55 protein-coding genes and 3 pseudogenes (2 of these 58 only partly in view) are annotated in these 56,123 nt (G+C 55.8%); 29 read left to right on the top strand and 29 right to left on the bottom strand.

The window, feature by feature from the left end; all coding sequences use genetic code 11:
• From prc to Q3H59_RS09070, 3 genes are all read right to left on the bottom strand, one after another.
• A protein-coding gene (gene prc / locus Q3H59_RS09080; RefSeq protein ID WP_192411696.1) for a carboxy terminal-processing peptidase crosses the window boundary here: on the bottom strand, positions 1-822 show its beginning. 1,218 nt of this gene lie to the left of the window's left edge; only the first 822 of its 2,040 coding nucleotides appear in the window; it begins with the start codon at positions 820-822; its stop codon lies beyond the left edge, outside the window.
• 19 nt (positions 823-841) lie between these two features.
• The gene (gene proQ / locus Q3H59_RS09075; protein ID WP_110866294.1) at positions 842-1,522 is read right to left on the bottom strand and encodes an RNA chaperone ProQ; all 681 of its coding nucleotides are present in this window, start codon (positions 1,520-1,522) and stop codon (positions 842-844) included.
• A gap of 96 nt (positions 1,523-1,618) precedes the next feature.
• Positions 1,619-2,119 (bottom strand): GAF domain-containing protein, encoded by a 501-nt coding sequence (locus Q3H59_RS09070; RefSeq protein ID WP_309834387.1) that lies wholly within the window; start codon positions 2,117-2,119, stop codon positions 1,619-1,621.
• A gap of 217 nt (positions 2,120-2,336) precedes the next feature.
• On the opposite strand from Q3H59_RS09070, the gene yebS reads away from it, so the two are divergent.
• The 3 genes from yebS (at position 2,337) to rsmF (ending at position 7,686) form a co-directional block, all read left to right on the top strand.
• Positions 2,337-3,581, top strand: coding sequence for a membrane integrity lipid transport subunit YebS (gene yebS / locus Q3H59_RS09065; protein ID WP_137385925.1), 1,245 nt, complete (start codon positions 2,337-2,339; stop codon positions 3,579-3,581).
• On the top strand, positions 3,550-6,189 hold the full coding sequence (locus Q3H59_RS09060) for a PqiB family protein (RefSeq protein ID WP_280171761.1): 2,640 nt from the start codon (positions 3,550-3,552) through the stop codon (positions 6,187-6,189). Before yebS ends, Q3H59_RS09060 begins: the two co-directional genes overlap by 32 nt.
• Positions 6,190-6,261: 72 nt before the next feature.
• Complete coding sequence (gene rsmF, locus Q3H59_RS09055) at positions 6,262-7,686, top strand: 16S rRNA (cytosine(1407)-C(5))-methyltransferase RsmF (RefSeq protein ID WP_309834383.1); 1,425 nt, start codon at positions 6,262-6,264, stop codon at positions 7,684-7,686.
• A 3-nt stretch (positions 7,687-7,689) separates the two neighbouring features.
• On the opposite strand, the gene Q3H59_RS09050 is transcribed toward rsmF, so the two are convergent.
• Positions 7,690-8,337: a metallophosphoesterase gene (locus Q3H59_RS09050; RefSeq protein WP_280171763.1), complete on the bottom strand. Its 648-nt coding sequence runs from the start codon at positions 8,335-8,337 to the stop codon at positions 7,690-7,692.
• A 255-nt stretch (positions 8,338-8,592) separates the two neighbouring features.
• On the opposite strand from Q3H59_RS09050, the gene Q3H59_RS09045 reads away from it, so the two are divergent.
• Positions 8,593-9,324: a trans-aconitate 2-methyltransferase gene (locus tag Q3H59_RS09045; protein WP_101764176.1), complete on the top strand. Its 732-nt coding sequence runs from the start codon at positions 8,593-8,595 to the stop codon at positions 9,322-9,324.
• A 78-nt stretch (positions 9,325-9,402) separates the two neighbouring features.
• Here the strand turns inward: Q3H59_RS09045 and Q3H59_RS09040 are convergent, their stop codons facing one another.
• The 7 genes from Q3H59_RS09040 to copC form a co-directional block, all read right to left on the bottom strand.
• Complete coding sequence (locus tag Q3H59_RS09040; RefSeq protein WP_210080775.1) at positions 9,403-9,570, bottom strand: hypothetical protein; 168 nt, start codon at positions 9,568-9,570, stop codon at positions 9,403-9,405.
• A gap of 117 nt (positions 9,571-9,687) precedes the next feature.
• Complete coding sequence (locus Q3H59_RS09035; protein WP_280171764.1) at positions 9,688-10,008, bottom strand: hypothetical protein; 321 nt, start codon at positions 10,006-10,008, stop codon at positions 9,688-9,690.
• 202 nt (positions 10,009-10,210) lie between these two features.
• Complete coding sequence (locus Q3H59_RS09030; RefSeq protein WP_101764610.1) at positions 10,211-10,354, bottom strand: cold-shock protein; 144 nt, start codon at positions 10,352-10,354, stop codon at positions 10,211-10,213.
• 2 nt (positions 10,355-10,356) lie between these two features.
• Positions 10,357-10,569, bottom strand: coding sequence for a cold-shock protein (locus Q3H59_RS09025; protein WP_007889586.1), 213 nt, complete (start codon positions 10,567-10,569; stop codon positions 10,357-10,359).
• A 719-nt stretch (positions 10,570-11,288) separates the two neighbouring features.
• Positions 11,289-11,636: a YebY family protein gene (locus tag Q3H59_RS09020; RefSeq protein ID WP_061718597.1), complete on the bottom strand. Its 348-nt coding sequence runs from the start codon at positions 11,634-11,636 to the stop codon at positions 11,289-11,291.
• Between the two features lie 33 nt (positions 11,637-11,669).
• Positions 11,670-12,551 carry a copper homeostasis membrane protein CopD gene (gene copD, locus Q3H59_RS09015; protein WP_309834376.1) on the bottom strand — a complete coding sequence of 294 codons (882 nt, stop codon included), beginning with the start codon at positions 12,549-12,551 and terminating at the stop codon, positions 11,670-11,672.
• 3 nt (positions 12,552-12,554) lie between these two features.
• Entirely contained in the window at positions 12,555-12,932 is a 378-nt protein-coding gene (gene copC / locus Q3H59_RS09010) for a copper homeostasis periplasmic binding protein CopC (RefSeq protein ID WP_309834374.1), read from the bottom strand.
• A gap of 153 nt (positions 12,933-13,085) precedes the next feature.
• On the opposite strand from copC, the gene Q3H59_RS09005 reads away from it, so the two are divergent.
• Both Q3H59_RS09005 and exoX read left to right on the top strand, forming a co-directional pair.
• A complete protein-coding gene (locus Q3H59_RS09005) occupies positions 13,086-13,316 on the top strand; it encodes a DNA polymerase III subunit theta (protein WP_008110458.1) in 231 nt (76 codons plus the stop codon).
• 3 nt (positions 13,317-13,319) lie between these two features.
• Positions 13,320-13,988 (top strand): exodeoxyribonuclease X, encoded by a 669-nt coding sequence (exoX, locus tag Q3H59_RS09000; protein WP_101764169.1) that lies wholly within the window; start codon positions 13,320-13,322, stop codon positions 13,986-13,988.
• On the opposite strand, the gene Q3H59_RS08995 is transcribed toward exoX, so the two are convergent.
• On the bottom strand, positions 13,982-16,045 hold the full coding sequence (locus Q3H59_RS08995) for a prolyl oligopeptidase family serine peptidase (protein WP_309834371.1): 2,064 nt from the start codon (positions 16,043-16,045) through the stop codon (positions 13,982-13,984). The two genes, exoX and Q3H59_RS08995, sit on opposite strands and share 7 nt — an antisense overlap.
• Before the next feature lie 139 nt (positions 16,046-16,184).
• Complete coding sequence (locus Q3H59_RS08990; protein ID WP_137385935.1) at positions 16,185-16,826, bottom strand: tellurite resistance TerB family protein; 642 nt, start codon at positions 16,824-16,826, stop codon at positions 16,185-16,187.
• A 161-nt stretch (positions 16,827-16,987) separates the two neighbouring features.
• Between Q3H59_RS08990 and purT the strand changes: the two genes are divergently transcribed.
• Complete coding sequence (gene purT / locus Q3H59_RS08985) at positions 16,988-18,166, top strand: formate-dependent phosphoribosylglycinamide formyltransferase (RefSeq protein WP_110866306.1); 1,179 nt, start codon at positions 16,988-16,990, stop codon at positions 18,164-18,166.
• A 43-nt stretch (positions 18,167-18,209) separates the two neighbouring features.
• On the opposite strand, the gene Q3H59_RS08980 is transcribed toward purT, so the two are convergent.
• Positions 18,210-18,851 (bottom strand): bifunctional 4-hydroxy-2-oxoglutarate aldolase/2-dehydro-3-deoxy-phosphogluconate aldolase, encoded by a 642-nt coding sequence (locus tag Q3H59_RS08980; RefSeq protein WP_008110463.1) that lies wholly within the window; start codon positions 18,849-18,851, stop codon positions 18,210-18,212.
• A gap of 187 nt (positions 18,852-19,038) precedes the next feature.
• Positions 19,039-20,514 (bottom strand): glucose-6-phosphate dehydrogenase, encoded by a 1,476-nt coding sequence (gene zwf / locus Q3H59_RS08975; RefSeq protein ID WP_064738913.1) that lies wholly within the window; start codon positions 20,512-20,514, stop codon positions 19,039-19,041.
• Between the two features lie 372 nt (positions 20,515-20,886).
• Between zwf and Q3H59_RS08970 the strand changes: the two genes are divergently transcribed.
• The 3 genes from Q3H59_RS08970 (at position 20,887) to Q3H59_RS08960 (ending at position 24,613) form a co-directional block, all read left to right on the top strand.
• Positions 20,887-21,741: a MurR/RpiR family transcriptional regulator gene (locus Q3H59_RS08970; protein ID WP_101764164.1), complete on the top strand. Its 855-nt coding sequence runs from the start codon at positions 20,887-20,889 to the stop codon at positions 21,739-21,741.
• Positions 21,742-21,848: 107 nt separating this feature from the next.
• The gene (gene pyk / locus Q3H59_RS08965; protein WP_101764163.1) at positions 21,849-23,291 is read left to right on the top strand and encodes a pyruvate kinase; all 1,443 of its coding nucleotides are present in this window, start codon (positions 21,849-21,851) and stop codon (positions 23,289-23,291) included.
• A gap of 86 nt (positions 23,292-23,377) precedes the next feature.
• Positions 23,378-24,613: an MFS transporter gene (locus Q3H59_RS08960; protein WP_309834367.1), complete on the top strand. Its 1,236-nt coding sequence runs from the start codon at positions 23,378-23,380 to the stop codon at positions 24,611-24,613.
• A 24-nt stretch (positions 24,614-24,637) separates the two neighbouring features.
• Here the strand turns inward: Q3H59_RS08960 and lpxM are convergent, their stop codons facing one another.
• The 3 genes from lpxM to znuA form a co-directional block, all read right to left on the bottom strand.
• Complete coding sequence (gene lpxM, locus Q3H59_RS08955; RefSeq protein ID WP_101764161.1) at positions 24,638-25,615, bottom strand: lauroyl-Kdo(2)-lipid IV(A) myristoyltransferase; 978 nt, start codon at positions 25,613-25,615, stop codon at positions 24,638-24,640.
• A gap of 126 nt (positions 25,616-25,741) precedes the next feature.
• Positions 25,742-27,070, bottom strand: a complete 1,329-nt coding sequence (gene mepM, locus Q3H59_RS08950) for a murein DD-endopeptidase MepM (protein WP_110866308.1) — start codon at positions 27,068-27,070, stop codon at positions 25,742-25,744.
• A gap of 13 nt (positions 27,071-27,083) precedes the next feature.
• Positions 27,084-28,055: a zinc ABC transporter substrate-binding protein ZnuA gene (gene znuA, locus Q3H59_RS08945; protein WP_137385939.1), complete on the bottom strand. Its 972-nt coding sequence runs from the start codon at positions 28,053-28,055 to the stop codon at positions 27,084-27,086.
• 77 nt (positions 28,056-28,132) lie between these two features.
• Here znuA and znuC point away from each other — a divergent pair, with 77 nt between their 5' ends.
• Positions 28,133-28,888 (top strand): zinc ABC transporter ATP-binding protein ZnuC, encoded by a 756-nt coding sequence (gene znuC, locus Q3H59_RS08940; protein ID WP_277973687.1) that lies wholly within the window; start codon positions 28,133-28,135, stop codon positions 28,886-28,888.
• A pseudogene (znuB, locus tag Q3H59_RS08935) lies at positions 28,885-29,672 on the top strand (zinc ABC transporter permease subunit ZnuB). Before znuC ends, znuB begins: the two are co-directional and overlap by 4 nt.
• A gap of 7 nt (positions 29,673-29,679) precedes the next feature.
• Here the strand turns inward: znuB and ruvB are convergent.
• From ruvB to aspS, 6 genes and pseudogenes are all read right to left on the bottom strand, one after another.
• Positions 29,680-30,684 (bottom strand): Holliday junction branch migration DNA helicase RuvB, encoded by a 1,005-nt coding sequence (gene ruvB / locus Q3H59_RS08930; protein WP_007889560.1) that lies wholly within the window; start codon positions 30,682-30,684, stop codon positions 29,680-29,682.
• An 8-nt stretch (positions 30,685-30,692) separates the two neighbouring features.
• Positions 30,693-31,307: a Holliday junction branch migration protein RuvA gene (gene ruvA, locus Q3H59_RS08925; RefSeq protein WP_309834363.1), complete on the bottom strand. Its 615-nt coding sequence runs from the start codon at positions 31,305-31,307 to the stop codon at positions 30,693-30,695.
• Between the two features lie 92 nt (positions 31,308-31,399).
• Complete coding sequence (ruvC, locus tag Q3H59_RS08920) at positions 31,400-31,927, bottom strand: crossover junction endodeoxyribonuclease RuvC (protein WP_008110486.1); 528 nt, start codon at positions 31,925-31,927, stop codon at positions 31,400-31,402.
• 37 nt (positions 31,928-31,964) lie between these two features.
• Positions 31,965-32,708: a YebC/PmpR family DNA-binding transcriptional regulator gene (locus tag Q3H59_RS08915; protein WP_007889557.1), complete on the bottom strand. Its 744-nt coding sequence runs from the start codon at positions 32,706-32,708 to the stop codon at positions 31,965-31,967.
• 241 nt (positions 32,709-32,949) lie between these two features.
• Positions 32,950-33,382, bottom strand: a pseudogene (gene nudB / locus Q3H59_RS08910) (dihydroneopterin triphosphate diphosphatase).
• Positions 33,382-35,164 (bottom strand): annotated as a pseudogene (gene aspS, locus Q3H59_RS08905) (aspartate--tRNA ligase). Before aspS ends, nudB begins: the two co-directional pseudogenes overlap by 1 nt.
• Positions 35,165-35,395: 231 nt before the next feature.
• Here aspS and Q3H59_RS08900 point away from each other — a divergent pair.
• The 3 genes from Q3H59_RS08900 (at position 35,396) to cmoB (ending at position 37,990) form a co-directional block, all read left to right on the top strand.
• Positions 35,396-36,217 carry a DUF72 domain-containing protein gene (locus Q3H59_RS08900; RefSeq protein ID WP_309834361.1) on the top strand — a complete coding sequence of 274 codons (822 nt, stop codon included), beginning with the start codon at positions 35,396-35,398 and terminating at the stop codon, positions 36,215-36,217.
• A 79-nt stretch (positions 36,218-36,296) separates the two neighbouring features.
• Complete coding sequence (gene cmoA, locus Q3H59_RS08895; protein WP_137385945.1) at positions 36,297-37,025, top strand: carboxy-S-adenosyl-L-methionine synthase CmoA; 729 nt, start codon at positions 36,297-36,299, stop codon at positions 37,023-37,025.
• Positions 37,022-37,990: a tRNA 5-methoxyuridine(34)/uridine 5-oxyacetic acid(34) synthase CmoB gene (cmoB, locus tag Q3H59_RS08890; protein WP_309834358.1), complete on the top strand. Its 969-nt coding sequence runs from the start codon at positions 37,022-37,024 to the stop codon at positions 37,988-37,990. Before cmoA ends, cmoB begins: the two co-directional genes overlap by 4 nt.
• Before the next feature lie 3 nt (positions 37,991-37,993).
• Here the strand turns inward: cmoB and Q3H59_RS08885 are convergent, their stop codons facing one another.
• The 3 genes from Q3H59_RS08885 to cutC form a co-directional block, all read right to left on the bottom strand.
• Entirely contained in the window at positions 37,994-38,614 is a 621-nt protein-coding gene (locus Q3H59_RS08885; protein WP_192234118.1) for a LysE family translocator, read from the bottom strand.
• Positions 38,615-38,788: 174 nt separating this feature from the next.
• A complete protein-coding gene (locus Q3H59_RS08880) occupies positions 38,789-39,646 on the bottom strand; it encodes a hypothetical protein (protein WP_309834355.1) in 858 nt (285 codons plus the stop codon).
• Between the two features lie 169 nt (positions 39,647-39,815).
• Positions 39,816-40,568 (bottom strand): copper homeostasis protein CutC, encoded by a 753-nt coding sequence (gene cutC, locus Q3H59_RS08875; RefSeq protein WP_309834352.1) that lies wholly within the window; start codon positions 40,566-40,568, stop codon positions 39,816-39,818.
• An 85-nt stretch (positions 40,569-40,653) separates the two neighbouring features.
• On the opposite strand from cutC, the gene Q3H59_RS08870 reads away from it, so the two are divergent.
• Positions 40,654-41,793 carry a PatB family C-S lyase gene (locus Q3H59_RS08870; protein WP_309834350.1) on the top strand — a complete coding sequence of 380 codons (1,140 nt, stop codon included), beginning with the start codon at positions 40,654-40,656 and terminating at the stop codon, positions 41,791-41,793.
• On the opposite strand, the gene Q3H59_RS08865 is transcribed toward Q3H59_RS08870, so the two are convergent.
• Complete coding sequence (locus Q3H59_RS08865; protein ID WP_309834349.1) at positions 41,790-42,350, bottom strand: VOC family protein; 561 nt, start codon at positions 42,348-42,350, stop codon at positions 41,790-41,792. The genes Q3H59_RS08870 and Q3H59_RS08865 overlap by 4 nt on opposite strands.
• A gap of 311 nt (positions 42,351-42,661) precedes the next feature.
• Between Q3H59_RS08865 and Q3H59_RS08860 the strand changes: the two genes are divergently transcribed.
• From Q3H59_RS08860 to aroQ, 6 genes are all read left to right on the top strand, one after another.
• On the top strand, positions 42,662-42,784 hold the full coding sequence (locus Q3H59_RS08860; protein ID WP_007889544.1) for a hypothetical protein: 123 nt from the start codon (positions 42,662-42,664) through the stop codon (positions 42,782-42,784).
• Between the two features lie 170 nt (positions 42,785-42,954).
• Positions 42,955-44,685, top strand: a complete 1,731-nt coding sequence (gene argS, locus Q3H59_RS08855; protein WP_309834347.1) for an arginine--tRNA ligase — start codon at positions 42,955-42,957, stop codon at positions 44,683-44,685.
• Between the two features lie 401 nt (positions 44,686-45,086).
• Positions 45,087-46,466: an aromatic acid/H+ symport family MFS transporter gene (locus Q3H59_RS08850; RefSeq protein WP_110866319.1), complete on the top strand. Its 1,380-nt coding sequence runs from the start codon at positions 45,087-45,089 to the stop codon at positions 46,464-46,466.
• 18 nt (positions 46,467-46,484) lie between these two features.
• Positions 46,485-47,744, top strand: coding sequence for a gallate dioxygenase (locus Q3H59_RS08845; RefSeq protein ID WP_309834344.1), 1,260 nt, complete (start codon positions 46,485-46,487; stop codon positions 47,742-47,744).
• A complete protein-coding gene (locus tag Q3H59_RS08840) occupies positions 47,744-48,583 on the top strand; it encodes an amidohydrolase family protein (RefSeq protein ID WP_309834342.1) in 840 nt (279 codons plus the stop codon). The genes Q3H59_RS08845 and Q3H59_RS08840 overlap by 1 nt, the downstream gene beginning before the upstream one ends.
• A complete protein-coding gene (gene aroQ, locus Q3H59_RS08835; protein WP_309834340.1) occupies positions 48,580-49,011 on the top strand; it encodes a type II 3-dehydroquinate dehydratase in 432 nt (143 codons plus the stop codon). Before Q3H59_RS08840 ends, aroQ begins: the two co-directional genes overlap by 4 nt.
• Here aroQ and Q3H59_RS08830 read toward each other — a convergent pair whose 3' ends face one another.
• The gene (locus Q3H59_RS08830) at positions 49,012-50,238 is read right to left on the bottom strand and encodes a LysR family transcriptional regulator (protein WP_309834338.1); all 1,227 of its coding nucleotides are present in this window, start codon (positions 50,236-50,238) and stop codon (positions 49,012-49,014) included.
• A 130-nt stretch (positions 50,239-50,368) separates the two neighbouring features.
• Here Q3H59_RS08830 and galB point away from each other — a divergent pair, with 130 nt between their 5' ends.
• From galB to Q3H59_RS08795, 7 genes are all read left to right on the top strand, one after another.
• Positions 50,369-51,109, top strand: coding sequence for a 4-oxalmesaconate hydratase (gene galB / locus Q3H59_RS08825; protein ID WP_309834337.1), 741 nt, complete (start codon positions 50,369-50,371; stop codon positions 51,107-51,109).
• Positions 51,106-51,819, top strand: a complete 714-nt coding sequence (locus Q3H59_RS08820) for a 4-carboxy-4-hydroxy-2-oxoadipate aldolase/oxaloacetate decarboxylase (RefSeq protein ID WP_192234132.1) — start codon at positions 51,106-51,108, stop codon at positions 51,817-51,819. The genes galB and Q3H59_RS08820 overlap by 4 nt, the downstream gene beginning before the upstream one ends.
• Before the next feature lie 3 nt (positions 51,820-51,822).
• Entirely contained in the window at positions 51,823-52,911 is a 1,089-nt protein-coding gene (locus Q3H59_RS08815) for a 4-oxalomesaconate tautomerase (protein ID WP_309834333.1), read from the top strand.
• 3 nt (positions 52,912-52,914) lie between these two features.
• Positions 52,915-53,799 (top strand): DUF1932 domain-containing protein, encoded by an 885-nt coding sequence (locus tag Q3H59_RS08810; RefSeq protein ID WP_309834331.1) that lies wholly within the window; start codon positions 52,915-52,917, stop codon positions 53,797-53,799.
• A 116-nt stretch (positions 53,800-53,915) separates the two neighbouring features.
• Complete coding sequence (locus tag Q3H59_RS08805) at positions 53,916-54,371, top strand: heme-binding protein (RefSeq protein WP_309834329.1); 456 nt, start codon at positions 53,916-53,918, stop codon at positions 54,369-54,371.
• Between the two features lie 15 nt (positions 54,372-54,386).
• Complete coding sequence (locus Q3H59_RS08800) at positions 54,387-54,914, top strand: sugar dehydrogenase complex small subunit (RefSeq protein ID WP_309834327.1); 528 nt, start codon at positions 54,387-54,389, stop codon at positions 54,912-54,914.
• Positions 54,907-56,123 carry the 5' portion of a GMC family oxidoreductase gene (locus Q3H59_RS08795; RefSeq protein ID WP_192411670.1) on the top strand. 385 nt of this gene lie beyond the right edge of the window, so the window shows 1,217 of its 1,602 coding nt (coding positions 1-1,217); it begins with the start codon at positions 54,907-54,909; the stop codon falls past the right edge of the window. Before Q3H59_RS08800 ends, Q3H59_RS08795 begins: the two co-directional genes overlap by 8 nt.

The following is a 56,123-nucleotide window of genomic DNA, read 5'->3' as shown; positions in this document are numbered from 1 at the left end:
CGCTTTACTCTTCGCCGCCGGACCGCCTGCGACCATCGAGTTGATCACCGTGTAATCGTCATCCATCTGCAGCACTGCGCCGATACCTTCCAGCGACAGGCTCATTTCAGTGTTGAATTGCTCGGTGTTGCGCGGCGAAAGATAGTTAGTGTGCGGGTCGATTTCATGCGCGAACGCGGTCATCGCCAGCTGGAACACATCTTCACTGTTGCTTTGCGCCAGACGACGGATGGCAAAGTTGTAACGCTTGGTCAGCGTTTCGCGGATCTCTTTCTCATCTTTACCGGCCAGTTTCAGGCTCAGTTCGTCATATTTAACTTTGGCATCCCACAGCGCGTTGAGCTCATCGACGCTCTTTGGCCATGGCGATTTTGCCCGGTCAATGTCAATGGTGTCATTGCCGGTGAAATTCATTGGGCGATTCAGCACGCTCAGCGCATATTGATAGCGCTCAAAGCGGCGTTTCTGCGCCAGATTGTAGAGATCGTAAAACACATCCAGCTTACCGCTGCGGAACTCATCACCCACGGTAGTTTTCTTATCGGCGAACTGCGCGATATCCGATGCCAGCAATACGTTATGGCTGTAGTCGAGCAGATTCAGGTAGCGATCAAAAATTTTCGCGGAGAAGTCCTGATTCAAATCGAACTGACGATAGTGAGAGCGGGTGAAACGCGAGGTAACGCGTTCGCTGACGGTGGGATGCTGTGGCTCTTCGTGTAGCTGGGGAATCTGGTCGGCGCGGGTAATATTATCTGCACCAAAGGTGGGGCCTGCTAAAAGCAGGCCCGCGATCATACCGATCTTTAAAATGTTGTTCATGCCAGGGTCAGCCTCCGTTTCAGAACTGCAAATGTTCTGCGCGCACAATCATAGCCATGCCGGAAGCGAGCTGAACCCGAACGCCATCTTTAGTAATTTCAAGAATGGTAGCGTCCATTGCACCTTTGCCTGCAGTCACTTTGATGTTCTGGCCGGGCTGCAACGTTGAGGTATCAGTGACAGGTTTGGCCCGCGGTGGCTGCGGTGCGGCTGCACGCTCAGTCGCGGCCGCACGCGGCGCCTGAGGACGTGGCTTACGCGCGGCATCACCTTCGGCAGCTTTACGCGGAGCAGGCTTGCGCGGACGACGTTCAGCGGTCTCTTCACCGGCTTCACGCTTCTTCGCTTTCTGCTGATCGCGCTGCGCCTGAACGCGGGCTTTCGCTTCTTCCAGTTGCTTGCGCGCATGTTCTACGTGTTGCTCATCCAGCACGCCACAGGCGTTGCCATCGAGATCGACACGAATGGCACCCGCTTTGATGCCATAAAGATAACGCCAGCTAGAGGTATAAAGACGTAAGGCAGAACGCAGTTGCGTCTTGCTCAGGCTCAGTTCGCCTTGAACACGCTCGACCAGATCTTGAAAAATGCCGATTTTGAGCGGACGCGCCTCGCCTTCGGCGCTAAAGCATTGCGGAAAACGTTCCGCCAAAAAGGCGATGACTTCTTTACTGCTATTCAACTTAGGTTGATTTTCCATGAAATTTCCTGATTACAACGGATTTGCCGACCAGAGCAGGCATGAACAGGCGACATTATAATGACAACATCGCCAAATGCTATGTGATCCAGTCGATTAGCTGTGCGTCAGCTGAATAAATTTTACGATGTCGCTGCCCGCCAGCACTTCACAAAGCCCGTCGGTAAGGGCCATCAGCCCCTCTTCGTCCTCGCTATCGAAGCGAGAATAAACCGTACTATCAATGTCTAAAACACCCACGAGGGTGCCATTTACTTTCAGAGGAATCACGATTTCGGCATTACTGGCGGCGTCACACGCGATATGGCCAGGGAACGCGTGCACGTCTTCCACCAATTGCACTTTGTCCTCGGCTACCGCGGTTCCACACACGCCTTTGCCAACCGGAATACGTACGCAGGCGATTTTGCCCTGGAACGGGCCCAGCACCAGCGTGTTCGGTTCCGTCAGTAAATAGAATCCAGCCCAGTTCACGCCTTCCAGGCGTTCGAAAAGCAGTGCACTGCAATTGCCGAGCGCGACCAGGAACGAGGTTTCACCCGCCAACAGGGCGCGGACATCGCGATTCAAATCCTCGTAAAAAGCTTTTTTGTTCATTGTTCAACCATAACTCGTCACTGGGGTGACCTTGTTGTCACTCAGTTGTTAAAATAAGCACTAATAATCCAGGCGCAGAAGGTGAATCATTCTGTTAGTTACTATACCCTTAGCAGTCGGTGGATAAGCGTATTCTGGTACCACCGAATATTGCAGGCAACTTTGCGCTACTCAGCATGCCGGTAACCGTAACGAACGATGGGCACTTGCGTCACCTATGAAAATTCACGCTATCAGCCAGACGTTGCCCCACGCACGTTATCAGCGTTGTCCGCAATGCGATACCCTTTTTTCCTTACCGGATGTGAAATCGCATCAGACAGCCTATTGCCCGCGCTGCCATGCACAAATTCAGAGCGGTCGTGACTGGTCGATGACGCGACTCACCGCCATGGCGGTGGTCATGATCGTGCTGATGCCATTCGCCTTTAGCTTGCCGTTGGTTGATATTCGCCTACTGGGCATGCGTATTAACGCCAGCCTGCTGGAGGGCGTAATCCAAATGACACAGCAAGGCAACATCCTCACCGCTTCAATGGTGGCGTTTTGCACCATTGGCGCGCCGGTTACGCTGGTCATCGGCATTCTCTATTTGTGGGTGGGCAACGCGCTCGGAATGAACCTGCGCCCGGTCCTGCTGATGATGGACAAGCTCAAAGAGTGGGTGATGCTGGATATCTATCTGGTCGGCGTGGCGGTGGCATCGATCAAAGTGCAGGATTACGCCTCACTGGAAGTGGGCTACGGTTTAGTGGCCTATATTGCGCTGACGGTGCTGAGCCTGCTGACGCTGATCCACCTGAACGTCGAGCAACTGTGGGAACACTATTATCCGCAAGCGATGCCCACCTCCCCGCCTGAAGAGTGGCAAGTGTGCCTGAATTGCCATCAAACCGGTGTAGCCGATGAGCGTGGGCGCTGCACGCGTTGCCACACGCCGCTTGACTACCGCCGACGCCACAGTTTGCAGAAATCCTGGGCAGCGCTCATCGCCTCGATTGTGCTGCTGATCCCCGCCAATTTGCTGCCGATTTCGGTGGTCTACGTTAATGGCGCACGCCGTGAAGACACCATCTTCTCCGGCATTCTGGGACTGGCATCGGGCAATATACCGGTAGCCGCGGTGGTGTTTATCGCCAGCATTCTGGTGCCCTTTACCAAAGTGTTAGTGATGTTGACTCTGTTACTCAGCATTCACTTTAAATGCGAACAGGGCTTAAAAACCCGCATTCGCCTGCTGCGCGCCGTCACCTGGGTGGGCCGCTGGTCGATGCTGGATCTGTTCGTCATTGCTGTAACCATGTCGCTGGTCAATCGTGATCAGCTGCTGGCTTTCACCATGGGACCGGCCGCCTTCTATTTTGGTGCCGCCGTTGTCCTGACCATTATGGCTGTAGAGTGGCTTGATAGCCGCCTGATCTGGGATGCACATGCAACAGGAAACGCCGACTACACCGACTAGCGCCAATCTGCGCAACAAGCGCAAGATTTCGCCATTCTGGTTATTGCCCATCATCGCCCTGCTGATTGCTGGCTGGCTGCTATGGACCAACTATCAGGAACGCGGTACGACGATCACCATTAACTTCCAGACTGCCGACGGGATTGTGCCAGGCCGTACGCCGATTCGTTATCAGGGCGTGGAAGTGGGCACGGTGCAAGGCATTGTGCTGAGTGATGACTATCGCAGCATCCAGATTAAAGCCAGCATCAAAAGCGACATGCGCGATGCACTGCGTGAAGACACTCAGTTCTGGCTGGTGACGCCGAAAGCGTCATTGGCGGGCGTCTCCGGGCTTGATGCGCTGGTCGGCGGTAACTACATCGGCATGATGCCGGGTAAAGGTAAAGAGAGCGATCACTTCACCGCACTCGATACCCAACCTAAGTATCGCGTTAATACCGGCGAACTGCTTATCCACCTGCGCGCGCCCGACCTCGGCTCGCTCAACACCGGTTCGCTGGTTTATTACCGCAAAATTCCGGTGGGTCGCGTTTACGATTACAGCCTCAACAACAGCACCGACGGCGTCACCATTGATGTGCTGATTGAGCGCCGCTTTATCAATCTGGTGAAAAAGCAGAGCCGCTTCTGGAATGTTTCCGGCGTTGATGCAGATGTCAGCCTGAGCGGTGCCAAAGTGAAGCTGGAAAGCCTGGCCGCGTTAGTGAATGGCGCAATTGCCTTCGATTCACCTAATGACGGCGAGCAAGCTCAGGTGGATGCCAACTACCAGCTCTATCCGGATTTGGCGCGCAGTCAGCGCGGCGTGCAAGTGAAACTGAACCTGCCGAGCGGCGATAACCTGAAAGCCGATAGCACACCGCTGATGTATCAGGGACTGGAAGTCGGCACCTTAACCAAACTCAACCTGCTGGATGGCGGCAAAGTCACCGGCGAGCTGACGGTTGATCCTTCAGTAACCGGTTTGATGCGCAGCGGGACGCGCATTGAAATGCGCACGCCGAAGATCAGCCTGACCGACACCAATCTCAGCAGCCTGTTAACCGGTAATACTTTTGAACTGGTGCCAGGCGAAGGCGAACCGCAGGATCACTTTACCGTGTTGCCAGCCAGCGAAACATTGCTGCAGAAACCTGACGTGCTGACGGTAAAACTCAGCGCGCCGGAAACCTACGGTATCGATGCCGGCCAGCCGGTGATGTTGTATGGCATGAAAATCGGTCAGGTGATTTCACGCACGCTGGATGAAAATGGCATCAGCTTTGTGGCGGCCATCAATCCGGAGCACCGTAATCTGGTGCACGCTGACAGCAAGTTTGTGGTGAGTAGCCGCCTTGATGTGAAGTTTGGACTCGACGGGATGAAAGTGCTGGGTGCCAGCGCGCGCGAGTGGGTAGATGGCGGCATTCGCCTGATTCCTGGCGCGAAAGGTAATCCTTCCAGTCGTTATCCTTTATATGCGGATGCGGAACGTGCCGCAGAAGGCATCGTGGGTGAACAGCCGCCAACCACGCTGAAACTTACCGCCAAAAGCTTGCCGGATGTACAGGCCGGTTCAGTGCTGCTGTACCGCAAATTCCAGGTCGGTGAAGTGGTGGATGTAGTGCCGCGCGCGGATGCGTTTGAAATCTCGATTCATATTCAGCCGCAGTATCGCAAGCTGCTGACCAGCGAGAGCGTGTTCTGGGCCGAAGGTGGCGCGAAAGTGCAGCTCAACGGCAGCGGTTTGACGGTGCAAGCGTCCCCGCTCAACCGCGCGCTCAAAGGCGCGATCAGTTTCGATAATCTCACCGGCGCGCAGGCAGCGAAAGGCGTGAAACGCGTGCTCTACTCGTCTGAAACCGCGGCGCGTGCAGTTGGCAGCCAGATTACGCTGCACACCTTCGATGCCAGCAAACTGGCGGCGGGCATGCCGATTCGCTATCTCGGCATCAACATTGGTCAGGTTGAATCACTGGCGCTGAGTTCTGATAACAATCAGGTTGTCGCCAAAGCGGTGCTTTATCCGGAATACGTGCAGGACTTCGCGCGCATCGGCAGCCGCTTCTCGGTGGTGTCGCCGGAGATTTCTGCGGCGGGGGTTAACCATATCGAAACGCTGCTGCAGCCTTATCTCAACGTCGATCCGGGCAAAGGTTCGCCGGCGCGCACCTTTGAACTACAGGAAAGCACCATCACCGATTCACGCTACCTGAACGGCTTGACAATATATGTCGATGCCGCTGACGCGGGATCGCTGTCGGTGGGCACGCCAGTGCTGTTCCGGGGCGTTGAAGTGGGCACCGTCACCGGAACGTCGCTGGGCAATATGGCGGATCGCGTGCAGATCGCGCTGCGTATCAGCAAAAAGTACCAGCATCTGGTGCGCAACAATTCGGTGTTCTGGCTGGCTTCCGGCTATAACTTCGATTTCGGTCTGATAGGCGGCGTGTTGAAAACCGGCACCTTCCAGCAGTTCATTCGCGGCGGCGTACAGTTTGCCACGCCGCCGACGGTGCCATTAGCACCGCAGGCCGGCGCCAACAAACACTTCCTGCTACAGGATGAAGCGCCGAAAGCGTGGCGCGACTGGGGCACGGCGATTCCGGACCCTCATCAACCTTAAGCAAATCGGGCAGCCTGGCTGCCCGATTCTTTTTCGCGTGTTACACTTCGCGCTCATTTCGTTTCCCGGTAGATGCCCGTGTCCGATCGCTTTCCCGAAGATTTCCTCGCGCTGATGCGCGCCAGCCTTGCTGACGACGCCGAACTGCAGCGCTTTCTCGCCATTAGCCAGCAACCGCTGCGTCGCAGCTTACGCGTCAACACCTTAAAAATTAGCGTGGATGATTTCCTCGCCCGCACCGCCGACTATGGCTGGCGCTTATCGCCCATTCCGTGGTGCGCCGAAGGGTTTTGGATCGAGCGTGACGACGAATCGCTGCCGCTGGGTAGCGTGGCGGAGCATCTGAGCGGACTGTTTTACATTCAGGAAGCCAGCTCGATGCTGCCGGTTACCGCGCTGTTTGACGCCGCACCTGATGCGCGTCAGGTGATGGATGTGGCTGCTGCGCCCGGTTCTAAAACCACCCAGATGGCCGCGCTGATGCGCAATGAAGGCGCCATTCTGGCGAATGAATATTCGGCCAGCCGCGTCAAAGTACTGCACGCTAACATCAGCCGCTGTGGCGTCAGCAATGTTGCGCTGACCCATTTTGATGGCCGTGTATTTGGCGCCGCACTGCCGGAGCGTTTCGATGCCATTCTGCTCGATGCGCCCTGCTCTGGCGAGGGCGTGGTGCGCAAAGATGCTGATGCGTTGCGTAACTGGACGCTGGCCAGCACTGAAGCGATTGCGGAAACCCAACGCGATCTGCTCGACAGCGCTTTCCATGCCTTACAGCCAGGCGGCACGCTGATTTACTCTACCTGCACACTGAATCAAATCGAGAATCAGCAGGTGATTCATTGGTTGCAGCAGCGTTATCCCGACGCGGTTGAAATCGTGCCGCTGAACGGTTTATTCGACGGAGCCGATCAGGCGTTAACCGCCGAAGGTTTCCTGCACGTATTCCCGCAGATTTTCGATAGTGAAGGTTTCTTCGTTGCGCGTCTGCGTAAAACCGCCAGCATTCCCGCGCTGCCAACGCCAACCTACAAAGTCGGCAAACTGCCCTTCTCTCCGGCCAGCCGCAAGCTGAGCGCCGAAGTGCAACAGGCCGCGGCCAAAGTCGGCTTGCAGTGGGATGACAACCACACGCTGTGGCAGCGCGATAAAGAGCTGTGGCTGTTCCCGGCGGCGCTGGAGGGTTGGCTGGGTAAAGTGCGCTTCTCGCGCATCGGCTTCAAGTTGGCCGAAACCTTCCCGAAAGGCTATCGCTGGCAGCATGAAGCGGTCGTGGCGTTGACGCAGCCAGGCAGCGCGCTGGATTTCGAACTCACCGATGCAGAAGCGGAAACCTGGTATCGCGGTCAGGATATTCATCCGGACACGTTGCCCAGCCGGGATGAGGTGATCGTCACCTATCAGCAGCAGCCGCTGGGATTGGCGAAGAAAGTGGGTAATCGGATTAAAAACAGCTATCCGCGTGAACTGGTGCGCGACGGACGTCTGTTCCGCTAAGCGTTACTGCAACTTCACCAGGGTAAGACGATTGCCGAAGACCGCGCCGGTATCGATGTAATGCTGATTCGCCACATTAAGCGGTTGTTCTAACGGCGTGTGGCCGAAGTAGAAATCACTGGCGCCATCGATGCGGGCTGAACTGCCGCGTTGATGGCGTCCCAGTCGATCGCGACTCCACACCACTTGCTGCCAGTCAACATCTTGCCCTAAAGCATAATGACTGGCGGGATAATCGGCGTGGGCAATCACCACCACGCGATCGCCGAAATCCAGATGCAGGATCAACGGTAACTCAGCACAGCGCTTCAACGCATGGCGCGCAGCGATCAACGCTGCGCCTTTGAGTTGCCAGAACCACTCGCCGCCGTTCATCATCCACAAGGTTTGGTCGCGCCCATCCAGCGCAGCGAGCGCCATCTGCTCATGATTGCCGCGCACGCAGCGAAACCAGGGCTCCTGCATCAGCGCTAAACAGCCGGGGCTGTCCGGGCCACGATCGATTAAATCGCCCACCGACAGCAGTAGATCCTGCTGCTTATCGAAATCCTGCTTGAGCAGTTGCGCATCGAGTTGGGCGCGGCAACCGTGAAGATCGCCAACCACCCAAATATTTCGCCACATTTGCGCGTTCACCTTTTGGTAAAGCATGTAATCTTCCCCGGTTGACTGGAAGTTTAGTGAGCCCGGCTTAAAGTATAGTCCGGCAAGGTTAGCCAGCGGAGGGAACAGCATGAGCGGACGGAAGCAATTCATTGGTGTATTAATCGTTATTTTCATCGGTAGCTTGCTGCTGCTGGAATCACTCGCTCGTCTGGTACATCTGTTATTTGTGGGATAATTACGCGACTTTACATTCCGCGCTAAACGCCTAAACTCCTTTGCGCATCATATAAAGGAGCCTGTATGAGCCAGAATATTTACGACAACCCCACTTTTTTTGCCGGTTACGCCACCTTGCCACGTTCCGTTAAGGGATTAGACGGCGCGCCAGAATGGCCTGCACTGCGTGCGCTACTACCCGACCTGCATGATAAACGCATTCTCGATCTCGGCTGCGGTTACGGCTGGTTTTGCCGCTACGCGCAGCAGCAAGGCGCGCGCGAGGTGCTAGGTCTGGACGTTTCCGAGAAGATGTTAGCGCAAGCCGCGACCATGACGCAGGGAACCGGGATTCGCTATCAGCGCGCCGATTTAGAATCGCTGCAACTGAACGAATCCTATGATCTCGCCTACAGCTCGCTGGCGCTGCACTACCTCAGCAATATTGACGCACTCTTCGCAACCGTGTTTGAGGCGCTAACGCCGGGCGGCGCGCTGGTGTTTTCCTGTGAGCATCCGATTTACACTGCACCTACTCAACAGCAGTGGATTGTGGATGAACAGCAGCAGCGCAGCTGGCCAGTTAATCATTACCAGCAGGAAGGGGAACGCATCAGCAACTGGTTTGCCGATGGCGTGAAGAAGCAACATCGCAAGCTGGCAACCTGGATCAATGCGTTAATTGGCGCAGGATTTGAGATCGTGCATCTTGATGAATGGGGCCCGAGCGAAGAGATGGTTGCACTCAATCCCGCGCTGGCGGAAGAACGCGATCGCCCGATGATGTTCTTGCTGGCCGCGCGTAAACCGCTGTGACGTTGAATTGAGGCTGCGCACTGCAGCCTTATACAAATCTCTGCAGCGCTATTTACGGCATTGAGCGCGCATTGCGTACTAGCGTGTGATTAAAAAGATCGCTATCAAGAAGAAGGCTAATAAACCGGCGAATGTCAGCGTTCCAATGCGCGGAGTTTTGGCGCGGCCAACCACCACACCAATAAAGATACAAAGCAGCGTGAGTGTGCCAATCATTACCCAAAGTAGATATTGTGTATTTGCCATGAAGGATCCTTATCCGGCCATTAATCAGATGCGCCAACGTTATACCATTTTTCGCACAGGCTGACTGCTGCTATATGACCGCATCTTTTTTGCAGGTTATTTGCCACCCGTTAACGATCAAGTCACGTTATGCGCACAACGCACTATTTTGAGATTTTCCAGCTGTTGCAAACGCGCCGCAGCTTTATTGTTAGCGCTGGCCTTTGCAACGCCGTTACCGATACCAAAATCCCCGACGAATCCCAATACCGTTAGCGCATCAAACTCGCCGGTTTCATCAATCTGCTGCTTAACGCTTTGGCTTTTAGCGATCTCCTGATTCAGTGCTGCACAGTCATAGGTTTGCGCTTCGGCATCGCTCACTTTGGCGGACTGCGGATACTGTTTCAATGCGCAACCACTCAGCAGCAAGGCGATCAGGATAACGGGCTTGTGCATCTCGCAATATTCTCTCTATGACGGTAATTTATTTCGGAATAAGAGAAAAAGTAGCATGTGGGTAAGATTTTCAACGTGGGAATAAGTGAAGATATGCGGGAATATTTAAAATAAAAAAGCACTGCCTGAGCAGTGCTAATGATTCTGATATCAGGCAATTGCCTGATAAGCCCTGATAATTATCAGGGCAGAACATCCGCTATCAAGCAGTTTTCAACACAATCATTGATGATTTGCAGAAAATACATTTAGCGCCATGTGGGTTCATTTTCGTAATATCGAACGCGGAGGTACGATATTGTGAACTCTGGCAATGCGGACATCTTAAACGATTATAAATGCGAATAATTACAGACCTAATACATTTGTTGCAGACGGACCTTTTGGACCATCTTCAACTGAAAACTCAACACGCTGACCTTCATCAAGTGAGCGATAATCAGTGCCCTGAATGGCTGAGAAGTGGACGAAAACGTCCTTGCTGCCATTTTCAGGAGAAATAAAGCCGAAGCCTTTTTCTGAGTTGAACCATTTTACCGTTCCAAGAATTTTATTAGACATAATTTTTACCTTTTAAATGAGCCTATTGGCGTAAGGGCCGAGTTGCAGATACGAATCAGAACTTAGGATAAGACTCAAAGAGAAAGGGCTTGAAGCGGCACTAACCGGGATGAGAAATACAATGGGAACTAACCTTCTAACTGTCTGCTATTCAGACCGACGACGCATTAACGCATTTATCTTACCAGGTAGCAAGGTAAAACTTTTTTATTTCATATAAAAAAGAAAAGCAGAAAATAAAAAAACCCACCGAAGTGGGTTTAATCATCAATCAGGCTGCTTGTCGCCCGACTCCGGTGCCAGACTCTCATCGTCTTTTTCATGCTCATCCGGCTTCACCTTAGTATCTTCTTCAAGCTCATCCGCTTCAATCGGTCTATCAGACATAAATCCTCCTGAGTTGCTAAGAGAATTAAGTGTAGATGCCAGCATAAAGGTAAGCCTAACGCGTGCAGACAATTCATTATTATGCAGATAAAAAAAGACCGAATACGATTCCTATATTCGGTCCAGGGAAATGGCTCTTTGGGAGCCGTGCGCTAAAAGTTGGCATTTTTGCAGGCGAGGACGCCTTGCCATTTAAAGGTAGACCAGGATTGCTGGTTTTCCAGCCAATCATGCGGTTTGGTTGCGAAAGGTGACAACTCTGTGATCGTGGTGACAGAACGAGGAAGCAAGCGTAGCGGCAGAATTGTGCGCTACGCCTGAGAATATAGGGATTACTTACCGCACAGTTGCTGCGCGCGGTCGATGATCGGTTGCAGACTCATTTTCTGGCCTGGATGGGCTTTATCAACGGCGACAATGGTGTCGATCGATTGCAGCGTGCCCTGCCCGGCCGTTTTGCGCGCAAAGGCTTTATCGTTGAGCGGATACTGCAACAAAGTGCCTGGATTAATCGCGAACAGCGCGCCGTCTTTCTCGCAGGTCAACATCACCTCTTCGCGGGTGAAGGGCCATTTGTCTTTTCCAATCTCAAAACGGCTGACGGTAATAATCTGTGCCGCCATCGCCTGGCTGCACAGCGCCATCAATACGCAAGCTGGAATCAGTTTCTTCAGCAAAATATCGACCTCATTTCATCTTCTTGAATGTTACATTCAGGCCGGTGACAGCGTGGCAAACACGCTCACCAACCCAATTACAATAATGGCCAGCAGCAGCTCAAGCTGCGTCAGGCGAATAAACAGATGCGCTGCGTTACTGGCCGCCAGGCGAAAGCGCGGCACCAGCAGATAGCGATTGGTCAGCGCAATAGCGATCATCAGCATGACCAGCAGCACTTTCACCACCAGCAGTTCGCTCCACAACGTGGCTTGCCAATGCAACGGCGAACCGGCAATCAGCACGCTATTAATGATGCCCGTCAGCAGCGCGAGCGCCACCGCCAGGTGACCGTAACGCGAGAAGCGCATCATGCAGCGAATCGCATCGGTGCGAAAAGCGATCTGCCGCGCTTCACGCATCAGTAATAACAACGGCAGTAATCCGCCCGCCCAGAATGCAGCCGCAATCAAATGCAGCGCGTGATTGCCTTGTTGCAGCAATCCGGGCCAGCCATCACGCATCGCGGCATGCCCAACACCGGCTAACGCCACCAACTGTAACAGGCCGCTGCACAGCAGCAGATTTTGCCGCAGTGTGCCACGCAGCAGCAGCGCTAACGTGCTCAGCAGTGCGAACGCGATTTCCCAACGCCAAACCAGGCCGAAGCGCGTGCTGAGCACCGCCTGCCAGGTTGCGCTGTCACTGACATTACGCCAGTCGCCGCTCATCAAGCCGGTTTGCGTTGCCAGCATCAACAGGGCGCTAAACAAACTCAGCAGCGCGCTGGTACGGAGAAGTAAAGCTAAACGCTGTGATAGCAGCGGACGATAGCGGCGCGGCGCCAGTAGCGCGGTATAAAAGGCGCTACCGGCGAGCAGCAGCACCGACATAAAATGCAGCGCTCGCAGGCCAATCCACAGCGTACTCAAACTCATCAATCACTTCACGCTGAAGGTGTAGCTGCCTTTGGTTTTATGTCCATCAACGGACAGCACATGCCAGTTCACCTGGTAGTTGCCCGACGGCAGCGGCTGGCTGACCGGTACAATCAGCTGATCGTGTTGTTTATCGTTGAGTCTGGCTTTCCCGACCGTAATGGGTTGATGTTGTGCATCGAGCACATCCACGCCACTGAATGCCACTTCAACATCCTCGGTAAAGGTCAACGTTAAATTCTGCGGGGAGGTTTCCACCACCGCTTTGTCGGCTGGGACCGGGGTTTTCAGGTGAGCGTGTGCCAGAGCAACCTGGCTGAAGGCCAGCGTTGATGACGCCAGAAGTAGCGCGACGACAGCGTTGAACGCAGTTTTCTTCATGACTTCTTCCCTATTAAATGCGGCAAACCACCGCAAACGTGGCAGCAGGATACGCCGCCGATCCGCAGGTGTCGAGACTTGCGGTGCGATCCAATCCGCTTGATCCCTGGGTCCGAAACCATTACTTTTGCCCCTGTTTATCAGGAGAAAAGCATGAGCCAAAACCTTGCCCTGCTCTCGCAGGAAGAGAAAGACAAAGTCAATGTCGATCTGGCCGCCGCGGGCGTTGCATTCAAAGAGCGCTACAATATGCCGGTGATTGCCGAAATGGTGGAGCGCGAGCAGCCTGAAGCGCTGCGTGACTGGTTTCGTCAGCGCTTAATGAACTATCGCCAGGCTTCGCTTAGCCTGTCGCGCCTGCCCTACGAACCGAAGCAGAAGTAATTTATGTTACGTGTAATTGATACCGAAACCTGCGGCCTGCAGGGTGGCGTGGTGGAAGTGGCGTCGGTGGATGTCATTGATGGTCAGATCGTCAATCCGATGAGCGACTTAATCTGCCCGGATCGCCCCATCAGTCGTCAGGCGATGGCGGTACATCGCATTACGGAAGCGATGGTGATGGGAAAACCCACTATCGAAGAAGCGATTGGCCGCTATCACGGCAGTCCGCATTACGTAGCGCACAACGCCAGTTTTGATCGCCGCATGTTGCCCACTATGCCGGGCGAATGGATCTGCACCATGACGCTGGCGCGTCAGCTGTGGCCAGGCATCAAATATGGCAATCAGGCGCTGCGCCACAGCCTGAAGCTGGATGTCACGCCACCGGCCGAACTGCATGCGCACCGCGCATTGTATGACTGCTACGTCACCGCTGCGCTGCTGATCCGCATTATGGAAACCTCCGGCTGGAACGCCGAGCAGATGGCGAATTTGTGCCAGCCCGCGCCCGTGAGCGGCGATGTGTTCCCGTTCGGTAAATATCGCGGTCAGAGTATTGGCAGCATTGCGCGTAAAGATCCCGGCTATCTGCGTTGGGTGCTGGAAAATGTGCGTGATTTGCGCCCACCGTTACGGCAGGCGCTGCGCAAGTATGTGAAGAGCGATCAGTAATCGACGCGGTCTGGCAAGCTGCCCTGCGCCAGGCCAATCAGGAAAGTGAACTCCTGCGCCACCCCTTCATACGCTTTGAAGCGGCCCGATTTACCGCCGTGGCCAGAATCCATCTCGGTGCAGAGCAACAGCAGTGAATCGTTGGTTTTCAGCTCACGCAGTTTCGCCACCCACTTAGCCGGTTCCCAATACTGCACCTGCGAATCGTGCAAACCGGTGGTAACCAGCAAATGCGGATAGGCTTTGGCCTCGATGTTGTCATACGGACTGTATTGGCGAATGGTGTGATAGAACTCCGCCTGTTCGGGATTGCCCCACTCATCGTATTCGCCGGTGGTCAGCGGAATTGTCGGATCGAGCATCGTCGTTACCACATCGACAAATGGCACCTGCGCCACCACGCCGTGGAACAGCTCCGGCGCCATGTTCACCACGCCGCCCATCAGTAATCCTCCGGCGCTGCCGCCCATCGCGTAGAGCTGCTGGCGATGACCATAACCCTTCGCCACCAGCGCTTCGGTGACATCAATAAAGTCCGTGAAGCTGTTGATTTTATTCTTCAGGCGGCCACCGTCATACCATTGCTGGCCGAGCTCGCCGCCGCCACGCACATGAATGATGGCGTAGACGAAGCCGCGCTCCAGCAAGCTGATGCGGCTGGTGGCAAAGCTGGCATCCATGCTGCTGCCGTAAGCACCGTAACCGTATACCAGCAGCGGATTGTTGCCGCGCTGGAAATGCTTGCGATGATAGACCAGCGAAACCGGAACCTCTGTGCCATCACGCACCGTGATCCACAGATGCTCACTTTTGTAATCCTCCGATTTGAAGCCCGGCACCGGCGAGCGCTTCAGCACGCGACGATCGCCGGTTTCCATGTTCAGTTCAAACAAGGTGGTCGGCGTGGTCATGGAAGAGTAGCCGTAGCGCAAGGTGTCGCTTTCTGGCGAAGGATTGTAGGCAAGCCAGGTGACATAGGCGGGATCGTCGAAGGCGATACCAAAGCTTTCGCCGCTCTCCCAGTTTATCTGCCGCAAGGTGTTTACGCCGTGCTGACGCTCTTCGACTACCAGCCAATGACGAAACAGCTGAAAATCTTCCAGCACCACGTTGTCACGCGCCGGGATCAGCGATTGCCAGCGTGCTTCCGCCAGCCACGCGCTGCGATAGAGCCCGAAATTTTTGCCATCACGATTCGAGCGGATATAGAACTGATGATTGTAGTGATCGATGCTGTATTCGTGGTCGCGGCGACGTGGACAAAAGGTTTGCGGCTGCGCATCCGGATATTCGGCGTCGATCAGCAGAATCTCGCTGGTGTTGGTGCTGTACAACGCAATCAAAATGAAGTGCTCGGAGGTGGTTTTATGCACGCTGAGGTGGAAAGAGTCATCCTTCTCTTCATACACCAGCTGATCGTCAGATTGCGGATGGCCCAGCTCATGGCGCCACACCTGATACGCCAGCAGCGTTTTCGGATGCTTACGCACGTAATAGAGCGTGCGGGAATCGTTGGCCCAGGCAACGCTGGATGACGCGTTGGTCAGCACTTCCGGATACCAGCTACCGCCCTGCAAATTACGGAAGCGAATGCCGTATTGGCGGCGCGACAGGAAGTCTTCCGCTAAGGCCATCACCTGATTGTCCGGTGTAATCGCCAGCGCGCCCATGGTGTAAAAATCACTGTGCGCAGCCCGCTGGTTTCCATCCAGCAACAGCTGCCAGGGCTCATCAGCTGGCGCGTCAACGGGCTGCCGGAAATAAGCCGGATACTCGTTGCCCACTTCATAGCGGCTTTGATAGCGATAACCGTTTTTCACATAGGGCACCGAGTGATCCTGCGGTGGAATGCGGTCAACGATCTCTTTCAGCACCCGTTCCTGCAGCGGATTCTGCGACGCCATCATCGCACGGCCGTAATCATTTTCGGCGTGCAGATGGGCCAACACCTCTGGATTCTCGCGGTCGTCATCACGTAACCAGTGATAATTATCAATGCGCGTTTCACCGTGCAGCTTCATGACATGGGGAATTTTTTTCGCGTGTGGCTGATTCATTAGGCTCTTCTCCCTGAAGGACAACATTCAGCAAGCGTGGCACTAATCACGCACGATGCCAAGCTACACGCAGCATCACTTTACGCAGGGTAAGCAAAAGATGAAAAGCGAAGGCTGCGGATGCAACCTTCGCACGGAATTAAGCAGCTTTTTCCGCGTCGATATCGCGCTGGATACCGTCGCGCACATCCTGGGGGATTTTCAGCGCATCGCCGAGCGCGGAGAGATAGCTACGCTCCATAAAGTGGTCGACATCAATGGCTGCACAGCTGAGGAAATAGAGTTCCAGCGCCTCTTCTTCGTTTTTAACGTCAGCGGCCAGCCAGTTAGGATCGAGCGGGCGATTCATCGCCTGCTGAATCAGCGCTTCGGCTTGTGCGCCGTAGCCGGCCTGCTGGATATTTTGCTCAATGGCGGCACGCTCTTGATCGTCAATGTGACCATCACTTTTCGCCGCGAACACCAGCGCCGTGACTAAACGCTCTGCGCGTTGATCCATCGGCGTTTGCAGCTGGCCGAAGCCCGCATCGTCCTGATGGGTTTCACGTATGCGCTGTTTGTATTTGTTCCATAACAGCGCGCCCGCCGCCGCGCCGCCGCCCAACAGCAAGGCTTTGCCGCCATATTTGGTCAGCAGCTTACGCGTGGATTTGCTGCCTACCAGCAATCCCGCCAGCCCGCCCAATGCGCCGGGGGCCAGCATGTCACTTAAACCGCCCGATTTTCCGTCTCCACCCTTTTTCGCCAGCACCGATTGAATTTGCTGCAGCCAATTGCTCATCGTTTAACTCCTGTTTACTTTTCCGTTCTCCATGCTGCCGCAGGCTGTGTCAGTTAACGTCAGAGCGGGAAAAGTATGGCAAACCTGATCGCGGCGAAAGCGTGAGTACGCAAACGTTTTCGTTTATACTGCGCGCGCATTTTGACTGCTAAGGTGAAATTATGACGACTCTCGGAACCGCGCTGCGCCCTGCCGCTACGCGTGTCATGCTGTTAGGTTCAGGCGAATTAGGCAAAGAAGTGGCACTTGAGTGCCAGCGTCTTGGTGTGGAAGTGATCGCGGTGGATCGTTACGCCGATGCTCCGGCGATGCACGTTGCGCATCGCAGCTATGTGATCAACATGCTGGACGGCGACGCGCTGGCCGCGCTGATTGCCGAGGAAAAGCCGCACTTCGTGGTACCAGAAATTGAAGCCATTGCCACCGAAAAACTGCTGGAGCTGGAAGCGCAAGGTCAGAAAGTGGTGCCGACCGCACGCGCCGCACGTCTGACCATGAACCGCGAAGGCATTCGCCGTCTGGCGGCGGAAGAGTTGTCCTTACCAACCTCGACTTACCAGTTTGCTGACAGCAAAGAGAATTTTGTGGCTGCGGCTGAGGCGATTGGATTCCCGTGCATCGTTAAGCCGGTGATGAGCTCATCCGGTAAAGGCCAGAGCTTTATTCGCGAAGCCAGCCAGCTGGAAAAAGCCTGGGATTATGCGCAGCAAGGCGGACGTGCCGGTGCGGGCCGCGTGATCGTTGAAGGCGTGGTGAAGTTTGATTTTGAAATCACCCTGCTGACCATCAGCGCAGTAGATGGCATTCACTTCTGCGCGCCGATTGGTCATCGTCAGGAAGATGGCGATTATCGTGAATCATGGCAGCCGCAGCAGATGAGTGAACTGGCGTTGCAACGCGCACAGGATATCGCCGCTAACGTGGTAAAAGCGCTCGGTGGATACGGCCTGTTTGGCGTGGAGCTGTTCGTGTGCGGTGATGAAGTGGTGTTCAGCGAAGTGTCACCGCGTCCGCATGATACCGGCATGGTCACGCTGATTTCGCAGGATCTGTCCGAGTTCGCGCTGCATGTGCGCGCTTTCCTCGGCCTGCCGATTGGCGGCATTCGTCAATACGGTCCCGCTGCGTCGGCAGTGATTTTGCCTGAGCTGAACAGCCAGAACGTCGTGTTCGGGAATATCGAAGCCGCGCTGGGCGCCGGATTGCAGCTGCGCCTGTTTGGTAAGCCGGAAATCGCCGGTCAGCGCCGTTTAGGCGTGGCTTTGGCAACCGGTGAAAACACCGATGACGCTATCGCGCGCGCCGTGGCGAGTGCGGCCGCGGTACAAGTCGAAGGTTAAGTAAGATGAAGTGGTCGCCATCAATGACGACCACTTCATGAACTTATGCGCGTGCCCCTTCAACCGCTTCACGCGCCAAACGCGTAATACGATCCCAGTCACCGCTTTCCAACGCATCATTCGGTACCAGCCACGAACCGCCAATGCACAGCACGCTTTTCAGCGCCAGATAATCCCGATAGTTGGCTGGCGAGATGCCGCCAGTTGGACAGAAACGCACCTGCGGGAACGGACCGCCAATCGCGGATAATGCTTTCACGCCACCATTGGCTTCCGCCGGGAAGAATTTGAACTCCCGCAGGCCGTAATCCATGCCAGTCATCAGTTCTGAAACCGTGCTGATACCTGGAATCAATGGCACCGGACCTTCAACCGCGGCTTTCAGCAGCGATTCCGTCAATCCTGGGCTGATGACAAACTGCGCACCGGCGTCAGTGACTTCTTTCAGTTGCTGGGTGTTGATCACCGTGCCCGCACCGACAATCGCTTCCGGTACTTCTTTAATCATGGCACGCAGCGCGTCCATCGCCACCGGGGTACGCAGCGTGACTTCCAGCACGCGCACACCGCCAGCCACCAGCGCTTTCGCCATCGGCACCGCGTGTTCCAGCTTGTTCACCACGATGACCGGCACGACCGGGCCAGTTTTCAGGATCTGTTCAGCACTTGTTTTCCAGTTCTTCATCACGTTTCCTTGGTTGCATCAGCCCGGCGTTTGGCCACGCTGTCAATAATTGGGCTCTACCATACAAGATCGACTGGAGCGGCGTCCATTGGATATCAGAATTTTTTGAAACTCTGGTTCACTTTTCAGAAAAATGAATTCTGGACGTAAAAAAGCCCGCACATTTGGCGGGCTCAATATTAGGTTTCTATTCGAACTCGTTCCAGGAACGGCCATCGCGAGTAATCATCGCGACAGAGGCAACCGGTCCCCATGTTCCCGCCTGATACGGCTTCGGCGCTTCGGCATCGGCGCTCCAGGCATCAATGATCGAATCCACCCAGCCCCACGCTGCTTCAACTTCATCACGACGCACAAACAGCGCCTGAATACCGCGCATGGTTTCCAGCAGCAGACGCTCGTAAGCATCGGCCAGATGCGACTGGTTGAAGGTTTCGGAGTAGCTCAAATCCAGCTTGGTGGTCTGCAGTTTATGCTTGTGGTCAAGTCCCGGCACTTTGTTCAGTATTTCGATATCCACGCCTTCGTCCGGCTGCAGACGAATGGTCAGCTTGTTCTGCGGCAGTTCAGCGTACGAATCCTTAAACAGGTTCATCTCAGGATTCTTGAAATACACCACCACTTCAGAGCATTTGGTTGGCAAGCGCTTGCCGGTACGCAGATAGAACGGCACACCAGCCCAACGCCAGTTATCGATATCCACGCGAATAGCAACAAAGCTTTCCGTGGCGCTCTGCTTGTTAGCGCCCTCTTCTTCCAGATAACCTGGCACTTTCTTGCCCTGCACAAAGCCGGCGGTGTACTGACCGCGTACGGTTTTCTCGCGCACGTTGGTTTGATCGATACGACGCAGTGAGCGCAGCACTTTCACTTTCTCATCACGAATCGCATCCGCGCTCAGATCGGACGGCGGCGACATGGCAATCATGGTGAGGATCTGCAACAGGTGGTTCTGAATCATGTCACGCATCTGGCCGGCTTTGTCGAAGTAACCCCAACGGCCTTCGATGCCCACCTCTTCTGCCACGGTGATCTGCACGTGATCGATGGTGCGATTGTCCCAGTTGTTGACGAAGATGGAGTTGGCAAAACGCAGCGCCAGCAGGTTGAGCACCGTCTCTTTACCGAGATAGTGATCAATACGGAAAACCTGGCCTTCTTCGAAGTATTTGCCGACGCTGTCATTGATCTCTTGTGAGGTTTCCAATGAGGTGCCGAGCGGCTTTTCCATTACTACGCGTGCCGGTTTGGCGTTCAGCTTGGCGGCGCCCAGACCGTCGCAAATCGCGCCAAAGGTGCTTGGCGGCATGGCGAAGTAGTTAATGGTGACGCGGTTTTTCTGGTCAAGCATTTTGCCCAGTTTGGTGAAATGCGAGGTGTCATTTACGTCGAGGTTACAGAAGTCGAGACGGCTGCTGAGGGTGTCCCACAGCGCTTCATCGATCTTCTCTTTCATGAAGGTTTCCAGCGCTTCACGTACCACTTTGGTATACGCGGCTTTATCCCAATCCGCGCGACCCACGCCAATAATGCGAGTGGTTTCATGAATCTGACCGGCTTTTTCCAGCTGATACAGTGATGGCAACAGTTTACGGCGCGCGAGATCGCCTTTGGCACCGAAAATCACCAGATCGCATGCCTGGGCTGTTTGTGTAACCGCCATTTTCCTCTCCTCGTTGCAGGATATACCCGGCTTGAGCGTTCTCATCACGCCAGGTCCTTATTGTAATTTTCTTACAGCACAATGTACGTTTTTAGCGGGTTTAGGACAACCCGAACGCAGTGTTTTGCTGGCGTTAACTGTGAACGTAATAAAGGTGTTAAGTGTGTTGTAGCGTGCCATTTGAGCACATTTTCTGTTTCGATATTTGTCGTGGCAAAACACGTCAGCGATCAAAGTATCGCAAAAAAATCGCGTTTACATTTGTCCTCCGCTGCGTGCGAGGGGCTATTACACGGTATATTCTTGTGAATTGGCAGCGATTTCATTGATTGATGAACGCGAAAAAGTGATTGACGCTCATTAGGTTAAACCATGCTGGAACAGATTCAGGCGCAACTCGATGCGTTAAGCAAATCAGAACGTAAAGTCGCAGAGCAGATTCTTGCCGCGCCGCAACAGGCGATGCACTCCAGCATCGCCACGCTGGCACGCGCCGCTGACGTCAGCGAACCGACGGTGAATCGCTTCTGCCATCGTATGGGCACGCGCGGCTTTCCTGACTTCAAATTGCAACTCGCGCAGAGCCTGGTCAAAAGCCCGAACTGGGTGAGCCGCGATGTGGAAGAAAATGACAGTGTGGAAAGCTATAGCCACAAAATTTTTGATTCCGCGTTAGCCGGCCTCAGCCGCGTCCGCCAGCAACTCGACTCTCAGGTGATTCGTCAGGCGGTTCAGGCGCTGTCAAAGGCGCATAAAATTGCCTTTTTTGGCCTTGGTGCCTCCGCCGTGGTGGCACATGACGCCACCAATAAATTTTTGCGATTTAATCTGCCGGTCATCTGGTCAGAGGATATTGTGATCCAGCGCATGAGTTGCATAAATAGTGGTCCAAACGATGTGTTTGTTCTCATCTCACATACTGGTCGCACCAAAAATATGGTAGAACTGGCTCGCCTGGCGCGTGTAAACGCTTCCACTGTGCTGGCTATCACTTCTCCGGGTTCCCCGCTGGCGGCGGAAGCCACGCTGGCTTTGACGCTCGACGTACCCGAAGATACCGATATCTACCTGCCAATGGTTTCCCGCCTCGCACAATTAACCGTGATTGATGTTCTGGCGACAGGGTTTACCCTTGAGCGCGGCGCTGCTTTCCGTGAAAATTTAAAACGGGTGAAAGAAGCGCTGAAAGATTCACGCCTGGAGAAACAGGCGCAGGAAAATAATTAACATCACATTCACAATGTGAGTCGAATCACAGCCCATCGATCATATAGAATAGATGAACACTACGTGTCACTTGAGAGCGACACGATACTTTGCTAACGGAGTCCTTCATGTCCAGACGTCTCAGAAGAACCAAGATCGTTACAACCCTCGGTCCAGCCACCGATCGCGACAACAACCTCGAAAAAATCATCGCGGCGGGTGCTAACGTTGTACGACTCAACTTCTCCCACGGCACACCGGAAGATCATCAGCAGCGCGCCAATAAAGTCCGTGAAATCGCGGCGAAACTGGGTCGTCACGTAGCGATCCTTGGCGACCTGCAAGGCCCAAAAATTCGCGTATCGACCTTCAAAGAAGGCAAAGTGTTCCTCAACGTCGGCGATCGTTTCCTGCTGGATGCTGATTTAACCAAAGGCGAAGGCGATAAAGAAAAAGTCGGTATCGACTATAAAGGCCTGCCAGAAGATGTAGTGCCCGGCGATATCCTGCTGCTGGACGACGGTCGCGTGCAGCTGAAAGTGTTGGAAGTTCAGGGCGTAAAAGTGTTCACCGAAGTCACCGTCGGCGGCCCGCTCTCTAACAATAAAGGCATCAACAAACTCGGCGGCGGTCTCTCTGCCGATGCGCTGACCGAAAAAGACAAAGTTGATATCGTTACCGCCGCGAAAATCGGCGTGGATTATCTGGCGGTCTCCTTCCCGCGTAACGGCGAAGATATGAATTATGCCCGCCGTCTGGCGCGCGACGCCGGCTGCGACGCCAAATTGGTGGCGAAAGTGGAACGTGCTGAAGCCGTTGCCTCACAGGAAGCGATGGATGACATCATCCTCGCTTCTGACGTGGTGATGGTTGCACGTGGCGATTTGGGTGTGGAGATTGGCGATCCTGAGCTGGTGGGTATTCAGAAAGCGTTGATCCGTCGCGCTCGTCAGCTGAACCGCACCATCATCACCGCCACGCAGATGATGGAGTCGATGATTACCAATCCAATGCCAACGCGTGCCGAAGTCATGGACGTGGCGAACGCCGTGCTGGATGGTACCGATGCGGTGATGCTGTCGGCGGAAACCGCTGCTGGCCAGTATCCGGCTGAAACCGTCTCAGCGATGGCGAAAGTGTGCCTCGGCGCAGAGAAAATCCCGAGCGTTAACGTTTCTAAGCACCGCCTGGAAGTACAGTTCGATAACGTCGAAGAAGCGATTGCCATGTCGGCGATGTATGCTGCCAACCATCTGCAAGGGGTTTCAGCGATCATCACCATGACCGAATCGGGCCGTACCGCGCTGATGACCTCACGTATCACGTCCGGCTTGCCGATCTTCGCCATGTCACGTCACGAACGTACGCTGAATCTGACGGCGCTGTACCGTGGTGTTACGCCAGTGTTCTTCGACAGCAACAACGATGGTGTTGCTGCCGCGCACGATGCAGTGAATTTGCTGCGCGAAAAAGGTTTCCTGGTTTCAGGCGACCTGGTGATTGTCACCCAGGGCGACGTGATGTCGACCACCGGTACCACCAATACCAGCCGTGTACTGCGCGTAGATTAATACGCACCACCCACAGCGGCTGTAACAACATGGACAAACGCGACTGCCTGGCAGTCGCGTTTTTATTTTTTTGACAAGGAGGCCAGATGGCCCGCTATCAACCTATCACTCAACTCACCGGGCGCGTGCTGCTGTTCCCGCTCGCGCTGGTACTCTTCGAGTTCGCCACCTATATCGCGCATGACATGATTCAGCCCGGCATGCTGCTGGTGACGTCTGAATTCAGCGTCGGCCCGGAATGGGTTTCGACCTCGCTGACCGCGTATCTGATGGGCGGTGTGGCGCTGCAATGGCTGCTCGGTCCGCTCTCTGACAAATATGGCCGCCGGCCGGTGCTGCTGTTTGGCATCCTGTTCTTTGCCGCCGCCTGTATTCTGACAACGTGGGTGAGCAGCATTGAGGAGTTTGTCGCGCTGCGCTTTGTGCAGGGTATTAGCCTGTGCTTTATTGGCGCCGTCAGCTACGCAGCGGTGCAGGAAGCCTTTGACGAGGCGCTGGCAGTACGCATGATGGCGCTGATGGCCAACGTCGCGCTGCTGGCACCGCTCGCTGGTCCGCTGGCCGGAGCCGCGTGGCTCACCGTTGGCGAGTGGCGCAGCATGTTCTGGCTGTTTGCCATCTGCAGCGTGATTGCGTTTGCCCTGCTGTGGCGCGTCATGCCGGAAACCGCTGGCGATCGCAGTCACTCTATCGCCCTGCCAACGCTGGCGCGCGGCTATGCGCGTTTGGCGCGCGATCGTCAGGTGATGTACGGCTCCTTTGCCATTGGTTTGGTGTTTATTCCGATCCTGACGTGGGTAGCGCTGTCGCCAGTGATTCTGATGCACGATGAAGGATTGTCACGCATGCAGTATGCGCTGCTGCAGCTACCGGTGTTTCTGGCGATGATTGCCGGCAACATCACGCTCGGCAAACTGGCTGGACGCGTGCCGATTGAGCAGCCGGTGAAGTTTGCCGCCTGGCCGATTCTGATTGGTTTGAGTATTTCGCTGCTGGCTAATTTGCTCGATAGTCACACCTATCTGCTGCTGACAGCCGGGTTAAGCTTGTACGCTTTCGGCGCAGGCATGGTGAATGCCGGTCTGTACCGTTTGACGCTTTACTCCAGCAACGAAGGCAAAGGCAGCGTGGCGGCGATGCTCGGGATGATCAGTATTCTGACCTTAGCGGTAGGCATTGAACTGGCGAAAAGTGGCTACTTCAGCGGCGGCACACCGTGGTTTAGCGGGATTAACTTCGCCGCTGGCGTGCTGTGGTTTGGTCTGGTGACCCTGTTCCTGCGCGAACGTAAACGTCGCAGTCACGTGGCGGCAATAGAATGATAAAGGGGCCAGACGGCCCCATGTTTATTTCCTACGAGGATAAAGATCTTTGCGCGCATAAGGTTCGATATCCCCTTCCTTACGCGTTTTCAGCAGCTTCAGAATCCAGGTGTACTGTTCCGGATGCGGGCGCACGAACACTTCAACTTCTTCATTCATGCGACGCGCAAGCGTATTGTCATCGGCATCCAGCAAGTCATCCATTGGCGGACGCACATAGATTTCCAGACGATGGGTTTCACTGTTATACACCGGGAACAGCGGCACAACGCGTGCGCGGCATACTTTCATCAGGCGGCCCACTGCGGGCAATGTGGCTTTGTAAGTGGCAAAGAAATCCACAAATTCGCTGTGTTCCGGGCCGTGATCCTGGTCCGGCAGATAATAGCCGTAATAACCCTGACGCACCGACGCGATAAACGGCTTAATGCCGTCATTTCGCGCATGCATACGGCCACCAAAACGGCGTCGCACGGTATTCCACAGATAATCCATTAACGGATCGCTTTGATTGTGGAACATCGCCGCCATCATCTGGCCTTCAGACGCCAGTAGCATCGCTGGAATATCCACGCCCCAGCCATGCGGCACCAGGAAAATGACGTTTTCTTTGTTGGCCTGCAGTTGCTCAATGATTTCCCGGCCGTGCCAGTCAACACGCTTGCGCACATGCTCGGGATTACGCATGCCCAATTCGGCCATCATCGCCATCGCCTGCGGTGCGGTGGCAAACATACGATCAGCAATCTCTTCGCGCTGCGCTTCACTCAATTCCGGCAGGCAATAATAGAGATTGATCAGCGCACGGCGGCGCGCACTTTTCGCCAGCTTACCGGCGAACTTGCCCAATCCGCCCAGTATCGGATCGCGCACTTTAGCGGGAAGTAAAGCCATGCCGGCCAGCGCGCCAACCGCCAACCAACTTCCCCAGTATTTCGGCTTTAAAAAAGAACGTTGAAAAACGGGAATAAACTCGCTGTTATTTTTCTTTCGGGTTTCCATGCACTCGCCTCTGACAATGACCGGTCAATAATAGTGACGGTGGTTAATTTTGCAATCTTCATGCGCCAGATAGCAAAAAACCGACGAAGAATGCGTCGGTTTTTAAGTGTTACGCGCAATTATGCGCTATTTCAGCGTCAACTGCGGCAACCAGGTTTTGACTTGCGCCATGTAAGTGCTGCGATCTTTACCCGTCAGACCCTCCATGCGCGGCAGTTTTGCCGTCAATGGATTCACCGCCTGATTGTTGATCCATACTTCATAATGCAAATGCGGACCGGTTGAACGTCCGGTGTTACCCGACAACGCAATACGATCGCCGCGTTTCACTTTTTGCCCCGGTTTCACCAACGCTTTACTCAGGTGCATATAACGCGTCATGTACTGACGACCGTGACGAATTGCCACGTAATTCCCGGCAGCACCGCCGTTTTTCGCCATCACCACTTCACCATCGCCCACGGCTAACACAGGCGTACCAATAGGCAGCGCGAAATCGACACCTTTATGCGGTGCAATGCGGCCGGTTACCGGATTAAGGCGACGCGGATTGAAGTTGGAAGAGACACGATACTGCTTAACCGTAGGGAAACGCATAAAGCCACGCGCTAAACCAGACGCGTTGCGATCGTAGAACTTGCCGTCTTCCGCACGGAACGCGTAATAGTCTTTACCGCCGGTGCGCAAACGCACGCCAAGCAATTGGCTTTGGGCACTTTTGCCATCGAGCATTTCACGTGACATTAGCACACTGAAGTCATCACCGGCGCGTAGTTTGCGGAAATCCATCTGCCACTGCATCGCTTTGATGACGTTGCTGGTTTCTGCGCTGGTTAAGCCCGCACGCTGGGCACTGGCAGCAAAACTGCCGCGCACTTCACCTTTCAGTACGTTGTTTTGCCACTCACCCTTTTGCAGCTCCTGCTGCATCTTAAAGCTGCCGTTGTCGGCGCGCTGATAAGTACGGGTTTCACGACGATCAATTTCCCAGCTGAAGGTTTGCAGTTGTCCATCGGCATCCAGCGTCCAGCTCAGTTGCTGACCAACGCGCATGTTACGCAGATCTTTATCGCTACTGACTAATGCGTTGATATCGCCCATCTCAATACCGTACTGATTTAACGCGCTGCTCAGCGTATCACCTGAAGAGACGGTGTACTCATGTACGTTGGGATTGTCCGGAACGTCATTATCAATGTCGTCAGCAGGAATATCGTCGGACGGTTCTTCCGTTGTCTGGTCAATCGGCTCGCTGGCTTCGGGCAACAGCGTGCGCAGTTCGTCTTTATCCAACGTAATGGTTTTCACGATGGGGGCAACGTCACGCGGATGGTAAACGTAAGGCCGCCATACTGCGACGGCCAACGTGACAACGGTTAATGAACCCAGCATAACGCGGTGGGGGCGCGGCAAATTGTTAAATGCGAGGGCGACAGAGCGGGCTATCTGCTGCACTTTTACCTATTCCTCATGCTCCATTCAGGCAGCTCGCATACTGGCTCGACAGCTGTGAAAGAAATTTCACGTAGCTGTCTTTGGATAAGCTGATGTCCATACCCAACGGATCTAACGTGCCTTTACGTACGGAAGTTCCACGGGACACGGCATCGATGACGGCCGGTCTGAATTGTGGTTCAGCGAAAACGCAAACGGCTTTCTGCTCAACCAACTGTGTTCGTATTTGATGTAAACGCTGGGCGCCCGGCTGGATTTCAGGATTGACGGTAAAATGACCTAAAGGTGACAAACCGTAATGTTTTTCAAAGTAGCTGTAAGCATCGTGAAAAACGAAATAACCCTTGTTCCGCACAGGCGCGAGTTGCGCGCCGATGTGTTTGTCTGCATCGGCTAATTCTGCCTTAAATTCCTGCAGATTAGCGTCAAGTTTGGCTTTGCTTTGCGGCATAAGTTCCAATAATTTTCCATGGATTGCAACCGCAGATTGTAAGGCCATGTCAGGGGACATCCACAGGTGCATATTAAACTGTCCGTGGTGGTGATGCGCATGAGACCCGTCCTGGTCTTCGGAATTTTCTGAGTCGTGATCGTGATCGTGACCATGCTCATGTTCCTCATCTTCATCATCGCCGCTAATCAATAGCGGTTTTATGCCCGGCAATGCGGCAATTTCGAGGTTTTTACTGGCAGGTAATTCGGCCGCTGACTTAGTAAGAAAGGCTTCCATCTCTGGGCCTGTCCACACCACTAAGTCTGCGTTTTTAATACGTTTTACATCAGAGGGACGCAAGGCATAATCATGCTCTGAGGCGCCATCAGGCAGCAATACTTCAACCGGCGTAATACCCTCTGCGATAGCCGCTGCGATAAATCCGATAGGTTTGATTGAAGCGACAACTGCGGAGTGCGCGGGTAATGCGCTTGCCGCGCCAATTGCCGCAGCAGTAAGGGTGAAAATCAGGCGCTTTTTATTGTGTAACATAATACGTCATTCCATCGTGACCCGTTGATGGAATGTGATATTATAACATTCGAAATTCAATGCAACCCGTAAATAACATGTCGCCACTTGTTACCCTTGAAAACATTTCTGTGAAGTTCTCCCAGCGTCCGGTGCTTGCAGGTATTAGCCTCGCACTTGAGCCGGGGAAAATTCTCACCCTGCTCGGCCCGAACGGCGCCGGTAAATCCACGCTGGTTCGCGCGGTGTTGGGGCTACTCAAACCCACCAGCGGCAGCGTCACGCGCGCCGCTGATTTGCGTATCGGCTACGTGCCGCAAAAACTGCACATCGACCCAACGTTGCCGATCACCGTGGAACGCTTTATGCGCCTGTCGCGCGGCACCAAACGCGATGCCATTTTGCCGGCGCTCAAGCGCGTGCAGGCCGGGCATCTGCTGCATGCAACGCTGCAAAAACTTTCCGGCGGTGAGACACAACGTGTTTTGCTGGCGCGTGCATTACTCAATGAACCGCAGCTTTTGGTACTGGATGAGCCGACACAAGGCGTTGATGTCAACGGCCAGGTCGCGCTATACGATTTGATCGATCAGCTGCGCCGCGAACTGAACTGCGGTGTGCTGATGGTTTCACACGACCTGCATCTGGTGATGGCGAAAACCGACGAAGTGCTGTGTCTCAACCATCACATCTGCTGTTCCGGCACGCCGGAAGCGGTGTCACAACATCCCGAGTTTATTGCGATGTTTGGCCCACGCGGCGCGCAGCAGCTGGCGATTTATCGTCATCATCATAATCACCGTCACGATTTACAGGGACGCATTGTTCTGCGCAAAGGAAATGGCCCGTCATGATTGAACTGTTATTACCTGGCTGGCTGGGCGGCGTGTTGCTGGCGCTGGCGGCCGGTCCACTTGGCTCGTTTGTGGTTTGGCGCCGCATGTCTTACTTCGGCGATACGCTCGCGCATGCGTCCTTACTGGGCGTGGCGTTTGGTTTGCTGCTCAACGTGAATCCTTACTATGCGGTGATTTTGGTGACCGTGTGTCTGGCGTTGGGATTGGTGTGGCTGGAGCGACGCCCGCATCTGGCTATTGATACGCTGCTCGGCATTATGGCGCACAGTGCGCTGTCGCTGGGTTTAGTGGTCGTCAGTCTGATGCAAGGCGTGCGTGTCGATCTGATGGCTTACCTGTTTGGCGATCTGCTGGCGGTGACGCCCGATGATTTGTGGATGATGGGCGGCGGCGTGGCGATTGTACTGGCGGTGATGGCGTGGCAGTGGAATTCGCTGTTGTCGATGACCATTAGTCCGGAGCTGGCGCAGGTGGATGGCGTTAACATTCAGCGCACGCGTTTGATGTTGATGCTGGTCACCGCATTAACCATCGGCGTAGCGATGAAGTTTGTCGGTGCTTTGATTATTACGTCGTTACTGATTATCCCGGCGGCGACGGCACGTCGCTTTTCGCGCTCGCCAGAACAGATGGCCGGTTTTGCGGTGATTGCCGGTATTATCGCAGTGACCGGCGGACCCTGACCTTCTCCGCTAGCTACGATACGCCAGCCGGTCCTTCAGTGGTGTTATGCGCGGCAGTATTGTTCATCATTAGCATGGCAAAAAAACCGGCGGCATAACGCCGGTTTACTCTTCGCGACTAATACCAAAGTGTTTGTAAGCATGCTGCGTGGCCATCCGGCCACGCGGCGTGCGTTGAATGAATCCTTGCTGGATCAGGAAGGGTTCAATCACATCCTCAATAGTTTCCCGCTCTTCGCCAATCGCCGCTGCCAGGTTATCTAAGCCAACCGGACCACCCGAGAACTTATCGATAATCGCCAGCAGCAGTTTGCGATCCATATAATCAAAACCCTGACTGTCGACGTTAAGCATATCCAGCGCGCTGGCTGATACTTCGCCGCTCAGATTGCCGTTGGCGCGCACTTCCGCAAAGTCACGCACGCGGCGCAGCAGGCGGTTAGCGATACGCGGCGTTCCGCGTGCACGACGCGCTATCTCCAGCGCGCCCTCTTCGCTCAGCGCCAGGCCAAGACAGGCCGCGCTACGACCCACGATATGCTGCAGATCGGGCACGTTATAGAACTCAAGGCGCTGCACGATGCCGAAACGGTCGCGCAGCGGCGAAGTTAAAGAACCGGCACGCGTCGTGGCACCAATCAGGGTAAACGGCGGCAGATCGAGCTTAATCGAACGCGCTGCCGGACCTTCACCAATCATGATATCCAGCTGATAATCTTCCATCGCCGGATACAGCACTTCTTCCACCACCGGCGACAGCCGATGGATCTCATCAATAAACAGCACGTCATGCGGTTCGAGGTTAGTGAGCATCGCCGCCAGATCGCCGGCTTTTTCCAGCACCGGGCCGGACGTGGTGCGCAGGTTGACGCCCATTTCGTTAGCGACGATGTTAGCCAGCGTAGTTTTACCCAGTCCCGGCGGGCCGAAAATCAGCAGATGATCGAGTGCATCGCCACGCAGTTTCGCAGCCTGGATGAAAATCTCCATTTGCTCGCGCACCTGCGGCTGGCCAACATATTCCGTGAGCAGCTTAGGGCGAATGGCACGATCGAGCGTTTCTTCTTCATTAAAGGAACTGCCCGAGACCAGACGATCGGCTTCAATCATGCTTTACCTCAAATAGCTGCGCGCAGGGCTTCACGAATCAGGGTTTCGCAATCCACATCCGGTTTACCGACTTTACTGATCATACGGCTGGCTTCCTGCGGTTTATAGCCCAGAGCCACCAGCGCTGAAACCGCTTCGGCTTCAGCATCGTTATTGTCTTGTGCAGTAGATGGCGTGGTCAACGTAAAGGTTGAATCACCACCAAACAGATCGCCGTGCATGCCGATAAAGCGGTCTTTCATCTCCACAATCAAACGCTCGGCGGTTTTTTTACCCACGCCCGGCAGTTTGATCAGCGAGGCAATCTCTTGTCGCTCAACGGCGGTCACGAACTGCTGGGCCGACATGCCAGACAGAATTGCCAGCGCCAGTTTTGGCCCAACGCCATTCACCTTCACCAGCTCGCGGAACAGCGTGCGTTCCTGCTTGTTATTGAAACCGAACAGCAGCTGCGCATCTTCGCGTACCACAAACTGCGTAAAGATAATCGCTTCCTGATTGATCTCCGGCAGCTCGTAAAAGCAGGTCATTGGCATGTGCACTTCATAACCGACACCGTGCGCCTCAATCAACACCAGCGGCGGCTGTTTTTCCAGAATGTTGCCTCGTAAACGACCAATCACCTGAGCAATTCCTTAATCTGATAAGTAAGCCTGTTTATATACCATAAAAAAGGCTGGATGAATATCCAGCCTCATACCGCGTTTCGTTTCCGCTAACCCGATCGCATACGTCCGCGCGTCATCACCAGTTTCGTATCGCTGATACGCGCCGCGTTTTGGCTCATATGGCAATGCGTAATGGCGATGGCCAGCGCATCGGCGGCATCCGCCTGCGGGTTGGCTGGCAGTTTCAGCAAGGTTCGTACCATATGCTGCACCTGACTTTTCTCTGCGCCGCCGGTGCCGGTAACGGTTTGCTTCACCTGGCGCGCCGCATATTCAAACACCGGTAAATCATGATTCACCGCCGCGACAATCGCCGCACCGCGCGCCTGGCCCAGTTTCAGCGCTGAGTCCGCATTCTTGGCCATAAACACCTGCTCGATGGCGAAATAGTCGGGTGAGAACTGGGTGATAATTTCGCTGACGCCCGCGTAGATCAGTTTGAGGCGCGTCGGCAGATCGGTGACGCTGGTGCGGATACAGCCGCTGCCCAAATAGGTAAGCTGGCGGCCGGTTTGGCGAATAACACCGTAACCGGTGACGCGCGAGCCGGGATCGATCCCGAGAATTATCGCCACGGCGCGTCTCCGGTGAGTGGGGTTTTAAGCAACGCCATTACAGCGTTTCTGCGATCTCATCAGAGATTTCACCGTTATGGTAAACTTCCTGCACGTCGTCACAGTCTTCCAGCATGTCGATCAGGCGCAGCAGTTTCGGCGCGGTTTCGGCATCCATTTCGGCTTTAGTGGAAGGGATCATCGAGACTTCAGCCGAGTCGGCTTTCAGACCGCCCGCTTCCAGCGCATCACGCACCGCACCCATCTCTTCCCACGCGGTAAAGACATCAATCGCGCCGTCGTCATAGGCCACAACGTCTTCTGCACCTGCTTCCAGCGCCGCTTCCATCACCGCATCTTCGTCCTGACCTGGCGCGAAGGAGATTACGCCCTTCTTGCTGAACAGGTAAGAAACCGAACCGTCGGTACCGAGGTTGCCGCCGGTTTTGGTGAAGGCATGACGCACTTCGCCCACGGTACGGTTGCGGTTGTCGCTCAGGCACTCAATCATCACTGCTGAGCCGCCCGGGCCGTAACCTTCATAAATGATGGTTTCCATGTTGGAATCATCTTCACCGCCCACGCCGCGTGCGATGGCACGGTTCATGGTGTCGCGCGTCATGTTGTTAGACAGCGCTTTGTCCATAGCTGCGCGCAGACGTGGATTAGAACCCGCATCGCCACCGCCCAGTTTCGCGGCGGTGACCAGCTCACGAATGATTTTGGTGAAGATTTTACCGCGCTTAGCGTCCTGAGCAGCTTTACGATGCTTGGTGTTCGCCCATTTACTGTGTCCAGCCATCTTACTTTATCTCCGATCTTTTACTGGGTGCAGGCTATCTTACTTGCGATCTTGTCCCCCGGCAGTGCTCGCAATCCTCACGTACATAAGTACGCTCCGGTTGCTGTGCGCTGGCGGTGAACAACCTCGCGGCGCCGATTACGCCTGACTGTTCGATATTGTTCGGTGCGTTCATTGAAAACTCACCAGATTCATAAAACTTAATGCATTCGCCACCGGAAAAACGCGCGGCGGCAAGCATTCAGATAAATTCTTCAATCGCCTGGCGGTTACTCCAGGACTTGGTGAGGGCTGCGGCAGCGGCGGGTTCGAGCCAGCGCGCGGCGAGATGCTCGGTGAGCAGCAGGTCGCGCTCTGCGGGGTATAGCCAACCTGAACCAGTGTTCGCGATTGTGCGTGGTGCCCGGTGCGTAACGATGACGATAGTGCGGGAAGATCTCAAACTCGATTTGCTTGTGGCAATCGTCCAGCACTAACTTTTCGTGCGCAATATCGATGGCGAGTTCTTCTAACACTTCGCGCTGAGCTGCCTGGCGCGGGGTTTCGCCCGCTTCCAGGCTGCCAGTGACCGATTGCCAGAAGCTGTCGTCATCACGTCGCTGCAGCATTAACACCCGGCCGGTATCGCGGGCAAAAATCACCACCAGCACCGAAACCGGATGTTTAAAGCCCATTATTTGTTCTCTGTTTTTTCTTTCTTCGGTGCCACCAAAATGCCGAGGTCCAGCAACGCAGCGGGATTCGCTTTGCTTGGGGCTTCGGTCATCATGCACGCGGCGGCGGTCGTTTTCGGGAACGCGATCACATCACGGATGTTATCGGTGCCGGTCAACAGCATGGTCAGACGATCCAGGCCGAACGCCAGGCCCGCGTGCGGCGGCGTACCGTATTTCAGCGCGTCGAGCAGGAAGCCAAACTTCTCACGCTGCTCTTCTTCAGTAATACCGAGGATGCTGAATACCGTCTGCTGCATTTTACCATTATGAATACGTACGGAACCGCCACCCACTTCGTAGCCGTTAATCACCATATCGTAAGCATTGGCTACCGCTTGTACCGGATCGGTTGCCAGCTGTTCTGCGCTCAGGTCTTTCGGCGACGTGAACGGATGGTGCATCGCTGCCAGGCCGCCCTCATCATCTTCCTCAAACATTGGGAAGTCGATCACCCACAGCGGCGCCCAGGCTTTGTCATCAGTAATCTGCAGATCGCGGCCCACTTTCAGACGCAGCGCGCCCAGCGCATCCGCCACCACTTTGGCGCGGTCCGCACCGAAGAAGATCAGGTCGCCATCTTGGGCGCCAGTACGGTTGAGAATGTCTTCAACGATTTCTGCGCTGAGGAACTTGGCAACCGGGCTCTTGTACGCCTTCGAAGCCTTTCGCGCGTTCGTTGATCTTCATCCACGCCAAACCTTTGGCGCCATAGATTTTGACAAATTCGCCATACTCATCAATTTGCTTACGCGTCAGCGCTGCACCGCCCGGTACGCGCAGGGCAGCCACGCGGCCTTTGGCATCGTTGGCTGGACCGGCAAACACCTGGAATTCAACGTTTTTCAGCAGTTCGGCAACGTCGACCAGCTCCATTGGGTTACGCAGGTCTGGCTTATCTGAGCCGTAACGGTTCATCGCTTCCGCAAAAGTCATCTGCGGGAAGTCACCGAGATCCACGCCTTTGATGTCGATCCACAGTTCGCGAATCAGACGTTCCATCTTTTCACGCACCTGCTCTGCGGTCATGAAAGAGGTCTCCACGTCGATCTGGGTGAATTCTGGCTGACGATCGGCACGCAGATCTTCGTCACGGAAACACTTAACGATCTGATAGTAGCGGTCAAAACCCGACATCATCAGCAGCTGTTTGAACAGCTGTGGCGACTGCGGCAGCGCGTAGAACTTGCCTTTATGCACGCGGCTTGGCACCAGATAGTCACGCGCGCCTTCAGGCGTGGCTTTGGTCAGCATCGGCGTTTCGATATCGAGGAAACCCTGGTCGTCCATAAAGCGACGCACGAAGCTGGTAATTTTAGCGCGGGTTTTCAAACGCTGCGCCATTTCCGGACGACGCAGGTCCAGGTAACGATAGGTCAGGCGCGCTTCTTCGCTGTTGACCTGGTTAGAGTCCAGCGGCAGCGGTTCAGCGCGGTTGATGATATTCAGCTCGTGGGCAAACACTTCCACTTCGCCGGTCGCCATATCGCTGTTTTTGTTCTTTTCGTCACGTGCACGCACGGTGCCGGTGATCTGGATACAGAATTCGTTACGCAGCTCAGATGCCAGCTGGAAAGCGTCCTGACGATCGGCATCAAAGAACACCTGCGCGATACCTTCACGGTCACGCATATCGATAAAAATCAGGCTACCCAGATCGCGACGGCGATTTACCCAGCCGCAGAGAGTGACTTGCTGACCCACGTGAGACAGATTGAGCTGTCCGCAATATTCTGTACGCATAACGTATCCTTTTAACTTCGCCGCTGCTGCCAGACAGCATCAGGCCGCGTAACCTTCTGAGATGCTGTCGCAAAAAAGGCGGCTATTATAATGGAAAAACCCAGGCAGGATAAGTGGAGCCCGATCAAAGCGGACAAAACATTATGCTTTATCGCGCTGTTTTTCCTGCCGACATCAAAACAGGTTACATTAAGCCGCCCTTTCCCGCCCTAAAGGATTCAGGAGTTCGCGTTGACACTTCGTATTGGATTACCGCAATGGCAGCACGCGCAATGGAAACAGTTCGGTATTGAGACCTTAGCCGATTACGCGCAGCTGTTTGGTTGTGTGGAGGGCAATACCACGTTGTATGCGCTGCCAAAGCCGGAAGTGGTGCTGCGCTGGCGCGACATGACGCACGACGATTTCCGTTTCTGCTTCAAGTTTCCCGAAAGCATCAGCCATAAAGCGGCGCTGCGCGACTGTGATGAGTTGCTGAATGAGTTTTTCCGTCTGCTCGATCCGCTCAGCACGCGCATCGGTCAATACTGGCTGCAGCTGCCGGCAGCGTTTTCACCGGCTCAGCTCGGCGATTTGTGGTCTTTTCTCGATAGTTTGCCGCGCAATTTCCGTTATGGCGTCGAGGTGCGGCATCAGGCATTTTTCGCCAAAGGTGATGCTGAACGCGCGCTGAATCGCGGTTTGCTGGAGCGTCAAATTAATCGGGTGATGCTGGATAGTCGCCCGGTGCATGCCTCCACCTCACAGTCGGCCGCAGCGGTGCACGCCCGATCGCAAAAGCCGCGTGTACCGCTGCATGTGGTGCGTACCGGTTCGCAACCGATGGTGCGTTTCATTGGCAGTGATAGCGTGGCAGAGAGCGTGCCGCTGTTTCAGCCATGGCACAGCAAGCTGCAAGCGTGGCAGCATGATAGCGATCCGCTGCTGTTTATCCATACGCCGGATATGGGCGAGGTGTTTCCGCTGCTTCAGGCGTTGTGGCCACAGTTACAGCAACTGGAACCAACCTTACGCGATCTGCCCGACTGGCCGCAGCAATCGAGCCTGTTCTAGACGCAACGCAAAGGGTGCAGCCTGCCCGCGTTTCTGCCAAAATAGCGCCCTTTCCGTTTTCTCTCCGGACCTTTTCATTATGTCTGATCGCGATACGCTATTTTCCGCGCCCATCGATAAGCTGGGCGACTGGACCTTTGACGAGCGCGTAGCTGAAGTTTTTCCCGATATGATTCAGCGCTCGGTGCCGGGTTATTCCAACATCATTTCGATGATTGGCATGCTGGCGGAACGCTTCGTTCAGCCGAATAGCCAGGTTTACGATCTCGGCTGTTCACTGGGTGCCGCCACGCTGTCGGTGCGCCGCAATATTCATGTGCCGGGCTGCCAGATTATTGCCGTGGATAATTCACCGGCGATGGTGGAGCGCTGCCGTCGCCATATCGACGCCTTCCGCGCGGATACGCCGGTGCAGGTGATCGAAGCAGATATTCAGGACATCCATATTGAGAACGCCTCATTGGTGGTGCTGAACTTTACCCTGCAATTCCTTGAGCCACCGGCACGCCTCGAGCTGCTGAAGAAGATTGTTGACGGATTAAATCCGGGCGGCGCGCTGGTGTTGTCGGAGAAGTTCAGTTTTGAAGATGCCGATGTCGGCGAGTTGCTGTTTAACATGCATCACGATTTCAAACGCGCTAACGGTTACAGCGAGCTGGAGATCAGCCAGAAACGCAGCATGCTGGAGAATGTGATGCTGACCGATAGCGTTGAAGCGCACAAAGCGCGCCTGAAAACCGCCGGTTTCAAACATGCGGAGTTGTGGTTCCAGTGCTTTAACTTTGGTTCGTTGGTGGCGTTGAAATGATTGAGTTTGGCCGTTTTTATCAGCAGATTGCCACCGGCCCGCTCGCCAGTTGGCTGGAAGTGTTACCGGCGCAAGTCGCCGCATGGCAGCGTGAAAATTTGCACGGTAAATTCCGCGACTGGGAGAAGTCAGTTGATTATCTGCCGCTGCTGACGCCGCAGAAGCTGGATTTGTTGCATAGCGTGAGCGCCGATGTTGAGGATCTGACCGATCGTCAGCGTCTTGGCATTGAGAATCTGCTGCGCAATTTAATGCCGTGGCGCAAAGGTCCTTATTCGCTGTACGGTACCGAGATCGATACCGAATGGCGTTCCGACTGGAAATGGGATCGCGTGTTGCCGCACATTTCGCCGTTGCAGCATCGCACGGTGCTGGATGTCGGCTGCGGTAGCGGCTATCACATGTGGCGCATGATTGGCGCGGGCGCGAAGCTGGTGGTCGGCATCGATCCAATGCAGCTGTTTTTGTGTCAGTTCGAAGCGGTGCGTAAGCTGTTGGGTGACGATCGTCGGGCGCATTTGCTGCCGCTGGGCATTGAGCAACTGCCGGCGTTACAAGCGTTTGATACCGTGTTTTCCATGGGCGTGCTTTATCACCGCCGTTCGCCGCTCGACCACTTGATGCAGCTGAAAAATCAGTTAGTCAGTGACGGCGAGCTGGTGCTGGAGACGCTGGTGATTGAAGGTGATGAAAACGCGGTGTTGGTGCCGGGTGAGCGTTACGCGCAGATGCGTAACGTCTACTTTATCCCTTCTGCCGCAGCGCTCAAGAGCTGGCTGGAGAAGTGCGGATTTGTCGATGTGCGCATCGCGGATTACGCGGTGACGTCCGTGGAAGAGCAGCGTCGCACCAGCTGGATGACCAGCGAGTCGCTGGCCGAGTTTCTTGATACTAACGACAGCAGCAAAACCGTGGAAGGTTATCCCGCCCCGCTGCGCGCCGTGCTAGTCGCGCGCAAGCCGTAATGTTTAACGCCGCGATAGCGCCAGCTTCGCGGCGAAGCCAATAAACACGCAGCCCGTCAGGCGATCCATCACTTTCAGCACCGCTGGGCGACGCAGATGCGCCGCAAAGTATTGGCTGCTGCCAATTAGCACCGCATTCCACACCAAACCAATCACCATGTGCGTGAGCGCCATCAGCGTACACCACAGCGGCACCGACGCGCCCGCCGGAATAAACTGCGGCAGAAAGGTAACGTAGAATACGCCGACTTTAGGATTTAACAGGTTACCAAAGAGTCCGCGCGTGAAGCAGGCAACATAACTTTGCTCTTTACTCTGCGCGTGCTGCCCTTCTTCCGCTTGGGTGCGTGGGTTGATGAGTAATTTGACGCCGAGATACAGCAAATAGGCTGCACCGATCCATTTCAGCAGGTTATACGCCATTTCCGAGGCCAGCAGCAGCGCGCCCAAGCCTAAACCCACCGCAACGCCCCACACCAGACAACCCAGCGTAACGCCAAATGCCGTAGCCCAGGCACGTTTCCAGCCTTGCGCGGCGGCGGAACGCAACACTAATGCAGTATCAAAACCGGGCGTGAGTGTGAGGATGGTGATGGCGAAGAGGAAAGATAAAATTAGTGTCATGCGATGTTCTCAATTGCTCCGGTGCGTTTCAGGCTGAAAACAAGGGCCGCTGCGTAAAGGCGTCGTGGACACTTCCCTGTGGACTCTGCCGCCGCATCCATGCGGCGGAAGCTTTACTTCGCGGCCCTTGTTTCCAGCCTTTATGTGGGTTTTGTGGGTTTTGTTCGTTTTGCTTTAATCTTGTGCGGCGGTTTCGTTGGGTGCGTTCCAGTATTGGTATTTATAAGCGGAGCTGAGATGGCGTTCAATGGTGCCTTTGGCGAACACTTCGGTTTCATGCAGATAACTGAGCGTGCAGTTGCCCACTTCATCCCACAGCTGACACTCATCCACCGAGCGCAGCGTGCTGACTGGCGTGGTCGCGGTGCTGTTCAAACGCAGTTCCCGCCACTGGTTATCATAGCTATAAGTATCTTTGCTGCGCGCGCTGGTGGATAAGGTTACCAATCCTTGTGGATTCCAGCGCCAGCTGCTTTCGCCGTTGGTCATATTATCGCTGCCGCGCGCCACGCTTTTTTCCACTCTGAACTGTTTGTCATAGCGATAAGTGGTATCGGTAAAGCCATCTTTGCCCATGCTGGTGAATTTATCGGATGAGCTGATGATGTTGCCATGCTGGCCGATTTGCCAGCTGATGGTGCCCTGGCGGTTGTCGACCACTTCCTCTTGCCCAGCTTTGATCACTTTAACCATGTAGGCATATTCCGCCACCCAGCCGCGTTGAACGCGGGCGATATGCTGTTCCATCGTCAATAGAACATTGCCTTCATTTTTGTCGTAGGAGATATCGGCCACCATCAAATCGCCGCACTGATCAAACTGGCCGAGTAAGCGCTTTTGCGAGTTCACATCTTTGCCAAATTCGCCTGCCACCACCTGACGCACCGCGCCTTTGGCATCGCCACCCAGCATGATCCAGTTGTTGCTGCTGGTGATGTTTTTGCTCATCGGCGGACACGCGGTGCTGACCGCCAGCGCGACGCCGCAGTACGGGAGTAGCAGCATTAAAACGGTATAAGGGATGGATTTCATGAAGGTTATCCGTACGAAGCCATAGAGTAATCAAAGCATTATTTACGCGATCACGCTATCTCCGCGGGAATTGCAGATAAAAAGAACCCCAGTTAGAAGAACTGGGGTTGGTACTTGCAAACATCACGTCATTTGAGCTGGCGTGCTGCGCGGCAAAATCGGGGGGAATTCAGGCTACCCGGGCGGCGCTCAACTGCGTCATGCTTTTCATGGCTTCAACCACATCACCATCAACGCAATAGCGACTGAATTCATCGGTTTCCGCTTCGGAGCACATGGAAACACCGGCTTTACGGTAGCGCATCGGCGAAGCGACTAAACGGCTGGCGGAGCTGTGGACTTCCTGCAATCCACTGTCGATGAACTTCTGGATGTTGCTCAAACGTACGCCCGCACCGGCCATAATAATCGGACCTGTGCTGTGTTCATTTAGTTCCCTTAATAATGCAATTCCTGCTTCGGCACTCTGCTGCTGACCAGACGTCAGGATCCGCGCGATGCCTAAATCAGCCAGCACCTCAAGTGAGCGTTTCGGGCTGTGGCATAAATCAAAGGCGCGATGGAAGGTGACGTCCATGCCGTCACACAGCTTCATAATCTGCTCCATACGAGCAATATCGACATGCGCATCTTCATCCAGCATGCCAATCACTAAGCCGGGAAAACCGAGTTCACGCATTAGCGCAACGTCCGATTTCATCGACTCAAACTCAAAGTGGGTGTAGCAAAAATCGCCGCCGCGCGGACGGACGATAGGATGTACCGGGATCGAAATTTCACGTCGTGCCGCTTCCAGCACGCCAGCTGAAGGCGTCAACCCACCTTCGCGCGGTGCACTGCACAGCTCCACGCGATCGGCACCGGACAGCTGCGCAGTCATTGCGCAGTCAATGCCGTAGCAACAAATTTCCAGTTTCGTCATACCATGCTCCTTCTCATGACTTCTGGCTCGGGATGAATGCTTCAGTTAGTCTACTTAATTGGACAGTTTACGTGGAACTCGCACTATGGCATTCGATTTTAATCAATGGATAGACCGTCGTCACAGCGATAGTTTGAAATGGCACAAATATGGTGATCGCGATGTGCTGCCGCTCTGGGTCGCAGACAGCGATTTTCGTTCGCCGCCGAGTGTGATTGAGGCCATTAAACAGCGCGCTGAGCACGGTGTATTTGGCTATGGCGCAGCGCCAACCGGATTGATTGATATCACCCTTTCGCGTTTAGCGCAGCGCTACAACTGGCAGATTGAGCCGGACTGGATTGTGTTATTGCCCGGCGTGGTGTGCGGTTTGAATCTTTCGGTCCGCGCATTCACGGAGTTTGGCGAATCCACCGTTTCCCCGACGCCGATCTATCCGCCGTTTCGCGGTGCAGCAAAGCTGGCCAACCGCGCACAGGTAAATTTACCGCTGCGTTTACAAGACGATCGCTGGGTGATGAATCTGGATAATAGCGCGATGCAGGGCAATGAACGCCTGCTGATGCTGTGTAATCCGCAGAATCCGGGCGGCACGGTTTATCGTCGTGACGAGCTGGAAGCGCAGCTGGCGTTTGCGCAGCAGCATGATTTGATCGTCTGCTCCGATGAAATCCACTGCGATTTATTGCTGTCACCCGGCGCACAGCACATTCCCTTTGCGGCGTTAAGTGAAGATGCCGCACAGCGCAGCATCACGCTGCTGTCGCCGTCGAAAACCTTCAATATTGCCGGATTGGGCGCGTCGCTGGCGATCATTCCCAATCCGGAGTTGCGTGCGCGGTTCAAACGCGTGCGTGAAGGTATCGTGCCTGGCGTGGATATTCTGGCGCTGGTGGCAGCCGAAGCGGCGTGGCGCGATGGCGATGCATGGCTGGCAGCGCAGCTGGATTATCTGCGCACCAATCGCGACTGGCTGGTCGCGCAGGTGAACGCTCTGCCAGAACTGCAGATGGCTGCGCCGGAAGCGACCTACCTCGGTTGGATTGACGCCAGCAAGCTGGATGTCGCCAGCCCAATGGATTACTTCGAGCAGCACGGTCTCGGTTTTTCACCGGGCCACGATTTTGGCGATGATAATTTCGTGCGCTTCAACTTTGGCTGTACGCGCGCCACGCTGGAACAGGCGGTCACGCGTTTGCAAAAAGCGGTCGAGGCGCGGCGTTAAGCCTGCTCACTGGCGACAATCTCTTCCAGTCGCCATGGATGAAACTTAATCGTGGTTTGCCCGTCCGTCACCGCCAGCGTCGGATTGGGCAACCGCTCGTTCTCGCCTTTGGGCGCGCTGGTTTTAAACGAGATGCCCGGCTGTGTCAGCGCATGATCAGAAAGCAGCGCCATCGCCCGTATGCCCAGCGTTTCCGGTTCTCCACGCAGTACAATCTCTACATGTTCCCACCCTTCATGGCGATACAGCTTTTCGCCTGGCCACGGCAGTTCAATCACATCAATTTGCCAGCCCGCCAGGTTCAGTGGCTGATGCAGTTTGAACAGACAAATCGGGCGACCATTGATCATTGCCTCGGAAAACTGTGTGCCGATCTGCAATAAGCCAGATTTCCAGCGTTCTGCCGTTGCAAACTGGTGGCAGCGCACCGCGACGTGATCGGCTTCATGTTCAGCCAGGTTAATGCCTAAACGTTCAGAAAAATTCATCAGCGACTGTTCAAAACGCGCCATGTCTTGTTTTAAATCATCCAATTCCACAGGAAAGTGGGTCTGCATCTTGCCTTACCTCTAATTCAGTTCAGGTTTACTAATCAATATGAAATTTGCTAACCGTTGATTCCGCTTGACAAAATTGTCGGATTCATCCGATTTAGGCGCCAAAAAGGCGTAAAACCGCATAAATAGACCATTCATTTCGGATTTATCGCTAAATCAGGTCCAGCAGTAACTTTATGAAAGTGACCTAACTATCTGTTATTAATAACAATAGTTAATACAATGAGATAACTCTTATTTAGGCTGCAAACAATTGCAGCTTGATACCCTTTCTTATAAATTTGGGTTTCACAACTACAAGGAACGGCCTTATGTCTATGCTCATTGTTGTCGCGGTCCTGATTGCATTAATGGGATTTGCAATTTCCCGCCATTGGAAGGTGCGTGAAGACAAAAGCGTTAAAAATCCTCGTCGTCACCCGCGGCGCCGTTAATCGGCGCTGAGGGCCCGATGTTGCCTGTCATCAGATACCGAATAGCTGACTCACTTTAACATTTCACGTATACTTCCCCTCTTATTTTTCCGTCCCGCCGCGCAGTTGCGGGATGACGACATCGGCTCGCCGCCTACAGGCGGGCCTTTTCAGCATATGAAGGTAACGCGGTGAATATTCAGGCTCTTCTTTCCGACAAAGTCAGTCAGGCAATGATTGCGGCGGGTGCGCCTGCCGATTGCGAACCTCAGGTTCGCCAGTCTGCGAAGGTACAGTTCGGTGATTACCAGGCAAACGGTATGATGGCCGTAGCGAAAAAGCTCGGTCAGGCACCGCGACAACTGGCTGAGCAGGTGATTCAGCATCTGGATCTTAACGGCATCGCCAGCAAAGTCGAAATCGCCGGTCCCGGTTTTATCAATATCTTCCTCGATCGTGCATGGCTGGCGGCGCAAACCGCGCAGGCGCTGCAGCTGCCGCGTCTTGGCGTGAGTGCGGTTGCGCCACAAACTGTCGTGGTGGATTACTCCGCGCCTAACGTGGCGAAGCAGATGCATGTCGGTCACGTCCGCTCCACCATCATTGGTGATGCCGCAGTGCGTACGCTGGAGTTCCTTGGCCATAACGTGATCCGCGCCAACCACGTCGGCGACTGGGGCACGCAGTTCGGTATGCTGATTGCCTATCTGGAAAAGCAGCAGAACGAACATCACGAAGAGATCGCACTGGCTGACCTGGAAGCTTTCTACCGCGAAGCCAAAGTGACCTACGATGCCGACGAAGCCTTCGCCGAGCGCGCGCGTAATTACGTGGTGAAGCTGCAGGGTGGCGACGAATATTGCCGCAGCATGTGGAAGAAGCTGGTTGATATCACCATGAGCCAGAACCAGCAGGTGTATGACCGCCTTAACGTGACGCTGACGCGCAAAGATGTGATGGGTGAAAGCCTGTACAACGACATGCTGCCGGGCATCGTCGCCGATCTGCGCGAAAAAGGCCTGGCGGTGACCAGCGAAGGCGCCACGGTAGTTTTCCTTGATGAGTTCAAAAACAAGGAAGGCGAACCGATGGGCGTGATCATTCAGAAGAAAGATGGCGGCTATCTCTACACCACCACCGACATCGCCTGCGCCAAATACCGTTTCGAAACCCTGCATGCCGATCGCGTGCTCTATTACATCGATTCCCGTCAGCACCAGCATCTGCAGCAGGCGTGGACCATCGTGCGTAAAGCCGGTTACGTGCCGGAATCGGTACCGCTTGAGCATCACGCCTTCGGCATGATGCTGGGTAAAGATGGTCGTCCATTTAAAACCCGCAGCGGCGGCACTATTCGCCTCGCCGATTTGCTGGATGAAGCGGTTGAACGCGCGCATGCGTTGGTCAGCGAAAAGAATCCAGAGATGTCAGCGCAAGAGTTGAAGGATCTGTCGGAAGTGGTCGGCATCGGCGCAGTGAAATATGCTGACCTGTCAAAAAGCCGCACCACCGATTACATCTTCGACTGGGACAACATGCTGGCCTTCGAAGGCAACACGGCGCCTTACATGCAATACGCCTACACGCGCGTGCTGTCGGTATTCCGTAAAGCCGGCATTGATGCCGATAGCCTGAGCGGTGACATCGTGCTGACTGAAGAGCGTGAAGCGCAGTTGGCTACGCGTCTGCTGCAGTTCGAAGAAGTGATAACGCAGGTCGCGCGCGAAGGTACGCCACATGTGATGTGTGCTTATCTGTACGATCTGGCCGGCCAGTTCTCTGGCTTCTACGAACACTGCCCTATTCTCTCCGCCGAGGACGAGAACATCCGTCAGAGCCGCCTGCAGCTGGCCGCGTTAACCGCGAAAACGCTGAAGCAAGGTCTGGATACGCTGGGCATTAAAACCGTCGAACGCATGTAATATCTCTGGCGGAGAGCGCCACAAATGGCTCTCCGCTTGCTTTCCCCCTTTTTTCCCCTCTGACAAAATTCTGCTCTTCAGCCCGCTCTGAATAGCGCTGCTGCCGTGCCTAATACCCGCCATTCCTCAGCCTCGATACGCCTTCTCATTTTTCCGACACAGCTCACCAAATAAACAAAACTCATACCTTCATAACCATTTTATGGCAGACAAACTCGCACGCCATCCCTAATTTGGTTATGGAAGCAAGAACACAAAAACATGCAACAAGCTGTTTTAACAGCTAAAAACTATAAAACTCACCCCCTGCAATCGGGTTAAAGTGATGCCCCCGGCCAATGTCAGGGCAGAAAAAATCTCAACCCGATAACGTTATTAATAAAAAAATCAGAGCGTATCCTATGAGCAATCACGACATTATCGATGTAAAAGGCTGGATCGACGCCCGCCCGATCACCGGATACCAGTGGCTGACCCTCAGCCTGTGCTTCATCATCATCATGTTTGATGGCTACGACGCGGCAGCGATGGGTTTCATTGCGCCCGCGCTGATTGAAGACTGGGGCATCAGCCATGCGGAAATGGGGCCGATTCTCGGTGCCGCGATGTTTGGCGTGGCGATTGGCGCGCTGATTGCCGGTCCATGGTCCGACAAATTTGGCCGCAAACGCGTGCTGCTGCTGTCGATTGCCGTCTTCGCCTGCTTCAGCCTGATGAGCGCCTTCGCGCGCACGCCGCTGGAAATGGGTGTGTTACGTTTTCTCACCGGTCTCGGTCTCGGTGCGGTGATGCCCAATTGCGTCACGCTGGTGTCGGAATATATGCCGGAACGCCGTCGCAGCCTGATGATCACCGTGATGTACAGCGGATTTAATATCGGTTCCGGATTGGGCGGATTCATTGCCGCTGGCATGCTGCCACACTTTGGCTGGCAAGCGGTGCTGGGTTTAGGGGGCTTGCTGCCGCTGCTGATGTTGCCGCTGCTGCTGTGGCTGCTGCCGGAATCGGCGATGTATATGGTGGTGCGCAAAGTCAGTCGCGACAAGATTGCCGCCGTGCTCAAACGTCTGGGCGGCGAATTCTCCGCTGGCACCGCCTTTGTACTCAATGCGCCAATCATCCCGAAAAAAGCGCAGGTGCTGCAGCTGTTCAGCCGCGGCTATGCAGGCGGCACGGTGGTGTTATGGCTCACCTACTTCATGGGGCTATTCGTCATCTACCTGCTTAACGGCTGGCTGCCAACCATCCTGCGTTCAGGCGGCGTGACGCTGGAGCGTGCGGCGATTGTGGCGGGCTTATTCCAGCTGGGCGGCACCTTTGGCGGCTTAATGGTTGGTGGGCTGATGGACCGTTTCAAAGCGAAATATGTTATCGCCCTGTTCTATCTGCTGGGCAGCTTCTGCCTGGTGTCGCAGGGCATCTGGAGCTTTGGCCCGAATGTACTGGCGCTGCTGGTGTTCTTCGCTGGCGTCTGCATCAACGGTGCGCAAACCGGATTGCAGGCCTTCTCCCCGGCCTTTTATCCCACCGAAATGCGCGCCACCGGCGTGTGCTGGATGCACGGCATTGGTCGTAGCGGCGCCATTATCAGCTCGTCGCTGGGCGGCGTGCTGCTCGGCGTGTTCCCTGGGCAAACAGCCATTTTTATCGTTTTGTCGCTCCCGGCAGTTTTGGCGGCACTTTCCATCACCCGACATCACCCTGCACAGGTGGCCCGTCAGGTTAAAGGCATCGACCTTAACGACCTGCCGTCCCTGTCGCGTACCCTCAATAATCGATGAAGTAGAGGTCAAAAAATTATGGCTAAAATCATAGGCGGTTTAGCGGTTTCCCATACTCCCACCATTGGTTTTGCGGTTGATCACAACAAGCAGCAGGAAGGCGCATGGGCCCCGATTTTCGATGGCTTTGCGCCGATGCAGCGCTGGCTGGAGGAGAAAAAACCGGATGTGCTGATGTATGTGTTTAACGATCACGTCACCTCCTTCTTTTTTGATCACTACTCGGCGTTTGTGCTGGGCATTGATGACGAATATGCCGTTGCGGATGAAGGCGGCGGCCCGCGCGATCTGCCGCCGGTAAAAGGCCATGCGGCGCTGTCACAACATATTGGTGCCAGCCTGATGGCGGATGAGTTCGATATGTCATTCTTCCAGGACAAAGCGCTGGATCACGGCCTGTTTTCGCCGCTGTCGGCGCTGGCACCCTGGCAAGGCGGCTGGCCGATGCAGGTGGTTCCGCTGGCGGTCGGCGTGTTGCAGTTCCCGATCCCGACGGCGCGTCGCTGCTATAAACTCGGCCAGGCGCTGAAGCGTGCGGTAGAGAGTTTCCCGGAGGATCTGAAAGTCGCGGTGGTCGCGACCGGCGGCGTTTCACATCAGGTACACGGCGAGCGCTGCGGCTTCAACAATCCCGAATGGGATGCGCAGTTTATCGATCTGTTGATCAACGATCCTGAGCGCCTGACCGAAATAACGCTGGCTGAATACGCCACGCTCGGCGGCCTGGAAGGTGCGGAAGTGATTATGTGGCTGATTATGCGCGGTGCGCTGTCGGCCAACGTCGAGAAATTGCATCAGGATTACTATCTGCCTTCGATGACCGGGATCGCCACGCTGATCCTCGAAAATCAGTCACGCGAAGCGCCGGTCGATGTGCACCAGCGTCAGCGCGATAAGATCAACCTGCAGCTCAGCGGCGTGGAAAAACTGCCCGGCACCTATCCGTTCACCCAGGCGCGTAGCCTGAAAGCGCTGCGCATCAACCGCTTCCTGCACCGCATGATTCAGCCAGAGTGGCGTAAGCGTTTCCGCGAAGCCCCGCAGGCGCTGTATCAGGAAGCCGGACTGAGCGCTGAAGAGCAAACGCTGATTACCCAGCTCGACTGGCGCGGCATGATCCATTACGGCGTCAGCTTCTTCCTGCTGGAAAAACTGGGTGCGGTGGTGGGCGTCTCTAACCTGCATATCTACTCAGCGATGCGCGGTGAAACGCTGGAACAGTTCCAGCAGACGCGCAATCAGCAGGTGCTCTATTCGGTGGCGGGGAAAGCAGACTGATGTTTACGCAACCGATCATCGACTGCCATCACCACGTTTTTGATCCAGTACACTTTCCCTGGGCGCCCGAGAGCGCCTACAACCCGGACGGACACGAGCTGGCGACGCCGGATTACTATCGTGCTGTGATGCAGGCGTACAACATCCGCCACTCGCTGATTGTCGGCCCGACGTCGGGCTATAACACCGATAACCGCTGCCTGCTGGATACCATCAAGCGCGGTGAGGGCCGTTTCAAGGGCATTGCCGTCACGCCGCGTGACGTGGAGAGCGACACGCTCGCCAGCCTGAAAGATCAAGGCATCGTCGGCATTGCGCTTAACGTGGCGATGCTGGGCACCGAGCCGTTTCTCCAGCTTGATGCCCTGATGGGCAGGCTGGCGGAGTTGGATCTCTTTGCCCAGATTCAGGTGCAAAACGATCAGCTACTGGCGCTGATGCCGCTGCTGTCACGCACCCGCACGCGTTTGCTGATCGATCACTCCGGTCGGCCTGACGTCAGCGCGGGCGTAGCACAACCAGCCTTTCAGGCGCTGCTGTCGCTGGCCGGCCAGCAGCGCACCAACGTCAAGCTCTCCGGGCTGGCGAAATTCTCCCGGCAGCCCTATCCCTTCAGCGATGGACATCCCTATTTGCTGGCCTTGCTGGACGCTTTCGGCGCGGAAAACTGCATGTGGGGATCGGACTGGCCTTTCCTGCGCGCCACTGAACGCATGGATATGGGCACGCAGCTGCTGCTGATCGAACAGCTGATCCCCGATGAAAAGAGCCGCCGTCAGGTGCTTTGGCACACGCCACAGCGGCTGTTTGGTTTTACTGAATTACAGGAGTCACGATGAGAACCATCTATGTACTGAACGGCCCGAACCTCAATCTACTGGGCACCCGCGAGCCAGAAACCTACGGTTCCGACACGCTGCAAAGCGTCGAAGCGCTATGCCACGCAACGGCGGAAGAGCTGGGTGTGGCGATTGAGTTTCGCCAGACCAACCACGAAGGGGAAATGATTGAGTGGATTCAGCAGGCGCGTCTCGAAGCGCAGGCGCTGGTGATCAACCCGGCGGCGTGGACGCACACCTCGGTGGCGATCCGCGATGCGGTCACCGGCGTGGGGTTGCCGCTGTGGGAAGTGCACATCACCAACGTGCACAAGCGTGAGCCGTTCCGTCATCACTCCTATCTTTCCGACGTCGCACAAGGCGTTATCTGCGGCTACGGCATTCGCGGTTACCGCTATGCGTTGATGGAAGCGGCGCGCGTCGGCTGATTACTCATCCTGCCCGCACACTTCACGCAGGCAGCGGATCAGCGCATCCGCTGCCGGTGAGTGCAGACAGCCCGCACGCACCGTCAGCCCAATAGCGCGATCGGTATCCGGCAAAGGCACCGGCAACGCCACCAGCGCGCCGGACGCCAGTTCCACTTCCAGCTGGTGCGCGGAGACCGCCGCCAGCATATCCGACTGCATCAGCAAGCCGCGCACCAACGCCAGATCGCCGGTCTCCACCACCGGATCGGGTGCCGGAATGCCCATCGCCTGAAAACTGTTATTCAGTAGATAACGCGCTGGCGTGGCCGAACGCGGCAGCACCCAACGCGCCGCGCGCAGATCATCGGTAGAGAGCTCACGTCCTACCAGCGGATGATCGTGACGCGCCAGCAGCACCATGCGTTCGGAGAACAGCGTCTCGCGCGTGACGTCCAGCGCATCTTCATCGCGGCGCAGCGCGCCAAAAATAAAATCGATATCGCCCGAGCGCATTTCCGAGGCCAGCACGCCAAAGGCGCTTTCACTGGTGACCACGCGTACGCCCGGATAGCGCGCCGTCAGCATCACGATCGCCTGCGGCAGGATACGCGTGCGTCCCAGCGGCAATGCGCCTACGCGCACCGTTCCCTCGAGTATCCCGCTGCGGGCAGCGATGTCGGCCGGAATGTGGCGCAGTTCATTGAGCGCACGCCGCACGTTGGCTTCGATTTCACGTCCGGCCAGCGAAGGCATCATGCCGTGCGGCGTGCGCTCCAGCAGCGCGATGCCCGCGCCGTTTTCCAGCACGCGCAGCGCGGCGCTCACCGCCGGCTGGCTCAGTCCGAGACGTGCCGCCACCGTCTGCATATGCCGCGTCTGACACAGGGTGATAAAAATTTGCAGCCGACGGACGTTAAACAGCCACAGCGGTTCCGCATCGCTACGCTGCGCACCGCGTCCCTGCAATTTAGCCAGCCGCTGCGGCACCTGATGCAGTTCCTCAATCGCCCGCAGCGCACGCGGCAGCACACATTTACCGAAGTCAGTCAGCATCATGCCGCCGGCGTGACGTTCAAATAGCGTGACGTCTAACGTGAGTTCCAGGTCGCGAATAGCGCGGGTAATGGCCGACTGGGTGCGAAATAATTCATCCGCTGCCCGTGAGACACTGCCTTGTGCTACCACCTGACTAAATGCCCTGATTTGCATCAGATTTGTCAGCTCCTGCGTGCCCTTTTCCGCCATCTTTCCCTGCCTGTTTTCACCACCGTTCGATGTCGCAATATAAATAAAACGCATACCCGCTGCAATGAAATGAATTATCGCCGCCAGGTGGGCAGTGACAGCATGGAAAAAAACAGCGGAGGAGTATGCCATGACTAACAACACCCCAAAAAAAACCGCGCTGGTGGTCAGCGCTCACTCAGCGGATTTCGTCTGGCGCGCCGGCGGTGCCATTGCGCTGCACCATGCGCAGGGCTATGACGTCCACGTTGTCTGCCTCTCGTTTGGCGAGCGCGGCGAGTCGGCCAAGCTGTGGCGCAAGGGGGAGATGAGCGAGGCGAAAGTCAAAGCCGCCCGCCGCAGCGAGGCGCAGGCCGCCGCCGAGATCCTCGGTGCTAGCATTGAATTTTTTGATCTCGGTGATTATCCGCTGCGTGCCGATAAAGAAACCCTGTTCCGCCTCGCGGACGTTTATCGCCGGGTGCAGCCGCACTTTGTTCTGACCCATTCCTTGCAGGATCCCTACAACTACGATCACCCGACGGCCACGCATCTGGCGCAGGAGGCGCGCATTATTGCCCAGGCCGAAGGCTACCGTCCGGGCGAAAAAATCGTCGGTGCGCCGCCGGTGTACTGCTTCGAACCGCACCAGCCTGAGCAGTGCAACTGGAAGCCGGATGTGCTGCTGGATATCACCTCAGTGTGGGACAAAAAATATCAGGCGATTCAGTGCATGGCCGGGCAGGAACATCTGTGGGAATACTACACGCGCGTGGCGCAGCAGCGCGGCGTGCAGGCCAAGCGTAACGTCGGCATTACCACCAGCCGCGAGATCATTTATGGCGAAGGTTATCAGAGCATCTTCCCGCGCGTAACGGAGGATCTGGCATGAGCATCATCGCGAAAAAAGGCGTCGCGGTGCGCCACATCCCGCGCGCGGTAGCTGCGGATATCGACGCACTGGCGCGCTTTGGCGTCGCCACCGTGCATGAAGCGCAGGGGCGTAAAGGTTTGCTCGATCCCGCCCTTCGCCCGATTCAGCAGGATTGTGCCATCGCGGGCAGCGCGGTCACCGTGCTGGTCGCACCCGGCGATAACTGGATGTTTCACGTCGCGGTGGAGCTCTGCCAGCCGGGCGATGTGCTGGTGGTCGCGCCAACCTCGCCGTGCAGCGACGGCTTCTTCGGCGATCTGCTGGCGACCTCGCTGCAGGCGCGCGGCGTGCGCGGGCTGGTGGCGGATGTCGGTGTGCGCGATAGCCGCACGTTACGCGAAATGGGTTTTGCCGTCTGGTCGCGTGCGGTGTATGCGCAGGGCACGGTGAAAGAGACGCTCGGCTCGGTGAATGTGCCGCTGGTATGTGCCGGGCAGCTGATCTGGCCGGGTGACGTTATCGTGGCTGATGATGACGGCGTGGTGGTGGTGGCACGCGATGAAGCTGCCAGCGTAGCAGCCAAAGCGCGTCAGCGTGAAGAGCTGGAAGAGAGCAAACGCCTGCGTTTAGCGGCCGGTGAGCTGGGCCTGGATATCTATCAGATGCGCCCGCGCCTGGCGGAAAAAGGACTGCGCTATCTCGACACGCTCGATCAACTGGAGGAATAAACCATGCGCCAGCGTCGCATTCCCTGCTTACTGATGCGCGGCGGCACCTCCAAAGCCGCCTGCTTTCTGGCACAGGATCTGCCAGCCGAACCGGCGGCCCGCGATCGGGTACTGCTGGCGGTGATGGGTTCGCCCGATATCCGTCAAATTGACGGCCTCGGCGGGGCCGATCCGCTCACCAGCAAAGTGGCGATCGTCAGCGCTTCACACCGTGACGATGCCGATGTCGATTACCTGTTTGCCCAGGTCAACGTCGATCAAGCCCGCGTCGATTACGGGCAAAACTGCGGCAATATCCTCGCCGCCGTCGGCCCTTTCGCCGTCGAACGCGGGCTGGTCAAGGCAGGCAGCGAACGCACCCGTGTGCGCATTTTCATGCAGAACACCGGGCAGATTGCCGAGGCGGCGTTCGCCACGCCCGACGGTGAAGTCGACTATGACGGCGACTTACGCATTGATGGCGTACCGGGCAGCGCAGGCGAAATCGCCCTCACCTTCAAAGACATTGCCGGATCGAGCTGTGGCGCGCTGCTGCCAACCGGTCAGCCGCGCGATCGTTTTGATGGCATCGACGTCACCTGCATCGACAACGGCATGCCGGTGATCCTGGTGCGTGCAGCGGATGTCAATCGCAGCGGCTATGAAAGCCGCGACGCGTTAGATAACGACAGCGAGCTCAAGCAGCGGCTGGAATCAATCCGCCTGCAGGCCGGGCCGCGGATGAATTTAGGGGATGTCAGCCAGCGTACGGTGCCCAAAGTCACGCTGCTGGCCGAAGCGCGTCACGGTGGCGCCATCAGCTCACGCACCTTTATTCCGCACCGCTGCCATGCCTCGATTGGCGTGCTTGGTGCGGTCAGCGTTGCCAGCGCCTGCCTGATCCCCGGCAGCGTCGCGGACGGACTGGCACGCACCAGCCAGCAACCTCAACAGCGCCTGAGCGTGGAACATCCCAGCGGTGAATTTAGCGTGCTGCTGCAGCGCGAAGGCGATAACCCGCTGGCGGGCTGCGGTCTGTTGCGCACTGCGCGTGCCATTTTCGTCGGTGAAGTCATGATCCCGGCGGCGGTCTGGCCATTCAGCAAGGAGTAATTGATGAACATCACCTTTATCGGTTTTGGCGAAGCGGGCGGCATTCTCGCCCATGATTTACAGGCGCAGGGCAATGCGGTGACGGTATGGGATCGCAAAGCCCTCGCGGCAGAAACCTTGCCCGCGCTGCAGCAAAAAGCGCAGCAGAGCGGCGTGCGGCTGGCCGCTTCGCTGGCGGATGCATTGCAGGACGCCGCGCTGGTGTTCTCCACCGTTACCGCGTCGCAGGCATTCAACGTGGCGCAGCAGGCGGCAGCGCGGTTACAGGCTGGGCAGCATTTTCTCGATCTCAACTCGGTGGCACCGCACACCAAACGCGCCGCGGCTGAAATGATTCACGCTGCGGGTGCCAGCTATATCGACGTGGCGGTGATGGCGCCGGTGCCGCCCAAGCGGCTGGCGACGCCGCTGCTGATTGGCGGCGCTCAGGCTGCACAGGTGCAGCCGCTGCTGCAACAGCTGGGCCTCAACAGCCGCCTGCTGGGTAGCGCAGTGGGTGAAGCTTCAGCGATTAAGATGTGCCGCAGCGTGATGATCAAAGGCCTCGAGGCGCTGACCACCGAATGTTTGAGCGCGGCGCGCCAGTATGGCGTAGAGCAAGCGGTGCTCGACTCGCTGCACGCCAGTTTCCCGTCGCTGGGCTGGGACGATCAGCTGCCGCACTACCTGATTAGCCGCGTGGCGGAGCACGGCCAGCGACGCGCCGAAGAGATGCAGGAAGTGGTGAAAACGCTGCAGGACGTCAAGGTACCAGCCGCCATGAGCGCAGCGATTGTTGCCACGCAGCAAGGGCTGATTGATGCGTTAAACGCCCGTTCCCTGCGCTATCAACAACTGACGCCGTTCGTCTGGCAACAGACGCTGGATAAGATCTATCCACCTCAATGAGTTATACGCATAGAGGTATGCGTTTTGTTTATCGGCAATTGTTTACATTTTTGTAACAGCGTAGCGTAAGCGAGACGAGAAGCAGGTTTTAAAACAATAACTATCGGAAGCAAAACATGAAGATTAGAGCATCTGTCGCCCTTTCCCTGCTGCTGGCAGCGGGTATTGGCCAGGCCAGCGCCGCCGCGCTGGACGCCAGCCACACCAACCAGGTAATGACCAGCGTCAAAAATAGCATCAGCGCGCAGCACAGCACCGGCTGTGTAGCGGTGGTTGATACCAGCGGTACGCTGCTGGCCTTCCAGCGCCTTGACGGCGCATCGCCGGGCTGCGTCGATGCCGCCATTGGTAAAGCGCGCACCTCGGCGCTGTATCACGCCCCTTCCCTGAAATTTATGCAGCGTCTGCAGAGCGGCGAAAACACGGTTCTCGCCATCCCGCACGCGGTGGCGCTCGGCGGCGGTTTCCCGCTCACGCTGCAGAATGAAGTGGTCGGCGCCGTCGGCGTCAGTACCCCCAAACAGGATCTGGATAACCAGGCTTCAGAGGTTGCCGCTCAGGCGCTGAAATAACTTTCGGGAATTTCCATGATGACTCTTTCACGCCGCCGGTTGCTGACCGGCACGGCGGGCCTGATGGTGGCTGGCGTCCTGACGCAGGCGCTCCCCGGCAGTTTGGCTTTCGCCTCGCCACCGCTGGCCGCCGCAGTGGCACCGTCCGCCAGTTTTACTGCGATTTCCGCCCGATTAACCGGACTGGACCAGCCGGATGCCCTGCTGGCACAGCGCCTCTACAGCTGGCTGCACGCACGTTTTCCGCAGCTGGACAGCCAGCTCGATACGCTTAGCGCGCTTCTGCAGCAGCAACCCACCGCCAACGGTAGCAGCCTGCTGGCGCTGCTGAGTACCCAACCCAAAGCCCTCGACGATCTTTATCAGGCGCTGGTTTCCGGCTGGTATCTCGGTGTTGTCGGCCCGCTGCCGCGTCCGCAATGTATCGCTTTTGAGAATATCGTCAGCTATCAGCTGGTGCGTGATTCCCTGTTACCACCGAGCTACGCGCCGGGGCAACCTAACTTCTGGACGCAGCCGCCTGCAAGGAGAGCACATGTCTGATTCATTAAGCGCCGATGTGGTGGTGATTGGCGCCGGCATTGCCGGTTCACTGGCGGCGCTGAAGATGGCCAAAGCAGGCGCTTCGGTATTGATGCTGGAGTCCGGCCCGGAGATTAAGCGCGATCAGGCGGTGGAGTATTTCCGCAACTCGCCGTTTAAGGGCGACTTCACCGAACCGTATCCGCCGCAGCCGTGGGCACCGCAGCCTAAATTCATTCCCAGCGATAACAATTACCTGATTCAAAAAGGCCCGGATCCCTATCGCGCCCAATATCTGCGCGGCACCGGCGGCACCACATGGCACTGGGCTGGACAAGCGTTCCGCCTGTTGCCGAACGATATGCGCATTCAGTCGCTGTACGGTATTGGCCGCGACTGGCCGATCAGCTATGACGAGCTGGAACCCTATTACTGCGACGCCGAATACCAGATGGGCGTGTCCGGTGACAGCGATCTGGCTTCGCCGCGTTCGCGCCCTTATCCGCTGCCGGGCATTCCGCTGCCGTATGGCTTCGATCGTCTGAAGCAGCGACTCGGTCCGCTGGGTTATGAGGTGGGCATTGGTCCGCAGGCGCGTAACAGTATCGCCTATGACGGTCGCCCGGCCTGCTGCGGCAACAACAACTGCATGCCGGTTTGCCCGATCGATGCGCAGTACCACGGCGGCATCGCCGCGCGTAAGGCGCTGGATGCCGGTGTCAAAATCGTCACTAATGCGGTGGTGTTCCGCATTGAGGCTGACGACAAAGGCACCATTCAGGCGGTGCACTATCTCGATCAGAACAAAGCGCGCCATCGCGTCACTGGCAAACAGTTTGTCCTGACCGCCAACGGCATCGAAAGCCCGAAAATCCTGCTGCTCTCCACCAGCGATCGCTACCCGAACGGCATCGCCAACAGTTCCGGCATGGTGGGCCGTAACCTGATGGACCATCCCGGATCGTCGGTAGAGTTCTACGCCGATGAGCCGGTGTGGTTTGGCCGTGGGCCGATGCGTCCCGGCAGCATCAACAATATGCGCGACGGCGATTTCCGTGGTGAGCGCTCGGCGCTGCGTATCGACCTCGCCAACACCTCGCCGGTGCGTTATCTCACCGAACGACTGGTGCGTCAGGGCTATTACGGCAAGGCGCTTAACGACAAACTGGCCTTCCAGGCCGAGCGTTTTGTTCAGCTCAAGTGTCTGCTGGAGATGCTGCCGGAGCCGCA

The organism is Pantoea sp. SORGH_AS_0659 (assembly GCF_031453915.1).
GTDB lineage: Bacteria > Pseudomonadota > Gammaproteobacteria > Enterobacterales > Enterobacteriaceae > Pantoea > Pantoea leporis.
The sequence above is the reverse complement of the archived record's forward strand: the minus strand, read 5'-3'. Positions and strand labels throughout refer to the sequence as shown.

What these genes read in the sequence shown, in the direction of transcription:
- proQ (WP_110866294.1), bottom strand. Translation starts at nt 1,522, where the DNA reads ATGGAAAATCAACCTAAGTTGAATAGCAGTAAAGAAGTCATCGCCTTT.
- Q3H59_RS09070 (WP_309834387.1), bottom strand. Translation starts at nt 2,119, where the DNA reads ATGAACAAAAAAGCTTTTTACGAGGATTTGAATCGCGATGTCCGCGCC.
- yebS (WP_137385925.1), top strand. Translation starts at nt 2,337, where the DNA reads ATGAAAATTCACGCTATCAGCCAGACGTTGCCCCACGCACGTTATCAG.
- Q3H59_RS09060 (WP_280171761.1), top strand. Translation starts at nt 3,550, where the DNA reads ATGCAACAGGAAACGCCGACTACACCGACTAGCGCCAATCTGCGCAAC.
- rsmF (WP_309834383.1), top strand. Translation starts at nt 6,262, where the DNA reads ATGCCCGTGTCCGATCGCTTTCCCGAAGATTTCCTCGCGCTGATGCGC.
- Q3H59_RS09050 (WP_280171763.1), bottom strand. Translation starts at nt 8,337, where the DNA reads ATGCTTTACCAAAAGGTGAACGCGCAAATGTGGCGAAATATTTGGGTG.
- Q3H59_RS09045 (WP_101764176.1), top strand. Translation starts at nt 8,593, where the DNA reads ATGAGCCAGAATATTTACGACAACCCCACTTTTTTTGCCGGTTACGCC.
- Q3H59_RS09040 (WP_210080775.1), bottom strand. Translation starts at nt 9,570, where the DNA reads ATGGCAAATACACAATATCTACTTTGGGTAATGATTGGCACACTCACG.
- Q3H59_RS09035 (WP_280171764.1), bottom strand. Translation starts at nt 10,008, where the DNA reads ATGCACAAGCCCGTTATCCTGATCGCCTTGCTGCTGAGTGGTTGCGCA.
- Q3H59_RS09025 (WP_007889586.1), bottom strand. Translation starts at nt 10,569, where the DNA reads ATGTCTAATAAAATTCTTGGAACGGTAAAATGGTTCAACTCAGAAAAA.
- copD (WP_309834376.1), bottom strand. Translation starts at nt 12,551, where the DNA reads ATGAGTTTGAGTACGCTGTGGATTGGCCTGCGAGCGCTGCATTTTATG.
- copC (WP_309834374.1), bottom strand. Translation starts at nt 12,932, where the DNA reads ATGAAGAAAACTGCGTTCAACGCTGTCGTCGCGCTACTTCTGGCGTCA.
- Q3H59_RS09005 (WP_008110458.1), top strand. Translation starts at nt 13,086, where the DNA reads ATGAGCCAAAACCTTGCCCTGCTCTCGCAGGAAGAGAAAGACAAAGTC.
- exoX (WP_101764169.1), top strand. Translation starts at nt 13,320, where the DNA reads ATGTTACGTGTAATTGATACCGAAACCTGCGGCCTGCAGGGTGGCGTG.
- Q3H59_RS08995 (WP_309834371.1), bottom strand. Translation starts at nt 16,045, where the DNA reads ATGAATCAGCCACACGCGAAAAAAATTCCCCATGTCATGAAGCTGCAC.
- Q3H59_RS08990 (WP_137385935.1), bottom strand. Translation starts at nt 16,826, where the DNA reads ATGAGCAATTGGCTGCAGCAAATTCAATCGGTGCTGGCGAAAAAGGGT.
- purT (WP_110866306.1), top strand. Translation starts at nt 16,988, where the DNA reads ATGACGACTCTCGGAACCGCGCTGCGCCCTGCCGCTACGCGTGTCATG.
- Q3H59_RS08980 (WP_008110463.1), bottom strand. Translation starts at nt 18,851, where the DNA reads ATGAAGAACTGGAAAACAAGTGCTGAACAGATCCTGAAAACTGGCCCG.
- zwf (WP_064738913.1), bottom strand. Translation starts at nt 20,514, where the DNA reads ATGGCGGTTACACAAACAGCCCAGGCATGCGATCTGGTGATTTTCGGT.
- Q3H59_RS08970 (WP_101764164.1), top strand. Translation starts at nt 20,887, where the DNA reads ATGCTGGAACAGATTCAGGCGCAACTCGATGCGTTAAGCAAATCAGAA.
- pyk (WP_101764163.1), top strand. Translation starts at nt 21,849, where the DNA reads ATGTCCAGACGTCTCAGAAGAACCAAGATCGTTACAACCCTCGGTCCA.
- Q3H59_RS08960 (WP_309834367.1), top strand. Translation starts at nt 23,378, where the DNA reads ATGGCCCGCTATCAACCTATCACTCAACTCACCGGGCGCGTGCTGCTG.
- lpxM (WP_101764161.1), bottom strand. Translation starts at nt 25,615, where the DNA reads ATGGAAACCCGAAAGAAAAATAACAGCGAGTTTATTCCCGTTTTTCAA.
- znuA (WP_137385939.1), bottom strand. Translation starts at nt 28,055, where the DNA reads ATGTTACACAATAAAAAGCGCCTGATTTTCACCCTTACTGCTGCGGCA.
- znuC (WP_277973687.1), top strand. Translation starts at nt 28,133, where the DNA reads ATGTCGCCACTTGTTACCCTTGAAAACATTTCTGTGAAGTTCTCCCAG.
- ruvB (WP_007889560.1), bottom strand. Translation starts at nt 30,684, where the DNA reads ATGATTGAAGCCGATCGTCTGGTCTCGGGCAGTTCCTTTAATGAAGAA.
- Q3H59_RS08915 (WP_007889557.1), bottom strand. Translation starts at nt 32,708, where the DNA reads ATGGCTGGACACAGTAAATGGGCGAACACCAAGCATCGTAAAGCTGCT.
- cmoA (WP_137385945.1), top strand. Translation starts at nt 36,297, where the DNA reads ATGTCTGATCGCGATACGCTATTTTCCGCGCCCATCGATAAGCTGGGC.
- cmoB (WP_309834358.1), top strand. Translation starts at nt 37,022, where the DNA reads ATGATTGAGTTTGGCCGTTTTTATCAGCAGATTGCCACCGGCCCGCTC.
- Q3H59_RS08885 (WP_192234118.1), bottom strand. Translation starts at nt 38,614, where the DNA reads ATGACACTAATTTTATCTTTCCTCTTCGCCATCACCATCCTCACACTC.
- Q3H59_RS08880 (WP_309834355.1), bottom strand. Translation starts at nt 39,646, where the DNA reads ATGAAATCCATCCCTTATACCGTTTTAATGCTGCTACTCCCGTACTGC.
- cutC (WP_309834352.1), bottom strand. Translation starts at nt 40,568, where the DNA reads ATGACGAAACTGGAAATTTGTTGCTACGGCATTGACTGCGCAATGACT.
- Q3H59_RS08870 (WP_309834350.1), top strand. Translation starts at nt 40,654, where the DNA reads ATGGCATTCGATTTTAATCAATGGATAGACCGTCGTCACAGCGATAGT.
- Q3H59_RS08865 (WP_309834349.1), bottom strand. Translation starts at nt 42,350, where the DNA reads ATGCAGACCCACTTTCCTGTGGAATTGGATGATTTAAAACAAGACATG.
- Q3H59_RS08860 (WP_007889544.1), top strand. Translation starts at nt 42,662, where the DNA reads ATGTCTATGCTCATTGTTGTCGCGGTCCTGATTGCATTAATGGGATTT.
- Q3H59_RS08850 (WP_110866319.1), top strand. Translation starts at nt 45,087, where the DNA reads ATGAGCAATCACGACATTATCGATGTAAAAGGCTGGATCGACGCCCGC.
- Q3H59_RS08845 (WP_309834344.1), top strand. Translation starts at nt 46,485, where the DNA reads ATGGCTAAAATCATAGGCGGTTTAGCGGTTTCCCATACTCCCACCATT.
- Q3H59_RS08840 (WP_309834342.1), top strand. Translation starts at nt 47,744, where the DNA reads ATGTTTACGCAACCGATCATCGACTGCCATCACCACGTTTTTGATCCA.
- aroQ (WP_309834340.1), top strand. Translation starts at nt 48,580, where the DNA reads ATGAGAACCATCTATGTACTGAACGGCCCGAACCTCAATCTACTGGGC.
- Q3H59_RS08830 (WP_309834338.1), bottom strand. Translation starts at nt 50,238, where the DNA reads ATGGCGGAAAAGGGCACGCAGGAGCTGACAAATCTGATGCAAATCAGG.
- galB (WP_309834337.1), top strand. Translation starts at nt 50,369, where the DNA reads ATGACTAACAACACCCCAAAAAAAACCGCGCTGGTGGTCAGCGCTCAC.
- Q3H59_RS08820 (WP_192234132.1), top strand. Translation starts at nt 51,106, where the DNA reads ATGAGCATCATCGCGAAAAAAGGCGTCGCGGTGCGCCACATCCCGCGC.
- Q3H59_RS08815 (WP_309834333.1), top strand. Translation starts at nt 51,823, where the DNA reads ATGCGCCAGCGTCGCATTCCCTGCTTACTGATGCGCGGCGGCACCTCC.
- Q3H59_RS08810 (WP_309834331.1), top strand. Translation starts at nt 52,915, where the DNA reads ATGAACATCACCTTTATCGGTTTTGGCGAAGCGGGCGGCATTCTCGCC.
- Q3H59_RS08805 (WP_309834329.1), top strand. Translation starts at nt 53,916, where the DNA reads ATGAAGATTAGAGCATCTGTCGCCCTTTCCCTGCTGCTGGCAGCGGGT.
- Q3H59_RS08800 (WP_309834327.1), top strand. Translation starts at nt 54,387, where the DNA reads ATGATGACTCTTTCACGCCGCCGGTTGCTGACCGGCACGGCGGGCCTG.